This is a genomic window from Flexivirga sp. G2, assembly GCF_055397625.1.
On the sequence record NZ_AP039675.1, the window covers coordinates 2599517 to 2656084 of the forward strand.

Below are 56568 nucleotides of genomic sequence, written 5' to 3' on the forward strand. Positions count from 1 at the left end.
TCGCCGGTCGTCGCCGGGAACCAGTCGGACAGCAGGGCGATGCAGGCTTGCGCGGCCGGAGTCGGGTCCGTGATGTCCCAGCCCAGCGGCGCCCGCTCGCCCCAGACCTGTTCGAACTGCTCGAACCCGGGGATCGACTTGGCCGCCGTCGTGCGCAGCGGCCCCGCCGACACCAGGTTGGAGCGCACGTGCTGGGGGCCGAGATCACGCGCGAGGTAGCGGTTCGTCGATTCGAACGCCGCCTTGGCCACACCCATCCAGTCGTAGACCGGCCAGGCGAACTTCGCATCGAACGTCAGACCCACCAGGGACGATCCCTCGGTCATCAGCGGAAGTGCAGCAACAGCAAGGGATTTCAGTGAGTATGCCGATGCCTGCAGCGCCGTCGCAGCGTCCTCCCAGGTGCCCGTCATGAAGTCGAACGCGCCCGGTGGCGCGAAGCCGATGGAGTGCAGAACACCGTCCAGCGAGTCGAACCCGGCCCCCTTGAGACGATCCGCGAGGCTGTCGAGGTCCTCGGAGTTGGTGACGTCCAGCTCGAGCAGCTCCGGCTGCTTCGGCAACCGCTTGCTGATGGTCTGCGTGATGCGCATGACCCGGCCGAACGACGTGATGACGACTTCGGCGCCCTGCTCCTGGGCGATCTTGGCCACGTGGAACGCGATGGAGGACTCCATCGTGATTCCGGTGATCAACAGTCGCTTGCCTTCGACGATGCCTGCCACGTCGACTCCCTCGGTTCGGTGTTGTGTGCTGTCGTGTGTTCGGGTCGGTATGCCGGTCAGTGGCCCATGCCGAGGCCACCGTCGACCGGTATGACGGCGCCGTTGATGTAGCCCGCCGCGTCGCTCGCGAGGAAACGCACGACCTGTGCGACCTCGTCGGGCTCCGCGAGCCGGCCCGCCGGGATCGAGTCGACATACGCCTTGCGCTGCGCCTCGGGCAGCGCACGCGTCATGTCGGTGTCGATGAAACCGGGAGCGACGACGTTCGCCGTGATCGCCTTCTTGCCCATCTCCCGGGCGATCGAGCGCGCCATACCGACCAGACCGGCCTTGGAGGCGGCGTAGTTGACCTGCCCGGGGCCGCCGAGCAGCCCGACCACGCTGGAAACAAAGATGATTCGGCCGCCCTTGCGCCGAATCATGCCCTTCGTCGCGCGGCGCGCACAGCGGAAGGCACCGGTGAGGTTGGTCTCGAGAACCGCGTCGAAGTCCTCGTCCGACATACGCATCAGCAAGGTGTCCTGCGTGATGCCGGCGTTGGCGATCACCACCTCGACCGGCCCACCGAAGTGCTCCTCGGCGGCCGTGAACGCCGCGTCCACCGACGCCGTGTCGGTCACGTCGCAGGCGACCGTCGTCGCACCCTCGGGGCCGTCGGAGCCACTGCGTGAGGTCACGACGACGTCGTCCCCGGCCGCGACGAATGCCTCTGCGATCGCCCGACCGATGCCTCGGTTACCCCCGGTGATCAACACGTGCTGCGGCATCTGGCGCTCTCCCTGGTTCGGTGGTGTGGTGGCCCGGACGGACCCGGATGCACAGGCTATTGGACTACCAGGCGGTAGCCCGCACGGCGTGTCGTGACGACCCGCCTAGACTGGAAGACGTGGCGCGCCGGAAGAACCAACCCTCTGTGCAGTCGGCAACAGACCTGCCGATGCCGGGTAAGCACGACCTCGACACCCGGATGCGCAACTACGCGATCGCCATGGGCATCCGAACCCTTGCCTTCGTGCTCGCGTACGTCCTCGAGGGCCCGGCCCGCTGGGTGTGTGTCGGCTTGGCCGTCCTGCTGCCTGAGGTCGCCGTGATCGGCGCCAACGCCGCGAACCAGAAGCGTAAGCAGGTTCGTGGGCGGGGCATGGTCACCGACCAGCGCCGCCAGTTGCACGGCCACAGCCGATGAGACTGCCCGGGGACGCACCCGATCAGGTGACTCAGTGCAGCGCGAAGGGGTGTCGCCGCGACGCGACCTACGCCCTGGTATGGCGCAACCCGAAGATCCACGACGAGGGCCGACACAAGACGTGGCTGGCGTGCGACGAGCACCGCACCACACTGTCGGAGTTCCTGAGCTTCCGCGGTTTTCCCTTGGAGATCAAGGGGATCGACGAGTTGCCGCCGACCGACTGATCGTCTCTACTATCCGCCGATCGAGGACATCGGGCGATCGGGCTGCCGGAACTCCGGCTCGCCGATGCCGTGGCCACGACGCTTGGCCAGCATCGTCGCGCGGATCACGTCGGCGAGCTCCTCGTCACTCGCGCCGGCACGCAGCGGGCCGCGCAGGTCGCCCTCGTCCCGCGCGAACAAGCAGTTGCGGACCTGGCCGTCGGCGGTGAGGCGGACCCGGTCACAGGCCGCACAGAACGGCGCCGTGACGCTGGCGATGAGACCGACGGTGTCAGGGCCGCCGTCGACGAGGAACAGCTCGGCAGGGGCGCTGCCACGGGTGCCGTCCGGCATCGGGGTGAGCTCGAAGCGGCTGCCGAGCGTTTCGTGCAGCTCGCGCGCGGTCAGCATCGTCTGCCGCTCCCAGGTGTGCCCGGCGTCCAACGGCATCTGCTCGATGAAGCGCAGCTCCAGCCCGCGATCCAGGCACCACTGCAGCAGGTCCGCGGGGTTGTCCTTGCCCTCGGGGTCGTGCATCGCGACCGCATTGATCTTGACCGGCTTCAGTCCGGCGTCCTGGGCCGCCTTGATGCCGTTCTCGACATCGGCGAAGCGATCCCTGCGGGTCAACGCCTTGAACCGCTCGGGGTCCACCGTGTCCAAGGAGACATTGATGCGTTCCAGGCCTGCTTCGGCAAGCGGTTGCGCGAGGCGATCCAGCCCGATCCCGTTGGTGGTCATGGCGATCCGCGGTGCGTGCTCGAGCTCGGCGAACCTGCGGACGACGTCCGGCAGGCCGCGACGCAGCAGCGGCTCTCCCCCGGTGAGCCGGATCGAGCGCACCCCGAGTCGGGTGAAGATGTCGACGACTCGGACGAGTTCGTCGTCGGTCAACATCTGGGGCCTGGGCAACCAGTCGAGTCCCTCGGCGGGCATGCAGTAGGTGCAGCGCAGGTTGCATCGATCGGTCAGCGACACGCGCAGATCGGTGGCGACACGACCGAAAGTGTCCGGCAGGCTCATGGCCGTCTTGTCGAGGCTGGTCATATGTCTCCAGGGTAGGCCAGTTACGGTCTGTGGGTGCTCCGCAGGCTCCTTACCCGACGTTGGCTGACGTGGTTGTTGATCGCCGTCGTGTGGGCCGTCGCCTGTGTCTTCCTCGGTCGATGGCAGTGGCACCGCTATGAGGCGAAGACGCTGTCCCAGCACCAGCTGTCGGACAACTATGACGCCGAACCCGTTGCGGTCACGTCGATCCTGGCCGGCCGTGACACGAAGTTGTCACCGAACGACACCTGGCGGCAGGTGAAACTCGTCGGCCACTACGACGCCCCGAAGAAGCTGCTCGTGCGCAACCGCCCCAACGACGGGACGTTCGGGTACGAGCTCGTCATACCGTTCCACCAGGCGGACGGTCCGACGGTGCTGGTCGACCGTGGCTGGCTCGACAACGGCCGCACGGCGGCCGCACCGACGTCCGTCCCGCCGACTCCGGGTGGCACTGTCACCGTGACCGGCTGGCTGCGGCCGGGCGAGCCGGCGACCGACAACCAGCGGGTGCCGGGCCAGGTGTCGTCGATCAATCTGGACACCATCGCCTCACGGACCAAGGTCGATTTGCTGACCGGTGGCTACGTGCTGATGCGGTCCGAGAAGCCCGCGAATGCCACCACCCGCCATGGCCTGGCGCCGCTGCCGAAACCGAGCCCCGCGACGTATGCCGGCATCAACTTCAGCTACGCACTGCAGTGGTGGGCGGGAGCGATCGGCGGCATCGTCTTCATGTTCTACCGCTGCTGGAAGGAGGAGCAGGAAGCGGTCAACGGCCCCAAACCGGCCCGGCCGAGGAAGCCGAAGAAGGTCCGGATCTGGGACGAGGAAGACGAATAGCCCGCCCCTCCTGCTTCGCTACGACCGCTTCTTTCGCTCCAGGAACGCCTGCATCGCCGCTTTCGCCTCGTCCGATCCGAACAGCCGCGCGGAGAGCTCGGCCATCTCGACGCCGTGCGCGTCGATGTTCGCGAGCAGCGGCGCTGCGATCAGGGCCTTGCTCTCCCGCAGGCCCTGCGGACTCGCCTGGGTGAGTTGCTCCAACACACCGGCCACGGTCACATCCAACCGGTCGGCGGGCACCGCCTCGGTGATCAGTCCAACCTCGGCCGCCGTTGTTGCGTCGAAGGATTCGGCCGTCAGGAAGGTGCGGGCAGCAGCCCGGCTGGTCATCCGAGGCAGCGTCGTCAGCGAGATGAGCGCGGGTGCCAGGCCGAGCCGCGCCTCGGTGAACGCGAAGGTGACGGTGTCCGCCGCGATGACGATGTCCGCCGCTCCGACCAGCCCCAGACCGCCCGCGCGCACCGGTCCGTGCAGTCGTATGACGACAGGTTTGGCCGACGCCAGGATCTGTCGCTGGAGCGCCACGAGTGCGTGCGCACCCTGCTCCATCCCGCCGTCCTTGGCCTCGGACAGATCCGCACCGGAACAGAAGACCGTGCCGGCCGCAGTGAGCAGCACCGCACGGACCGTGTCGTCGCCATCCGCTGTGGCCAGTGCCTCGGCCAGCTCCGTGACGAGTTGCTTGCTGAGGGCATTCCGGTTGTGCTGGCTGTCCAGCGTGATGGTCGCGATCCCGTCGGCGGCCTGCAGGTGGACCAGCTGCGATGTCGTCATACCGCCGACCGTAGCGGCACTCAGTCCGTCACCGGCGCAGGGGATTTCACCGGCTGGTCACGGAACTGCGTGTGGTACAGGTCGGCATATGTGCCGCCCGCGGCCAGCAACTCCTCATGCGTTCCCTGTTGCACGATCCGCCCCTGATTCATCACCAGGATGAGATCGGCGTCCCTGATCGTGGACAGGCGGTGCGCGATCACGATCGACGTACGCCCGGCGAGCGCCGAGTCGAGTGCGCGGGACACGGCCGCCTCGGACTCGGAGTCCAGGTGCGCGGTCGCCTCGTCCAGCACCACCACGGACGGTGCCTTCAGCAGGAGTCGGGCGATCGCGAGTCGCTGTTTCTCTCCCCCGGACAGCCGATGTCCGCGATCACCGACCATCGTGTCCAGGCCGTAGGGCAGTCGGCTGACGAGGTCCCAGACCTGTGCTTCGCGCAGCACGCGCTCCAGATCGGCGTCGCTCGCGTCCGGCTTGGCGTAGAGCAGGTTGGCGCGAATCGTGTCGTGGAACATGTGCGCTTCCTGGGTGACGACACCGACCCGGTCCCGCAGGGACTCGGACGAGACCTTCCGCAGATCCTGCCCGCCTATGCGCACCACGCCGGCGGTCGGGTCGTAGAGGCGGGAGACCAGACCGATGGTGGTGGTCTTCCCCGCACCCGACGGGCCGACCAGCGCGATCATTTGACCGGGCTGCGCCCCAAACGAAATCCCTTGCAGCACAGTCGAACCGTCACCCTTGTCGCGGGTGAGCACTGTCTGCAGCGACTCGATCGACACCTGGTCGGCGGTCGGGTAGCTGAACACCACGTCGTCGAATTCGACCCCCACCGGCCCGGCCGGCAGCGCGACCGGCTGCGGGTCCTCGGCCACCAGCGGCTTCAGGTCGAGCACCTCGAAGACGCGCTCGAACGAGATCAATGCGGTCAGCACGTCGACCCGCACACTGGAGAGCTGGGTCAGCGGTGCATAGAGCCGGCCGAGCAACGCGGCGAGGGCGAGCAGTGTGCCGATGGTCAGCGCACCGTGCACGGCCATCACGCCACCGATTCCGTAGACCACGGCGGTCGCCAGTGTCGCCAGCAAGGTCAGCCCGACGAGGAAGATCGCCCGTTGCACCGCGATGCTGATGCCGTAGTCACGGACCTTCGCAGCACGCTCGGCATACTCGGTGTCCTCCTGCTCCGGCCGGCCGAAGAGCTTGACCAGCAGCGCGCCCGCCACGTTGAAGCGTTCGGTCATCCGTGCCCCGAGATCGGCGTTCTCGGTCATCTGCCCGCGGGTGAGGCCCGCCACCCGGCGTCCGATGATCCGCGTCGGAATCAGGAAGAAGGGCACGAGCAGTAGTGCGGCAAGGGTGATCTGCCAGGACAGCGCGGCCATCGCGACGACTATGACCAGGACGCTGACCAGGTTGGACACGACGTTGGACATGACGGATGTGAACGCCTGCTGTGCACCGATCACGTCCGAGTTCAGCCTCGTCACGAGCGCCCCGGTCTGTGCCCGGGTGAAGAACGCGATCGGCTGGCGCAGCACGTGGCCGAAGACTTCCCGTCGCAGGTCGTAGATCAGACCTTCGCCCAAGGTGGCCGACAGCCATCGCTCGACGACCCCGAGCACCGCGTCGACGATGGCAACCACGGCCGCCGCGGCAGCGAGCCAGACCACGAGTGAGGTGTTCTTGTCACCGACTCCCCTGTCGACGATCTCCTTGAGGATCAACGGCGTTGCCACCACGAGGAGTGCGTCGATGACGACGAGGACGAGGAACGTCGCGATCTGGCGCCGATAGGGCCGCGCATAGGTCAGCACGCGCCGGGTCGTGCCCGGTTGCAGCTTCGACATGTCGCTCGACTGACGGGTCAGTGAGTGCATCACCTGCCAGTTGCTCATCGTCCTCCTCCGGGGTCGGCCGACGCGCGTCGGTCCGTCAGTCGGCAACAACCACGAGCCCAGAAGTATGCCGTGGGCCTCCCACCAGGCGGCTCGTCGCGGGTGCGACGCCGGCCAGGCCCAGTGCGACGGCGGCGGTCCCGAGCCAGAGGGGAACGCCGTTGCCCGGTTCGAGCGCTGCACCGAGCACCAGTGGTGCGATCGTCGTCGCGATCCCCCAGCTGATGCCGAAGGTTGCCAGGTAGCGGCCCGCCAGACCCTCCGGCGCGAGCCGGGAGACCTGCGCATACAGGTTGCTCATCAGCAGCACCTCGGCCACCGCGCCGATCACGCCGGACAGCAGGACGAGCGCGGCCGATTGTGCAGCGGCGAGACAACCGATCGACAGCGCCAGACCGGCGAATCCGACTGGGAATGCGAGCTGCCCGCTCCCCCGCACGAGCGCATCGACACGCAACAACGGTTGGGCCAGCACCGCGACCACCGCCGACAAGGCGGTCTCGACACCGATGACCCACAGGCCGATCCGGCGGTCGGCGACCGTCAGCGGCATACCGAAGACAACCACCATGTGGACGAGGGTGAAGATCGTCGACACCGCGAAGATCGCCACGAATCTCCGGTCCCGCCACGGCCGCGCGACGGGACGGTTCGTATGGCGCGCTGCGCGAGCCGGCAGCAGCGTGCGGATCACCACGGCACAGGACAAGCAGCTCAGGGCGTCGATGACGAACAGCAGTCGCAGGTCCCAGCCGGCGACCACCGCTGCCACTCCGCCGGCGGCGACCGCTGCGACGGTCATCGACACGAAGAGCAGGCCGAAGAGCGCCGGACCGGTGTCCTCGTCGCTCTCGTCCGCGATCATCCCCTGAGTGGGCGGCTCGATCAGCTCGTACGACAGGCCGAGTCCTATCGCGCCGACGACCGCGATCGCCGTCGTGGTCGCAGCGGCGAGCACGAATTGCGTTGTCGCACAACCGATCAGCCCGAGCAGGATCGTCGGACGCGCGCCGATGGAATCAAGCAGCCACCCTCCGGCAAGGCGCGACGGGATCGTCGCGAGGCCGAAGGCCGCGACGATGAGCCCCGTCGTCTGCACCGACTCGTGCAGTTCCTCGGTCAGCAGCACGGACAGGAACGCCATCGAGAAGCCACCGAGCCGGTTGACCATCCGAGCGATGAGCAAACCCTTGGCGCCGCGGGACAGCAACTGCCACGCACCGAGAGGGTGGAAACGCGCATCACTGTCGTCTAAGCTTTCACCAGTCACATCGAGAACCGTAGAGCGAACAGGAGTAACTGGTCAAGTGCGTTTCGACAGTCACATTGAACGGCTACTGACCGCGGCGACGCGCCTCGTCAACCGGCTCACACCCGGACTCGACGGCGGACGAGAGGTCGTCGTGCCGACCGGGTCGGCGCTGCGAACGGCGATCGGCGAGGCCTTGTCGTTCGACGGCAGCACGCCTGCGGTGCCGGCTGCCGGAGCCCGGGTGCTGGTCGACACCGTGACCGACGTACGGCGGGTGTTCGAGGCAGCGGACGACGGTGACACCACCCGCGCGGCCGAACTGACCAACGATCTGCTCGGGCGCACCGGCGCCCGACCCCAGCTCAACCCGGACCCCGACGGGACGTGGCACCTGCACTTCCACGGGCCCAGCAACCACTTCGGCCCCGGCTGGGCGGCCGGCCTCGCCGCCGGCCTCACCATGGCGCTCGGCGTCGACGAGATCGGCCGGCTGGGCGTCTGCGCCGCCGATCGGTGCGACCGGGTGTATGTCGACAGCTCGCGCAACGGCACCCGGCAGTTCTGCTCCACGCGATGCCAGAACCGGATGAAGGCCGCCGCGCACCGCGCCCGGCAGAAGTAGCCGCTGGGTCAGGCGAGTTCGACGAGGTCCTGGTAGTCCGGACCCCACAGGTCTTCGACGCCGTCCGGCAGCAGCAGCACGCGCTCCGGCTCGAGCGCCTCGACGGCACCCGGGTCGTGGGTGACCAGCACGACTGCTCCTTCGAACGCCCGCAGCGCACCGAGGATCTCCTCGCGCGACGCAGGATCGAGGTTGTTGGTCGGCTCGTCCAGCAGCAACACGTTCGCGGCCGAAACCACAAGCAGCGCAAGGGAAAGCCGCGTCTTCTCGCCACCGGACAACACGCGTGCCGGCTTCTCGACGTCGTCACCGCTGAACAGGAACGAGCCGAGCACCTTGCGGGTCTCGGTCTCGTCCAGGTCCGGTGCCGCCGACTTCATGTTGTCGAGGACGCTGCGGTCGACGTCGAGATTCTCGTGCTCCTGCGCGTAGTAGCCCAGCTTGAGGCCGTGCCCCGGCTGCACCTCACCGGTGTCCGGCTGGTCGACCCCGGCGAGGATCCGCAGCAGCGTCGTCTTGCCGGCTCCGTTCAGGCCGAGGACGACGACCTTGGAACCGCGGTCGATCGCCAAGTCGACGTCGGTGAAGATCTCCAACGAGCCGTACGACCGGGACAGGCCCTCCGCCATCAGCGGGGTCTTCCCGGATGCGGCCGGCGTCGGGAAGCGCAGCTTGGCCACCCTGTCCTGCTGGCGGGTGCCCTCGGCTCCGTCGAGCATGCGCTCGGCGCGGCGGATCATGTTCTGCGCGGCGGTCGCCTTGGTCGCCTTGTAACGCATCTTCTCGGCCTGGGCCAGTAGGGCGGAGGCCTTCTTCTCGGCGTTCTGCCGCTCCCGGTGGCGCCGGCGCTCGTCGGTCTCGCGCTGCTTCAGGTAGGTCTTCCAGCCGACGTTGTACTGGTCGATCTCGCCGCGGTTGGCGTCCAGGTGGAACACCCGGTTGACGACCTCGTCGAGCATCTCCACGTCGTGGCTGATGATGATCAGCCCACCGGAGTAGGTCTTCAGGTAATCGCGCAGCCAGTGCACCGAATCGGCATCCAGGTGGTTGGTCGGCTCGTCGAGGAGCAACGACTCCGCACCGGAGAAGAGGATGCGGGCGAGCTCGACCCGGCGACGCTGACCACCGGACAGCGTCTCCAGCGGCTGCTCGAGGATGCGGGTGGGCAGGCCGAGCGACGACGCCAGGGACGCGGCCTCGGACTCGGCGGCATACCCGCCCTTGCCGAGGAACTCCGCGTCCAGGCGGGCGTAGCGGCGCATGGCGCGTTCGCGCTTGTCGTCGTTCTCGTCCGCCATCGCCTTCTCGGCGGCGCGCAGGTCACGTATGACGACATCCAGGCCACGGGCCGACAGGATCCGATCGCGCGCCAGCATCGACAGGTCACCGGTGCGCGGGTCCTGCGGCAGGTAGCCGATCTCACCCGACGAGGTGACGGTGCCGGCCGCGGGCTGTCCGTCACCCGCGAGCACCTTGGTCAAGGTCGTCTTGCCGGCGCCGTTGCGACCGACCAGGCCGACCCGATCACCCGCTGCGACCCGGAACGTCGCATCCTGCAACAGGATCCGAGACCCCGCACGCAGCTCGATCCCTTGTGCGGTGATCAACGTCGTTCCCTTCAAGCTCGCAGGCGGCTCACATGCCGAGGCGCCCGCCGCGTACGCCGTTGCCGGCGCGTGCTTCAGGCGCCCGAAGCCGTTCACTCGCTAGTGTACGTCCAGGGTCAGCGGCGCCCCAATCCGTTTACGGCGCCGCGGAAGCGAAGGGAAACCGGCCGTGACGTTCAATGACAACGCGGGGATCGGCACCGGCGACGTCTCCAGCGGGGGTAGTTCCGGTGGTGGCGGAGGCGGCGGCATCGGCATGCCCGGCGGTGTGGCGGTCGGTGGCGTCGGCGGTGTGATCGTGATGATCCTGATGGTCCTGTTCGGCGGCGACCTGACCGGCGGGTCCGGCGGCAGCGGGGGTTTCCCGGGCCAGATCACCGGCGACCAGGCCAACAATCCCTACGGCCAGAACCAGATCGACTCCGGCGGCGACGCCATCCAGCAGCAACTCGACGAGTGCAAAACCGGTGCCGACGCCAACAAGAACGACCTGTGCCTCATCAAGGGCACGGTCGCCAGCGTCGAGGGGTTCTGGAAGGTCTACCTGCCGATCGCCGCGAAGAAGGACTACACCCCCGCGACCACCAAGGTCTTCTCCGGCCAGATGCAGTCCGGCTGCGGCACGGCGACCACGGAGATGGGCCCGTTCTACTGCCCGCTGGACAAGCAGGTCTACATCGACGCGGGCTTCTTCCAGGAGCTGCAGAGCCAGTACGGCTCGGACGGCGGCCAGCTCGCGAAGGAATACGTGCTGGCGCACGAGTACGGCCACCACATCCAGGACATCCTCGGGCTGCTCGGTCGCGCTCAGCAGGACCCGCAGGGCGCCGAGTCCGGTTCGGTGCGCACCGAGTTGCAGGCCGACTGCTTCGCCGGCATCTGGGTCTCGTATGCCGACGGCTCCCGCAACGGCCAGAACGGCGTGACGATCGACCCGTTGCTGAAGAAGATCAGCCCGCAGGACATCGACTCCGCACTGTCGGCGGCTGCCGCGGTGGGTGACGACCGGATCCAGCAGAAGGCGCAGGGCCGGGTCACCCCGGAGACCTGGACCCACGGATCGTCCGCGGCCCGGCAGAAGTGGTTCAAGATCGGCTACGACAAGGGCAGCCTGAACGCGTGCAACACCTTCGACGCGGCCAGCGTCGAATGACGCCTGTGACCCAGCTCACATTTTCCTGGGAACAGGAGCAACCTCGGGTATGACGACGGCGTCCTTTCTGCACACCACATTCCGTGGCGTGCAGGAAGGAAGGAAACGTCATGTCTCACACCATCATTCGGGGCATACGCAGCAAGGCTGCGCTTGCGGTGTGCGGTCTGACTGCAGCCACCGTATTGCCCCTGGCAGCCTCGGGTACGGCGCATGCAGCGCCATACTGCGGCATCACCTGGGGCTCGACCGACAAGGTCGCGGCTGCGCTCACGTCGGACACCGTGCGCGGTGCCCACACCGGTCAGCACACGTGCTACGACCGGATCGTCATCGATCTCGGCGGTAGTGGCCGGAGCACCGGCTACCGGGTGCGGTACGTCAGTGCCGTGTCCGGCCCGTCCGGCGTACCGGTGCCGCTCAGCGGCGGCGCCCGCCTGCAGATCGACGTCAACGCGGCGGCAACGGACTCCCAGGGGCGTCCGACCTACCGGCCCGCGGATCCCCGGCACGCTGCGAACGTCGCCGGTTTCCGGACGTTCCGCCAGCTGGCGTACGTCTCGTCGTTCGAGGGTCACACGACCTTCGGTCTCGGCGTCCGTGCTCGCCTGCCCATGCGGGCGTTCGTGCTCCAGGACCCACTGGGACAGCGCCTGGTGATCGACGTCGCCCACCATTGGTGACCTGCGCCCCGTGGGGTTCGGCGGTCCGTCAGATGTTGAAGCCGAGCGCGCGCAACTGCTCGCGCCCGTCATCGGTGATCTTGTCCGGGCCCCACGGCGGCATCCACACCCAGTTGATGCGGTGCGACTCCACGAGTCCCTCCAGGACGCTTGCCGTCTGATCGGCGATCACGTCGGTCAGCGGGCAGGCCGCCGAGGTGAGTGTCATGTCGATGACGGCGTTGTTGTCGGCGTCGACGGTGATGCCGTAGACCAGACCGAGATCCACGACGTTGATGCCGAGCTCGGGGTCCACGACGTCACGCAACGCCTCCTCGACGTCCGCGACGTTCGGCGGAGTGGCTACGTCAGCCATCAGGCTCACGCTCCTTTTCTGGTGGTGACGGAACTGATGTCGACGCCGGCCTGCGCCAGCGCGTCGGTGTATGCCGCCCACGGCAGCAGTGCGCACTTCACGCGCGCGGGGTACTTGGACACTCCGGAGAACGCCACGCCGTCGCCGATGATTTCCTCATCGCCGGGATCCTGCCCCTTCGACGTGAGCATCTGCCGCATGGCCGCGAACGTCTGCAGCGACTCGCCGACCGAGTGACCGATGACCTCCTCGGCCAGCACGGATGCCGACGCCACCGAGATCGAGCAGCCGAGCGAGTCGTAGGACACGTCCTCGACCTTCGCGTCGTCGCCGGTCCCGGTCACGTGCACGCGCAACGTCACCTCGTCACCACAGGTGGTGTTGACGTGATGGGCCTGCGCGTCATACGGCTCACGCAGTCCGGCGTGCGTCGGGTTCTTGGAGTGGTCGAGGATGAGCTCCTGGTAGAGGTCCATCAGACCGCCACCCCGAAGATGTCGGGGACGCGATCGAGTGCCTCGAGGAAGACACGTACCTCGTCCAGTGTGGTGTAGGGACCGAAGCTCGCCCTCGTCGTCGCGGTGATCCGGCTGGCCCGGTGCAGCGGCCAGGCGCAGTGGTGGCCGGTGCGGACGGCGACTCCGGAGTCGTCCAGCACCTGACCGACGTCGTGCGGGTGCACGCCGTCGATGACGAAAGCCACTGCGCCCGTGCGTTTCTCGACGTCGAGCGGACCCTGCACGTGCACCCAGGGGCGCTCCGCCAGACCGTCGAGCACCGCTCGAGTGATCGTCCGGTCATGAGCTGCAACAGCGTCCATGCCGAGTGCCGACAGGTAGTCACATGCAGCGGCGAGGCCGACGGCCTGCGACTCGTTGGGCACACCGGCCTCGAAACGCTGCGGCGGCGCCGCGTAGGTGGAACCCTCCATCCGCACCAGCTCGATCATCGAGCCGCCGTAGAGGAACGGCGGCATCGCGTCGAGCAGCTCTCGGCGACCGACGAGGACTCCCACGCCATACGGCCCGAGCATCTTGTGTCCGCTGAACGCCATGAAGTCGACGCCGAGCGACGCGAAGTCGACCGGCAGGTGCGGCACCGACTGGCACGCGTCGAGCACGGTGATCGCGCCCACGGACTGTGCCTTGCGGGCGATCAGCTGCACGGGGTTGATCGTGCCCAGGACGTTCGAAACGTGCGCGACCGCAACGATCTTCGTGCGTTCGTTGATCAGCTCGTCGATATTGCTCAGGTCGAGCTCGCCACCGTCCGTGACCTCGATCCAACGCAGCGTGGCGCCGGTGCGCCGCGCCAGCTCCTGCCACGGCACGAGGTTCGCGTGGTGCTCCATCACCGTGGTGAGGATCTCGTCACCGGGCCCGATGCGGAAACGCTCGGTCACCGCCGGGTCCGCCCCGGGGATCCCGAGATCCCCCGGCGCAGATGCGTTGCTGAACGCGTACGCGACCAGATTGATCGATTCGGTCGCGCTCTTGGTGAAGACGACCTCGCCGGTGGAGGCGCCGACGAACCGCGCGACGGTCTCGCGCGCTCCCTCGAACGCCTCGGTCGCTTCCTCGGCGAGCTGGTGGGCGCCACGGTGCGCGGCAGCGTTGTGCCGCTCGTAGAACGCCCGCTCCGCGTCGAGCACGGCCCGCGGCTTCTGCGAGGTCGCACCGGAGTCCAGGTAGACCAGCGGTCGTCCGTCGCGGACGGTCCGCGCCAGGATCGGGAAGTCGCTGCGCAACTTCTCGACATCGAACCCGGTCACTTCGGTCATCTCCTCACTCGCTCCGAAACGTATGTCGCCCTGACGGATTCAGGCCGTCGGCGTCAGGAAGCGGTCGTAGCCCTCGGCCTCGAGGCGGTCGGCCAGTTCGGGGCCACCCTCCTCGGCGACTCGGCCGTTGACGAACACGTGCACGTGGTCCGGCTTGATGTAGCGCAGGATTCGCGTGTAGTGCGTGATCAGCAGGATGCCCGCGTCAGTGGCGTCCTTCGCCCGGTTGACACCCTCGGACACGATGCGCAGCGCGTCCACGTCCAGGCCGGAGTCGGTCTCGTCGAGGATCGCCATCTTCGGCTTGAGCAGCTCCAGCTGCAGGATCTCGTGGCGCTTCTTCTCACCACCGGAGAAGCCCTCGTTGACGCCGCGCTCGGCGAAGCCATCATCCATCCGCAGGTCGCTCATCGACTGCTTGATGTCCTTGACCCAGGTGCGCAGCTTCGGTGCCTCACCGTCGATCGCGGTCTTGGCGGTGCGCAGGAAGTTGGACACCGTCACGCCCGGGACCTCGACGGGGTACTGCATTGCCAGGAAGAGACCGGCGCGGGCCCGCTCGTCCACCGACATCGCCAGGACGTCCTCACCGTCGAGAGTGACCGTGCCACTGGTGACGTTGTACTTGGGGTGTCCGGCGATGCTGTAGGCGAGGGTCGACTTGCCCGAGCCGTTCGGGCCCATGATCGCGTGCGTCTCCCCCGAGTTCACGGTCAGGTTGACGCCCTTGAGGATCTCCTTGCTGCCCTTCTCGGTGTCCACGGACACGTGCAGGTCGCGAATCTCCAGCGTTGACATGTAATTCCAGCTCTCTTCTTCAGCTCGACGGAACGGCGACGAAGACGTCACCGTCCTGAATTCGTACGGGGTAGACGGCGATGGGCGCCGTTGCGGGCGGGCCGGTGGGCTCACCGGTGTTCAGGTCGAAACGGGATCCGTGCAGCCAGCACTCGATCGTGCAGCCCTCCACGTCACCCTCGGACAACGAGACGTTGGCGTGGCTGCAGGTGTCGTTGACGGCGCGTACGACGTCCTGCCCGTCGCGGACCAGCGCGACGCGCACACCGTTGATCTCGGCGAGGGCGGGCTCGTCGACCGCGAGTTCGCCGAGCTCACACACCCGGACGAACTCCTCGGTCACGACCTCGTCGATCTCGCTCATGCATTGCCCCCGGCGGCCAACTCGGCGTCGATCGCCTCCATGAGGGGCTCGACGACCGCGGGAACACCGATCTTGCTGATGACGTCGGCGAAGAAGCCGCGCACCACCAGACGCCGTGCCTCGGGCTCGGGGATGCCGCGCGCCTGCAGGTAGAACAACTGCTCGTCGTCGAACCGGCCGGTCGAGCTCGCGTGCCCGGCGCCGGCGATGTCGCCGGTCTCGATCTCCAGGTTCGGGACCGAGTCCGCGCGCGCTCCGTCGGTGAGGACCAGGTTGCGATTCAGCTCATAGGTCTCGATGCCCTCGGCCTCGGCCCGGATCAGCACGTCGCCGACCCACACCGAGTGGGCCGAATCGCCTTGCAGTGCACCCTTGTAGGTGACAAGAGACTTGGTCCGCGGCGCGTTGTGGTCGATGAAGGTGCGGTGCTCCAGGTGCTGGCCGGCGTCGGCGAAGTAGACACCCAGCAGGGTGGCGTCGCCGCCCGGGCCGTCGTACTTCACGTTGGAGTTGATCCGCACGATCGCGCCACCGAGGCTGACCGCGATGTGCCGGTAGGTGGCGTCGCGGCCGACCCGCGCCTCGTGCTGCGCCAAGTGCAGGGCGTCGTCGTCCCACTGCTGCAGGCTCACCACGGTCAGGTGTGCGCCGTCACCGACGATGACCTCGACATTGGCCGTGTGTTCACCGGAACCGGTGTGCTCCAGGATCACCAGACCCTTGGAGTGGACGCCGGCCTCGATGACGACGTGGCCGTTCGAACGCTTGCCGGCCGCACCGTGCACCTGCACCCGCACCGGTTCGTCGTACTCGGTCTCGGCGGCGAGCTTCAGGTGCAGCGCCTTGGCACTGTTGGCGTGCGCGAGCACCGACGCACGGTCGCCCGGGACCAGCGCGGTGCCGCGTGCACCTTCACCGGCGGCCAGCGGCTCGGCGACCACCGACGGGTCCGAGACCTCGACGGTGACCGCGTCGTCGGCGGTCGGCTCGTCGGCCAACAGACCGGTCAGCCGGTCGACCGGCGTGAACCGCCAGTCCTCCTCGCGGCCGTGCGGCACGGGGAAGTCGGCGACGTCGTACGACGTCTTGCGTTCGGCGCGGGAGCTTTCGGGCACCGACGCCTGCGCGGCAGGGTCGACGTGCGTCTTCGCTTCGGGTGTCAACAGGGACATCGTGGGGTCAGGGGTCCTTCCGGGAGCAAATGGTGAGCAGTCAGGTGATGCAGCGACGGGGGCTCAGCCCACCGCGCCTTCCATCTGCAACTCGATGAGACGGTTGAGCTCGAGTGCGTACTCCATCGGCAGTTCCCGGGCGATCGGCTCGACGAAACCGCGCACGATCATCGCCATCGCCTCCTCCTCGGTCATGCCGCGTGACATCAGGTAGAACATCTGGTCCTCGCTGACCTTGGAGACGGTCGCCTCGTGGCCCATCTGGACGTCGTCCTCGCGGACATCGACGTACGGGTAGGTGTCCGAACGGCTGATCTGGTCGACCAGCAGCGCGTCACACACGACGCTCGACTTGGAGCCGTGCGCACCCTCGAGGATCTGCACCAGACCGCGGTATGACGTGCGGCCACCGCCACGGGCGACCGACTTGCTCACGATGGTGGAGCTGGTGTTGGGCGCAGCGTGCACCATCTTGGAACCGGCGTCCTGGTGCTGGCCCTCGCCGGCGAACGCGATCGAGAGGGTCTCGCCGCGAGCGTGCTCGCCCATCAGGAAGACGGCGGGGTACTTCATGGTGACCTTGGAACCGATGTTGCCGTCGATCCACTCCATGGTGGCGCCGGCCTCGCAGGTGGCCCGCTTGGTCACCAGGTTGTAGACGTTGTTCGACCAGTTCTGGATGGTCGTGTAGCGGACGCGCGCGCCCTTCTTCACGACGATCTCGACGACGGCGGAGTGCAGCGAGTCCGACTGGTAGATCGGCGCTGTGCAGCCCTCGACGTAGTGCACCGAGGAGTCCTCGTCCGCGATGATCAGGGTCCGCTCGAACTGGCCCATGTTCTCGGTGTTGATCCGGAAGTAGGCCTGCAACGGGATGTCGACGTGCACGCCCTTGGGGACGTAGATGAACGAGCCGCCCGACCACACGGCGGTGTTCAGCGAGGCGAACTTGTTGTCACCGGAGGGGATCACCGAACCGAAGTACTCCTTGAAGAGCTCCTCGTGCTCGCGCAGGCCGGTGTCGGTGTCGACGAAGATGACGCCCTTCTCCTCCAGGTCCTCACGGATCTGGTGGTAGACGACCTCGGACTCGTACTGCGCCGCCACACCGGCGACCAGGCGCTGCTTCTCCGCCTCCGGGATGCCGAGCTTGTCGTAGGTGGCCTTGATGTCCTCGGGCAGGTCCTCCCAGCTGGTGGCCTGCTTCTCGGTGGACTTCACGAAGTACTTGATGTTCTGGAAGTCGATCCCGGACAGGTCCGAACCCCACCAGGGCATCGGCTTCTTGTCGAAGAGCTTCAGCGCCTTCAGGCGGCGCTGCAGCATCCACTCGGGCTCGTTCTTGCGTCCCGAGATGTCGGCGACGACCTCGTCGGAGAGACCGCGCTTCGCGCTGGCTCCAGCGGCGTCACTGTCGGCCCAGCCGTATTCGTAGTGGCCGATGCCCTTCAGTCCCGGGTTGAGCTCTTCGATCGTGCTCATCAGAGATCCCTTTCAGTCGCTGGGGAGGTGGGAGTTGGAACGAATGTGGTGCACACGTGGTCGCCCTGGGCGAGCGACGAAAGTCGTTGGACGTGAACGCCGAGGGTCTCGGAGAAGGCCTTCGCCTCTTCCTCGCAGAACTGCGGGAACTCCGCGGCGACGTGCTGGACCGGGCAGTGCCCCTGACACAGTTGAACCCCGGCCAGCGGGGTGTCATTCCCGACGGGGCGGGTGCTCGCGGCGTAGCCCTGCTCGGTCAGCGCGGCGGCGAGCGCCTGGGTGCGGCTGCCGAGGTCGGCACCGGCGGACTCGACGATCGGCGCGGCCTGCTGTGCCATCGTGTGCGCGCGCTGGCGGGCGAACTCGGTCACCGCCTCCTCGCCGGAGTTGTCCCGCAGGAAGCGCAGCACCGAGCCGGCCAGCGGCTCGTAGTCGCCACGCAGGCGGGCATGCCCGGTCGGAGAGACCACGAAGGCCCGGGCCGGCCGGCCGCGCTTACGCTCAGGGGTGCCGGTCTGCTCGCGTTCTTCGACGAGTTCGTCGTGCGCGAGACAGTCCAGGTGCCGACGGACCGCAGCCGGGGTCAGGCCGAGCGATTCCGCAAGCTCGGCCGCCGTGATGGGGCCGCGCTCGGAGATCGATCGCAGCACGCGCTCACGCGTGCCGACCTCGCCGGCTGGGATAAACACAACACCAGTGTGACGTAATTCCCTGGGAACCTTCCAGCCAGGTTCACCTAACCTCATGGCACCGGACAACCCGCGCCACCCAGAACGGGAGGCGCGGACCTTGATGTCACCTGACATCGAGGTCCGCGCCCGCACGATCAGACGTGAATCACCACACGGTCTTCATGCGCTGGAATGACGAGAAGATCCCACTGGACAGTTTGTACTTCTTCCCGGGCGCGACCGTCACAGTGACGTCCCGGCCGCGAGCGAAAACGGCCGTGACGCGGTGTGTCTTGTGACAGTCCTTACTCTGAATCTTGACGGATGTGCGCGTCTGGTCCCACGCAACCATGCAGTGATGCTCCGGGCCGAAAAACCATGCGACGGACGCGGACGCCGGCGGCGCAGCGACGACGGCGCCGGCGGCCAACGATCCGGCAACAGCGACGGATGTGACGAACTTCTTGAGTGAACGCACGACTGATTCCTCCCTCGGATACTTCTGACCTGTCCGACTCAACCCGAGCCGGCGCAGTACTGACCAGGAAGTAGAACCGGAATTTTCGACGGAACTTCCGGGTTCGGGCGCTGGTTACGCTGCTCCCCATGCCACAGCAGCCGGACGGTTCCAGCGCGTCGCACCTTGCGCGGTTGCGGCACGCGCGCGGGCTGAGCCAGGAGGAGTTGGCGGAACGGTCGGGTGTCAGCGCGCGCTCGATCCGCAATCTCGAACGGGGCGTCGTCGCGCGTCCTCGGCGCGCAACCCTCGAGGCGCTCGCCTCGGCGCTTGCACTGGACGACGAGACGGCTGAGGACCTCAACGCCGCCCTTCGTGGGCAGCCGACGCCGTACTTGTCCCGTCCTGCGCAACTGCCCGCGGCAGACACCGGCTTCATCGGACGCACGCAGGAGCTCGCGCAGCTGAATGACGCGTTGATGCCGACCGTCCGCCGCCCGGAAATACTCGTCATCGAGGGAAGCGGCGGTTTGGGGAAGACACAGCTCGCGCTCCACTGGGCACAGTCGGTGAAGTCCGCATTTCCCGATGGTCAGCTCTTCGCTCGCCTGCACGGCTTCAGCAGCGGATCCCCCACCGACGCCGAAGACGTCCTCGCCGACTTCTTGAGCGCCCTCGGAGTTCCGGCTGCTGCGATGCCGGGAAATCTGACTGCCCGTTCGGCACTCTTCCGCTCGATGCTGGCGGGAAAGAGAATGCTCCTCGTGCTCGACGACGCCGCCGATCACGACCAGCTCGAGCCGCTTCTGCCCGGAACGGGCAGTTGCACCACCCTGGTGACGACTCGACGTCGCATGGTTGCGATGGCGGCGCGATATGGCGCCGAGCGGGTCCAGCTCGGACCGATGAACGCGCATGATGCCGAGGCCATGCTCGCCGCCTCGGGAGTACCTGCAGGCACCGCCGCCCAACGCAGCCAAGTCATTCAAGCGTGCGGAGGGCTTCCTCTCGCACTGCGGATCCTGTCGTGCCAAGCACAGGACTTCGGCTGGTCCCACGTCCTCGACCGACTTGAGACCCAGGCCACTCTGGACGCCGTAAGTTCTGCAGCGGACGCCATGGACGTGCGTCAGGTGTTGTCGACCTCAGTGGAACCGCTCAGCCTTCCAGCGCTGGAGCTGTTCGCGTTGACCGGATTGGCGTCCACGCCGGACATCTCGTTGCACGCACTCGCAGCGATGGCGGATCGGACCGTGGCAGCGACCAAAGAGCTCGCCGGCGAACTCATTGCCCTTCACCTCGTGGGACCCCGGGGCGATCACTTGCTCGTTCACGATCTAGTGCAGCAGTACGCCATTCAACTCGTCACGGAATGGCCGCGCGAAGCCCGAGAGACCGCAGAGGAACGATTGGCCGCGTTCATCGTCGACGTTGCCGAGGCTGCTAGTCGAGACCGCCGCCCGCTGACGGCCAAGATGTCCTTGCCGCGCCGCGCCGGCCCGGAGACGTTACGGCTACCGACCCGCCCGATGGACTGGTTGAAGGCGCACCCCGCACATCTGCGGGACGCGATCGACCACGTATGCGCGCAGCGCACCGGGGGGCTCGCTCTGCGACTTGCCGACGCGGTCGGCGATCGCCTTGCCCATATGACGCACGAATTCGACGCACGAGGGCTGTACGCGGCCGGCGCGCAGTCTGCACGGGCAGCACGGGACGACGCGGGACTCAGCCGCTGTCTGGGGCAACTCGGTCAGCACAAGGCGCGCAACGGTGACTGGCTTGCCAGCGAAGAGCTCCTGCATGAGGCGCTCGGACTCGCCCAGCAGATCGGCGACGCCCTCAGCGAGGGTGGCATTCAGATCGCCTTGGCACAGTCGCACTACCTCGTCGGGCGATACGAGCGCGCGCTGGAGGCGCTCCAGCGCGGGATCGACCTTCTCCAACAAGGCGGGCGGGCGGTCCCGTCCGAGATCGCGATGAACAACATCGCACTCCTCTTGACGCAGCTCGGCAGGTACGAGGAGGCCGACGCGCTGATGCAGCAACTGCTCGAGCGTGACCCATCTGAGAGTCGGTTCGACTCGCGCAGCATCACCTTCAGCAACATCGCCGGAGTCCAGCTCCTGAGAGACAACCCCCACGACGCTAGTCATTCGTTCGAGGAAGCGTTGCGCATCGGCCGCACCAGCAGCGACCACACCGTATTGGCGGGGACTCTCCTCGACCTCGCGAAGGTGCAGGTGCTGATGGGCGAACTCGTCCGCGCCGAGGAATCGTTGGCAGAGACCGAGACTCTCCTTCCTACGGCGGCAACTCCGCGACTTCGGAGTTCTGTCGACAACTGCCGCGGAGAACTGGCAGCCGCACGCGGTGAGCTGCCTCTCGCACAGGAGCGCTTCTCGGCAGCCGCCGAACGCGCCCGCAGATGCCATGACCGTCAAGAATTGGAACGCGCCATCATGGGTCTGCGCGCCCTTTCGACCTCGGCGTCGGGTGCGCGGTCCCCCTCACCCTGACCACCCCGGAACCGACGGATTCACGTGACGGCGTTCACTTCTCGCTAAGCGTCCGTGGCACGCCTCGTCCATGAGTCAGGGCACGGCGCGACCTATCGACGCCACGACCTACACTTGACGGTCGTGAGTGCTCCCGTTCTGCCGGTCGTCGTCGACGGGGTGACACACCACTACGGCAGCAAGCTCGCACTCGACAACATGAGTTGGAGCGCCCCGCAGGGTGCGATCACCTGCGTGCTCGGACCCAACGGCGCGGGCAAGACCACGGTCATGGAGATGGCCGAGGGTTTGCGCCGACCCGAGTCCGGTCGGATCCGCGTGCTCGACGCCGACCCGTGGACCGCCGACGCCGCCCACCGCCGTCGTGTCGGAGTCATGTTGCAGGACGGCGGCCTGCCGGCGTCGGTCAAACCGCTGCGCCTCCTCGAACACTTCGCGACCCTGTATGACGCACGGGACGAATTCCCCGCCCTGGTCGAGCAACTCGGCATCGACGAGTTCCGCCATACGTCGGTCCGGCGACTGTCCGGCGGACAACGTCAGCGGGTCGCGATGGCGGCCGCGCTCATCGGCCGGCCCGACGTCGTCTTCCTCGACGAACCGAGCGCGGGACTCGACCCGCACGCCCGGTTGGACGTCTGGGATCTGATCCGGCAGACCGCGGACCGCGGAGCCTGCGTCGTGGTGACGACCCATTCGTTCGAGGAGGCCGACCGACTGGCCGACCAGGTCATCATCGTCGCGGCCGGCTCGGTCGCGGCCCACGGCACGGTCGCCGAGGTCAGCGGGACCGCAGGGCTCGAGGACACCTACTTCGCTCTCACCCGAAGCGATCGCACCCACACCGACACCCGAGGAACGAGGGGATCGGCATGAGTTCCCCGGCCGTGCGTGCCCGCAGCCAGGCGGCGTTCGAGGCGCGGATCCTGCTGAGCAACGGCGAGCAACTGCTGGTCTCCCTGTTGCTGCCGGCACTCGCCCTCGTCGGCCTGGCGCTCAGCAGCAGTCCCAGCCTCGGTCCCGGCCGCCGCGTCGACATCGTCGTACCCAGCGTTCTCGCTCTCGCGGTCGTCTCGACCGCGTTCACCGGCCAGGCGATCGCGACCGGCTTCGACCGGCGGTATGGCGTACTGCGCCTCCTGGGTGTCACACCGCTCGGCAGATCCGGCCTGCTCGCCGGGAAGGCGCTCGCGGTGCTGCTGATCGTGGCCCTGCAGTCGGTCCTGCTGGCCGTGCTCGGCGCCTGTTTCGGCTGGCATCCCGATCCGTTCGGTGTCGTCGTCGGTCTGATGCTGATGCTGGTCGGCACGTGGACCTGGGTGGCGCTGGCGTTGTTGATCTCCGGCGTGCTGCGCGCCGAGGCGGTCCTCGCGGTCGCCAATCTGCTGTGGGTGATGTTCGCCGCTGTCGGCGGGTTGCTCTACCCCACCGATGAGCTCCCCGACGCGGTCGGCGTGATCGTGCGACTGCTGCCGTCCGGAGCGCTCGGCGACGGCCTGCGCGACGCCATGGCCGGGCACTTCGGTTCGCTCGGTGAGCCCGTCGCGGTGCTGCTGGTGTGGGGCGCGGCAGCCACCGCCCTGACTGCTGCAACCTTCCGATGGGACGACCGATGATCACCGAATCGCTGCCGGACACCGAGACCCGTGGGTCCAGCGCCGGCTGGTCGCCTCTCCCGCCGCGCGAGCCGGTGACCGGGACGACCGCATGGCTGCATCGTCTGTTCTGGCTGAACCTCGTCGTCGAGATCCTGATCGTCGCGACGGGCGGGCTGGTTCGGCTGACCGCGAGCGGCCTGGGTTGCCCGGACTGGCCGCAGTGTGTGCCCGGCTCGCTCACCCCGGTGAAGCACCAGGAGCAGTCCTGGCACAAGTACATCGAGTTCGGCAACCGGACGCTGACGAGTGTCGTCAGCATCGTCGCGCTCGCCCTGCTCATCGCGGTCGTCGTCGACCAGCGCAAGGGGTCCGGCCGGCGGGGGTTCTGGCCGCCGGTCGCGCTCATTCTGGTCGGCATCGCCGTACAGGCGGTCGTCGGCGGCATCTCGGTCCGCACCGGTCTCAATCCCGCGATCGTCGCGACACACATGCTCGCCTCGATGGTGCTGGTCAGCGCCTCCGCCTGGCTGGTCTACCGCTCCCGCGAGACCGACGACCGACCGACATCGCTGACACCGGCGCCGGTTCGCGTGCTCGCCGCGGTGACCGCGTGCGTGCTCGGCGCCGTCCTGGTCCTCGGCACGCTGGTCACCGGCTCCGGACCGCACTCCGGCGACGACGCCGAACATCCCGCCCGGCTGCATTTCGACCTGCGAACCGTCACCTGGCTGCACGCAGACACCGTCATGCTGCTCACCGGGCTCGTCGTGGCGATGCTGATGGCGACGTTGCTGGTGGCCCGCCATACGCGCGGACCGCAGGCATGGGGCTGGGTCCTCGGACTCATCGTCGTCCAGGGCATCGTGGGTTACACGCAGTACTTCCTGGAGGTGCCCGGCCAGCTGGTGGAGGTCCACATGATCCTTGCCTGTCTGCTGGTGACCACGACCACCTGGGCAGTCCTCAGCCTGCGCAAGCGCTGAGCCGGGCCGGCCCGCTGGTCAGGCGCCGCGCCGCCGGATCGTGAACAACCGCAGGCCGTTCCGCGGCTCACTGTTGGTCGCGGTGATCTCCCGCAACGCCGGGTGCCTGCGGCGCACCTCGGCCTCGAGCCGGTCGTGCAACGTGATGCCGGTCGCCGGGCAATGACCGCAGGTCCCCTCGAAGGTCACCACCACCCGACCATCCGCGACCGATGCCACCGTCACCCGACCGCCGTGCGACCGGACGTAGTCACCCGCCTCCCCGGCGAGGACTTCACGCACCGCGGACGCTAGCAGTGCGTCGGGACCGCACTGAGCATCGTCGTGCGGCCGCCAGCCGCCATCACCGATCGACGTCGCGAGCGCGTCCCGGACCGCCGGAAGCCGGTCGCCCCACCGTTCGCCGTCGCACAACTGGATGAGCACCGCGCACGACTCGCACTCGATCTCGCGGATGACTCCGGCCGTGACCAACTCGCCGAGTGCGCCCGGAGCCGACAGCACCGGCCCCGCGAACGGGACCACGCCAGGCGGCAGCATCCAGCGCACCATCTGTTCGTCGCCGGCGATCAGCTCAGGGTGCATCGGCAGGGTCGCCGCGACGCTCATGCCAGCGCTCCCACCACGACGTGCACGATCCACGCCGCTGACCAGGCGAGCACGAACATGTAGCCGAACGCGATCGCCGGCCAGCGCCAGGTGCCCGTCTCACGGCGCATCACCCCGATCGTCGACATGCACTGCAGGGCGAACAGGAAGAAGGTCAACAGCGCCGCCGTGGTCGGTGCGTCGAACAGCTTCTCCTGGTGACCGTTCCGGTCCGTGGTCATGTGCTGCAGCGTCTTCTGCGGCGATTCAGGGTTCTCCGCAGCCGCCACCTGGCCGAGCGTCGCCACGAACACCTCACGCGCCGAAAGAGACGCCAGCACACCGACATTCACCCGCCAGTCGAAACCGAGCGGCTCGAAGGCGGGCTCGACCGCCTTACCGACGTCGGCCGCGAGACTGTGGTCGAGAACGTATGCCGAGGTCGCCGCCGAACTCGTGGTGTCCACACCCGCGCGCTGCATCTCCGCGGTCCCCCGCGTCGGCAGGTTGAGCAACAGCCACAGGACGATGGTCACCACGAGGATGATCCGGCCGACCTTCTGCAAGAACGCCTTGCTGGAGTCCCAGACGGCGAACGCGACCGAGCGCCAGCGCGGCAGGCGGTAGCTCGGCATCTCCATGTAGAACGGCAACACGGCTCCGTGCCGGCCGGTGATCCGCTTGAACACCCACGCCGTCGCCATCGCCGCGAGCGCGCCGACCAGGTAGAGGACGAACATGACGACGCCTTGGGCACCGAACGGACCGACGGCCGCCGACGACGGGACGAGCAGTCCGACCAGCAGCACGTAGACGGTCAACCGCGCCGAACAGGTCATCAGCGGTGCGCCCATCATGGTGGCGATCCGGTCCCGCGCCGAGGGCAGCGAACGGGTCGCCATGATGCCGGGTATGGCGCACGCCCAGGCCGACAGCAGTGCCACGAAGGCGCGGCCCTCGAGCCCGGCACGGGCCATCAGCCGGTCCATCAGGAACGCCGCCCGGGACAGATATCCACTGCCCTCCAGGATCGCGATCATGAGGAACAGCAGGGCGATCTGCGGGACGAAGACCATCACGCTGCCGACGCCGCCGATCAATGCGTCGCCGACGAAGCTACCGACCCAGCCGTCGCCGAGATGGGTGTGCGTCCACGATCCGGCGTCGTCGAACCACGACTGCACCAGGTCCTGCAGCGGGGTCGCCAGCGTAAAGATGACCTGGAAGAACAGGAACATGGTCGCAGCGAAGATGAGGGTTCCGAGGATCGGGTGCAACAACACGGCGTCGATGCGCCGTGTTCTCGAGTCGACACTCGGCGACCGGTAACGGGCACCGTCGAGCACGGACTTCGCCCACGCCCTCGCCTGGACACGGTCAGCCGGTGGGGGCAGCGACGCTGCCGCCCAGTCATTCACCGTCGCAAGACGTTCGCGCAGGGCGGCGAGTGCGTCACGGTCCCCCGCCGGCACGGCGAGCACGGGCACGCCGAGGGCACGCTCCAGGGCCGCGATATCGACCGACCCCATGCGCCGGTGCAGGTCGTCACCGAAGGTCACCACCACCGTTGCCGGCAGGCCGGTGTTGAGCGCCTGGCCCACCAGGGTCAGGGAACGCTCGATCGTGGTTGCGTCGAGCAGGACCAGCAGGGCGTTCGGGGTGGTGAGCCCCTCGGACGTGCCGTCCAGGACGTCTCGCACCACTTCTTCGTCGGGACTGATCGGATCCAGACTGTAGGTGCCGGGCAGGTCCTCGATGACGACGTCACCGGCCGGAGTGTGTGCGGAGCCCTCGTAGCGAGCGACAGTCACACCGGGATAGTTGCCGGTCTTCGCACGCAGTCCGGTCAGGGCATTGAAGAGCGTCGTCTTACCGGAGTTGGGGCTGCCGAGCAGAGCAACTCGGCTCGTGCCGGCGGTGACTGCGGTCAGTGTGCCGCCGGCCGGTTCGCAGTGGCTCACCGACGAACGACGCGGAGCTGGCGGGCGTGCTCGCGACGCACCGCGAGCTCATAGCCCGCCACGCTGTAGACGAACGGGTCGCCGAGCGGCGCCCGACGCAGCACCGTCACCTCGGCCCCGGCGCAGAAGCCGAGGTCTTCGAAGCGCCGGATCGTGGACGGCTCCAGCGCGGCGTTCCATCCGATGATCACGCCGGACTGCCCTGGTCTCAGCTCTGCGAGCGAGTGCTCCGCGCCGGCCTGCGGATCGATCCGTCCGTCGAGCGGGCGGTCTTCGGTCACCGTCGTCATCGTCACCTCCTGGCACCGGGGATCAGGTTTGCTTAGGGCAGCCTACCCTCCGTTGATGGCGCCTTCGCAAGCGCGGCAGCGCCACACAGGTGGCGGCAAGGACGGCGTCCTACCGTGAGCGGCACCGTCGTCAGACAGAAGGGAACTCCATGTCCATCCGGTCGGCAGTCGGGACCGCACTGCGCAACACCGTCGGGCGCTCCGGAACGGAGCAGCTCCGACGCCGAGAGGTCGCGATCCGGTCGAGCCTCGCCCGCCGGCTGGCGCCGCAGGTCGGCCCCGAGCCCACGCAGACTTCTTCGCGGCCGTCCGAAGCGGGGAGTCCGACTCGACAGGAGACGATCGCCGCGCTCGGGCGCGCGGGTGTCGAAGGCCTGGGCGCCGGCTCGAAGCCACCGGCCGGATTGACGTGGGCCTCGCCCGATCCGTTCGAACACTCCCCCAGCGGGATGCACAAGCACACGCTGTTGGCGACGATGCACGATCTGCTCGAGCCCCGGACCTACTTCGAGATCGGTGTCGACCAGGGTCAGAGCCTGACGCTGTCGAACACTCGCTCCATCGCTGTCGATCCGGCATACCGGATCACCCGACCGCTCCACTGCGACGTGCGCACGTTCCTCCGGACCAGCGACGAATTCTTCGCAATGGCAGACAGTTTCGACCATTTCCGGGGCGTCCCGACCGATCTGGCGTTCATCGACGGCATGCACCTCGCGGAGTTCGTGCTCCGCGACTTCATGAACACCGAGAAGCACATGTCCCCCGGCGGCGTCATCATCCTCGATGACATGCTTCCGCGAAACTCGTTGGAAGCACAGCGGATTCGGCGCACCCTCTCGTGGGCGGGCGACGTCTACAAGGTGCACGACGTGCTTCGGCGGCATCGACCGGACCTGACGCTGGTGCCGATCAACACGGAACCGACGGGCAGCTACCTCGTCGTCGGACTCGACCCGACGTCGACCCTCCTGGACGAGGTCTACGCCGCAGAGCTGCCCACCCTCCACTCCGCGGATCCGCAGCGGGTGGACAGCGAGTGGGTACGACGCACACACGCCTACGACCCGAAGGCAGTCCTGTCCGCGCCGATCTGGGCGGACCTGCGGACGTTGCGGGATCAGGGTGCGGACGCGGACGAATTCGCCGACTTGTGGCGACAGTTGCGAGCCTTGCGCTGAGCAACTGCGCGGACCGTTCAGTCGACCGCGAGCCGTTCCCGTCGAAACGGTGAGGCCAGCAGCAGAGCCGCGACTGCGGCGAACACGATCGCGGCGACCCAGACCGCCATCCGGGTGCCGCTCGCCGCGATGAACAAGCCCGCGAGTGGTGCGATGACGACGATGACCGTGCGATTGGCCGCACGCATGGTGATGTTGACCCGAGCCTGCAGGTGGTCGGCGGTCATCGCCTGTCGGTAGCTCATCTCGTGCGAGTTGCCCATACCCATTGCCAGACCGTGAGCGCATTGCCCGATGCCGAGCACCGCCGTCGCCGGCCAGCCGCCCGTGCCGAGACCGGCGAGGGCCATCACGGCCACACCGACCGCGCTGATCGTATGGGCGGCGATGACGGCGCCGCCGGTACCCAGCCATCGACCGGCCCGCGTGCTGACACCCGCTCCGATGATGGCGCCGACGCCGGCCAGTGCCGTCGCGACGCCGAACTGGAACGCCGACAGATGGAGGGTGCGCAGCGCGAACGTCGGTATGGCGACGCCGAGCAGCGAGTTCGCGGCGAACCACAGGTGGGTGCCGGTCGCCAGCCACCGCTGCGCACCCGGGCGGTATACCCAGCGGACACCTTCGCGGATGTCGTCGCGCACCCTCGATCGAGTGGTGGCTCCTACTGCCGGCACCGGCGGCAGACTCGCCATCATGGTCGCCGAGAACAGGTAGCTCGCGGCGTCGACCAACAGCGCCCACGGGGCACCGAAGAGCTTGATCAGCGCTCCCGCCAGCGTCGGACCCGCGGTCTGCGACACGGCGGACGAGCCGTCGAGTCGGGCGTGTGCTCGCTGCAGCTGATGCCGTGGCACCAGGGTCGGCAGGTAGGCCATCGACGCTGCGTCGTTGAAGAGCGCGGCAGCGCCATACAAAAGGACGATCGTGAGCAGCACCGGTATCGACAGCACGCCGACCGCCCAGGCCGCCGGGATCGCCGCGATCAGCAGTGCGCAGGCCAGATCGGTGCCGACCATCATGGTGCGGCGCCGACTTCGGTCGACGATGACTCCCGCGAAGAGGCCGAGCACGAGATACGGCAGCCAGCGTGCGGCGTTCAACCAGCCGACGTCCTGTGCGCCGCCGTGCAGCGTCCGAAGGACCAGGAACTGCAGTCCGACCAGGGTGACGTAGGTGCCGAACGTCGAGACCGTCTCACCGAGCCACAGGCGACCGAACGGCCGTGGCATTGCCGCTGGTGGTGCCGCCCCGGGCATCTGGCGTCGGTCCGGGTCAGTGCAGCGCGATGTGCAGCAGCGGGTCGATGGCGACCGCCACGAAGACCAGGGTCAGGTAGCTGATCGAGTAGTGGAACAGCCGCATCGGCTTGAGCACCTTGTATGACGCACCGCCGCGCGCACGATGCAGCAGCAGGTGCGCTTCGCGCAGGAACACCGCACCCGAGATCAGGGCGATGGCCGTGTAGATGACGCCCATGTCGGCGACGGGGATCAGCGCCACCGTGGTCGCGACGGTCACCCAGGTGTAGATCACGATCTGTCGTGCGACCGCGACGTCCTCGGCGACGACCGGCAGCATCGGCACACCGGCGTTGGCGTAGTCGTCGCGGAACCGCATCGACAGCGGCCAGTAGTGCGGTGGTGTCCAGAAGAACACGACCAGGAACAGCACGATGGCCGACCAGCTCACCGAGTTGGTCACCGCGGACCAGCCGATGAGGGTCGGCATACAGCCGGCGATGCCGCCCCAGACGATGTTCTGGGAGGTACGGCGCTTGAGCAGCAGCGTGTAGAACCCGACGTACAGCGCGATCGCGCCGAACGACAACGCCGCGGACAGCCAGTTGACCAGCAGTCCCAGCCACAGCACCGAGATCGCGCCGAGCACCACCCCGAAGATCAGGCCGGCGCGTGGCGAGATTGCACCCGTGGCCAACGGACGGCCCTCGGTCCGGTGCATCAGCCGGTCGATGTCGCGGTCGAGGTAGCAGTTGAGCGCATTCGCCGAGCCGGCCGACAGGGACCCGCCGATGAGCGTCGCGAGGATGAGCCAGACGGACGGGACACCCCGGTCTGCGAGGAACATCACCGGGAACGTCGTGACCAGCAGCAGCTCGATGATGCGCGGTTTGGTCAGCGCCAGATAGTCGCGCAACACGACACCGAACGACTTCGGCGGGCGGGGTTCGAGGGTGCGGTCGGCGGTGGCGCGGCCTTCGGCCGAGCGCGGCTCGATCGCAGTCACTCTCGTCACTTCCGTTAGTCGTGGGATCGCGTGCCGGGTGGGGATCTCACCACCTGAACTGCGGGCAGTCTATCCCGCTCGGGGACTTTGCTTACCGCCTGGGTGGCAGGGCTAGGCTCGGGTCCGAAAGAACCAGACCGGTCGACTATTCGTGGGAGCAATCTGCCGTGAGCCAGGACACCTCATCCACCACCGGACGTCGGGACCCAGCACTCGCTGAGCCCGTCGCCACCAAGGCCGGCTGGACGCCGGTCGACGTTCGCGCGGTCGACACCGTGCGAGTGCTCGCCGCCGACGCCGTGCAGAAAACCGGCAACGGCCACCCGGGCACCGCCATGAGCCTGGCACCCCTCGCCTACCTGCTCTACCAGAACGTCATGCGCATCGATCCGAGCGACCCGCACTGGATCGGCCGGGACCGGTTCGTGCTCTCCTGTGGCCACTCGAGCCTGACCCAGTACATCCAGCTCTACTTCTCCGGCTACGGCTTGGAGCTGAAGGACCTCGAGGCCCTGCGCACCTGGGACTCGCTGACCCCGGGTCACCCGGAGTACGGCCACACCGACGGGGTCGACATCACCACCGGACCGCTCGGCTCGGGCATCGCCTCCGCCGTCGGTATGGCGATGGCACAGCGTCGCGAGCGCGGTCTCCTCGACCCGGACGCCAAGGCCGGCGAGAGCCCGTTCGACCACCACGTATGGGCCATCGCGTCCGACGGTGACCTGATGGAAGGTGTGTCGGCAGAGGCGGGTTCGCTGGCCGGGCACCAGCAGCTGGGCAACCTCATCGCGTTCTACGACCAGAACCAGATCTCCATCGAGGACGACACCGACGTGTCGTTCACCGAGGACGTCGCAGGCCGCTACGAGGCCTACGGCTGGCACGTGCAGACCGTCGACTGGCGGCCGGGCGCCAAGCCGGACAGCGACCGCGACAGCTACACCGAGAACGTCGACGACCTGCTCGACGCCATCGAACAGGCCAAGTCCGTCACCGACAAGCCGTCGCTGATCTGCCTGCGCACCATCCTCGCCTGGCCCGCCCCGACCAAGCAGGGCACCGGTAAGGCGCACGGCAGCGCGCTCGGCGACGAGGAGGTCGCCGGCACCAAGAAGCTGCTCGGCTTCGACCCGGAGAAGTCGTTCGAGGTCGACGACGAGGTCATCGAGCACGTTCGCAAGGTCAAGGACCGCGGGCAGCAGGCGCACGCCGAGTGGGAGAAGTCCTACCAGGCCTGGCGCGCCGCCAACCCGGACAATGCGAAGCTGCTGGACCGGCTCGTCAAGCGTGAGCTGCCGCCGAACTTCGCGTCCGCCTTCCCGGAGTTCGAGCCGGACGCCAAGGGCATCGCCAGCCGCGCCGCCTCCGGCAAGATCCTGACCGCTCTCGCACCGGTGCTGCCGGAGTTGTGGGGCGGCTCCGCCGACCTCGCCGAGTCCAACAACACCACGATGGAGGGCGAGCCGAGCTTCGTCCCGGAGAACTGGCAGACCGGCGCCTGGAAGGGCGGGCCCTACGGCCGCACCCTGCACTTCGGCATCCGCGAGAACGCCATGGGTATGGCGCTCAACGGCATCGCGCTGGAAGGTCTGACCCGCCCGTACGGCGGCACCTTCCTTGTCTTCTCCGACTACATGCGTCCGGCGGTCCGCCTCGCGGCGATCCAGAAGCTGCCGGTGACGTTCGTGTGGACACACGACTCCATCGGCCTGGGCGAGGACGGCCCGACCCACCAGCCGATCGAGCACCTCGCCGCCCTGCGCGCGATCCCGGGCCTGGACGTCGTCCGCCCGGCCGACGCCAACGAGACGGCAGTCGCGTGGCGCACGATCCTGGAGCACACCGACCGCCCGGCGGGCCTCATCCTGTCCCGTCAGGCCCTGCCGACCCTGGACCGCTCCGAGTACGCCTCGGCCGAGGGCGTGGCGCGCGGCGCCTACGTGCTCGCCGACACGGACGGCACACCGGACGTCATCCTGGTCGCGACCGGTTCCGAGGTCGGCCTGGCGCTCGACGCCCGGAAGGCTTTGGCCGAGCAGAACGTTGCAGCTCGTGTGGTGTCCATGCCCAGCCGCGAGTGGTTCGAGGCGCAGGACGACACCTACCGCGAAGAGGTGCTCCCCAAGGCGGTGAAGGCGCGGGTCAGCGTCGAGGCGGCGACGCCGTTCGGCTGGCACGACATCGTCGGCGACGCGGGACGCACTGTCGGCATCGACCACTTCGGCGCCAGCGCCGCGGGGGCCGTGCTGATGGAGAAGTTCGGCTTCACGGTGGACGCAGTGGTGTCCGCCGCACAGGACTCGATTCAGGCAGCTACAGGAGGCAACTGAAGATGGCAAACACGAACACGCAGGCACTGAGCGACCTCGGCGTCTCGATCTGGCTGGACGACCTGAGCCGTTCGCTGATCAGCAGCGGTGACCTGGAGAAGCTCGTCTCGGACAAGAACGTCGTCGGGGTGACGACCAACCCGACGATCTTCGCCTCGGCGTTGTCGGACGGCTCGGCATACAACGAGCAGGTCGCGGAGCTGGTCAAGGCCGGCACCGACGTCGACGACGCCGTCTTCGAGATCACCACCCGTGACGTCCACAACGCGTGCGACGTGCTGCGCCCGGTGTATGACGCCACGGACGGTCTCGACGGCCGGGTGTCCATCGAGGTGGACCCGCGCCTGGCACGGGACACCGACGGCACGATCGCCATGGCCAAGCAGCTGTGGGCCAAGGTCGACCAGCCCAACGCGATGATCAAGATCCCGGCGACCGAGGAGGGCCTGCCGGCGATCACCGCAGTGCTCGCCGAGGGCATCAGCGTCAACGTCACGCTGATCTTCTCGCTGGAGCGCTACCGCGGCGTCATGAACGCCTTCCTCACCGGTCTCGAGCAGGCCAAGCAGGCCGGCAAGGACCTGTCGAAGATCCGCTCCGTCGCCTCGTTCTTCGTCTCCCGTGTCGACAGCGAGATCGACAAGCGCCTCGACGCGATCGGCTCCGACGACGCCAAGTCGCTCAAGGGCAAGGCCGGTGTCGCCAACGCTCGCCTCGCCTACCAGGCGTTCGAGGAGGTCTTCAGCACCCCGCGCTGGAAGACCCTCGCCGACGACGGCGCGCACACGCAGCGTCCGCTGTGGGCATCGACCGGCGTCAAGGACCCGGCCTACCCCGACACGATGTATGTCGTCGACCTGGCGGTGCGGGACACGGTCAACACGATGCCGCCCAAGACCCTCGACGCGGTCGCGGACCACGGCGAGCTCTCCGGCGACCAGGTGACCGGCAACTACGCCGACGCCGCGGGCGTGCTCGACGCGCTCGACAAGCTCGGTGTCTCCTACGCCGACGTCGTGCAGGTCCTGGAGACCGAGGGCGTGCAGAAGTTCGACAAGTCCTGGGACGAGCTGCTCGGCTCGGTCAAGGGTGAGCTGGAGAAGGCCGGGGCGACGCTGTGAGCGCTGCCGGTCTCGCGGTGACAGCGGCCGGCGCCGCTGCGGATGCCGTCACGAAGCACGTTCCCTCGCTGGTTGCCGACGGGGTCGCCGGCAAGCTGTTCGCGCAGGACGCGACGCTGTGGGGTCCGGACGCCGAGTCCGAGGCCGGCAAGCGCTTGTCCTGGGTGGGCCTGGGTGCGTCCTCGCGACCGTTGGTCGCCGAAATCGAAACGCTACGAGGCAAACTCGGCGACAAGGGCCTCGACCACGTCGTGCTCTGCGGCATGGGCGGCTCGTCGCTCGCGCCGGAGGTCATCTGTGAGTCGGACGGCGTCTCGCTGACGGTGCTGGACTCCTCGCAGCCGGACATGGTCCGCGCCGCGTTGCAGGACCGCCTCGAGCAGACGGTCGTCGTCGTGTCGTCGAAGTCCGGCTCGACGGTCGAGACCGACTCGCAGCGGCGCATCTACGAGAAGGCCTTCCAGGACGCCGGGATCGACCCGGCGGAACGGATCGTCGTGGTCACGGACCCGGGCAGCCCGCTCGACAAGGAGGCCCGGGAAGCCGGATACACGGTCTTCAACGCCGACCCCGACGTCGGTGGTCGCTACTCCGCGCTCACCGCGTTCGGTCTGGTCCCCAGTGGCCTGGCCGGCGCCGACATCGGCCGGCTGCTCGACGAGGCCGAGGCCGTCACCGGCGCGCTGGCGGCCGACGACGAGGCCAACCCGGCGCTGCGCCTGGGCGCGGCACTCGGCGGCACCAGCCCGTTGCGGGACAAGGTCGTGCTGATCGATGCCGGCACCGCGGCCGTCGGCTTCGGTGACTGGGCCGAGCAGCTGATCGCCGAGAGCACCGGCAAGAACGGCAAGGGCCTGCTGCCCGTCGTCGTGGGTGACTCCCCCACCGGCAACCAGCTCGCCGACGAGCTCTTCGTGCGGCTGGTCGCAGCTGACGACGACGCGCAGCCGTCGGGTGACGCTGTCGTCAACGTCGGCGGATCGCTCGGCGGCGCGATGCTGCTCTGGGAGGCGGCGGTCGCCGTCGCCGGACGGCTGATCGGCATCAACCCGTTCGACCAGCCCGACGTCGAGAGCGCCAAGGCTGCCGCCCGCGAGTTGCTCAGCGCCGGCACGGGGTCGGCGGATGCGCCGGCATACACCGACGGCGCCGTCGAGGTCCGCAGCGCGGGCCCCGCGTTCCTCGGGGACTCCTCGACCGTCGCCGACGCTCTGCAGGCGCTGTTCGCACAGCTGCCGAAGGACGGTTACCTCGCCGTCATGGCGTATGTCGACCGGATCGCCGACCAGTCCCTGGCCGACGTGCGAGTTCCGTTGGCCCGCAAGCTCGCCCGGCCGGTGACGTTCGGTTTCGGCCCGCGCTTCCTGCACTCGACGGGGCAATACCACAAGGGCGGACCGGCCAACGGGATCTACCTGCAGGTCACCACCGTGCCGACCGAGGATCTGCCGATCCCGGGACGCGAATTCACCCTCGGCAACTTCATCGACTCGCAGTCCGGTGGCGACGCCAAGGTCCTCGCCGACCACGGCCGACCGGTCCTGCAGTTGCACCTGACCGACCACGAAACCGGCCTGGCGCAGTTGCAGCATGCGATCGCGGAGGTCACCGGCGAATGAGTCCCGCCCGTGTGGCGCCGGGAGTGAACCCACTGCGGCAGGCCGACGACCGTCGGCTGCCGCAGATCGCCGGGCCGTGCGCCCTCGTGATGTTCGGTGTCACCGGTGATCTGGCCCGCAAGAAGTTGCTGCCCGCGATCTACGATCTGACCAACCGCGGCCTGTTGCCACCGGGCTTCTCGCTCGTCGGTTTCGCACGTCGGGACTGGGAGGACCAGGACTTCGCGCGCATCGTGAAGGACGCGGTGCAGGCCGGCGCCCGCACGCCCTTCCGCGAGGAGGTATGGCGCAACCTCGAGGACGGCCTGCGCTTCGTGCACGGCAGTTTCGACGACGCCGAGGCATTCGACGAGCTCGCGACGACCTTGCGGCAACTCGACGAAGAGCGCGGCACCGACGGCAACACGGCGTTCTACCTGTCGATCCCGCCGGGTGCCTTCGAGACCGTCTGCTCGCAGTTGGACCGCTCCGGGTTGGCACGACCGAAGAACGGCTCCTGGAGCCGGGTGGTGATCGAGAAGCCGTTCGGCCACGACCTGGCCAGTGCGCGCGAATTGAACGCCACCCTGGAGCGGGTCTTCCCGGCCGACGCGATCTTCCGGATCGACCACTACCTCGGCAAGGAGACGGTCCAGAACCTGCTGGCGTTGCGGTTCGCAAACCAGCTGTTCGAGCCGGTCTGGAACGCCCACTACGTCGACCACGTGCAGATCTCGATGGCCGAGGACATCGGCATCGCCGGCCGCGCGGGGTACTACGACGGCATCGGTGCCGCGCGGGACGTCATCCAGAATCACCTGCTGCAGTTGCTCGCCCTCACCGCGATGGAACAACCGAACTCCTTCGGTGCGAACGAGTTGCGTGCCGAGAAGGAGAAGGTCCTGGCGGCCGTCCGGCTGCCCGCCGACCTGGCCACGGCCACCGCACGTGGGCAGTACACCGACGGGTGGCAGGGCAGCGAGAAGGTCATCGGTTACCTCGCCGAGGACGGTATCGACCCGAAGTCGACCACCGAGACGTATGCCGCGATCAAGCTCGACGTGCACACCCGGCGTTGGGCCGGTGTCCCGTTCTACCTGCGCACGGGCAAGCGATTGGGCAAGCGGGTCACCGAGATCGCAGTGATCTTCAAGCGCGCGCCGCACCTGCCGTTCGCCGACACGGCGACCGAGGAGCTCGGGCAGAACGCCATCGTCATCCGGGTCCAGCCCGACGAGGGCACCACGATCCGCTTCGGGTCGAAGGTCCCGGGTGCCGGTTCGATGGAAGTCCGTGACGTGACAATGGATTTCGGCTACGGAAGCGCCTTCACCGAGTCCAGCCCGGAGGCCTACGAACGTCTCATCCTGGATGTGCTGCTGGGCGAGCCACCGCTCTTCCCGCGCCACGAGGAGGTCGAGCTGTCCTGGCAGATCCTCGACCCGGTCGAACGTTTCTGGGCCCGCAAGGGCAAGCCCGAGGGTTACGAGGCCGGCACCTGGGGTCCGCGCAGTGCGGACCAGTTGCTCGCCCGCGACGGACGTGAGTGGAGGCTGCCGTGATCGCCGAACTGCCCGACACGACGACCAAGGACATCAGCAAACAACTGGTGCGCCTGCGCAACCAGTCCGGCACGATGACGCTCGGTCGCGTGATGACCCTGATCATCGTGGTCGACGAGGCCGACGCCGACGAGGCGCTGGAGTGCGCCGTACAGGCCAGCCGGCAGCACCCCAGCCGGATCATCGCACTGGTCTCCGGCACGGCGCGGGGCGCCAGTCGACTGGACGCCGAGGTCCGGGTCGGCAACTCCACGGGTGGCAGCGAGGTCATCGTGCTGCGCTTGTTCGGTGAGCTCACCAAGCACGGAGCCAGTGTCGTGACGCCGTTGCTCGCGGCCGACACTCCCGTGGTCGCGTGGTGGCCCAATGTCGCCCAGGACGTCGCGTCCTCCCCCATCGGCCGGCTCGCCGGCCGGCGGATCACGGATGCGTCGCTCACCAAGAGTCCGCGAAAGGCATTGCAGCGCAGGCGTGACGACTACGCCGGTGGCGACACCGACATGGCATGGTCGCGCACCACCAGGTGGCGTGGTCTGCTGGCGACGGCACTCGACCTGCCGCCGTTCGAGCCCGTGACGGAGGTGACGGTCACCGGCGCCTCGGATTCGGCCAGCACCGACCTGTTGGCGGGCTGGCTCGCCGTACGGCTCAAGTGCCCGGTGCATCGGGCACAGTCCAAGGCCGGGACCGGGCTGGTCAACGTCCGCATGGAGCGCAAGTCCGGCCCGATCGAGCTGGTTCGGCCGGATCGACGGACCGGCACGCTCACCCAGCCGGGTCAGCCGGAGCGGCACCTCGATCTGACGCGTCCGGGCACCGCCGAGTCGCTGGCCGAGGAACTCAACCGGCTCGGTGAGGACGTGGTCTACAAGGAGGCCCTGACCAAGGGGTTGCCACGCGTCACGGACGTCCGCTCGAAGTAGCTCTGGAAGGCAAGGCATGACCATCGAGAAGCGCGAGACCAAGGACGCACTGGGCACGGCGATCTCCGATCGTCTTGTCGCGGAGATCGTTGCCGCGCAACGGGATCGGGGCGTCGCGCACATCGTGCTCACCGGTGGCTCGATGGGTGGTTTGTCGCTGCAGTCGTTGCCCGACGCGACCGGTGTCGACTGGTCGGCGGTGCACTTCTGGTGGGGTGACGAACGCTTCGTGCCTGCCGGCGACGCCGACCGCAACGATCTCGAGGCCGACCGGGCGGCGCTGTCCGCTCTGCCGGTGCCCGCCGAGAACGTCCATCGGGTCGCGGGTCCGGACGAGGTCGCGGATGCTGAGGAAGCCGCTGCGGCATACTCGGCGGCGATCCGGGCACCGAAGCCGGGCGACGGAGTCTTCGACGTGGTGATGCTCGGCATGGGTCCGGACGGGCACGTTGCGTCGCTCTTCCCGCAGCACGCGGCGCAGCGGACCGAGAACGCCATCGCGATCGCCGTCCACGACTCCCCCAAGCCGCCACCGGACCGGGTGTCGCTCACCTTCGAGTGCCTCAATCGCAGCCGTCAGGTGTGGCTGCTGGTCGCCGGCGCCGAGAAGGCCGAGGCGGTCGCCGCAGCGCATGCGCCGCACGTCGATCGGTGGGACGTCCCCGCGTCCGGGGTACACGGTCAGGACGACACGATCTGGTGGGTGGACTCCGCAGCCGCCGCCGACCTGCCCGGCTGATCGATCAGCTCTTCGCGGTCAGGGGTTCGCCTGCCGACCGCCGGTGCGTCAACGTCGAGCAGTTGTCGGGAGCGGGCGCGCCGGCCCAGCGCCGTTCCGTCCAGCTGATGAGTTGCGGCAGGAACGGCGAATTGCCCTTGGCGACCCCGCTGTGGTTGCGACCGGGGTACTGCCGGTAGTCCAGGCGCTGTCCGCTGTCGCACAGACCCTTGGCATAGGCGCGCTGCATCGTGGGCAGGATCAGTGAGTCGTTGCCGCCCTGTGCGATGAGCAGCGGCGTGCTGCCGGTGCCGGTAGGGGTGTTCTCCCGCAACCGCTGTCCGAGTGGGCCGCTGAGTGGCGACCGGCTCAGCAGTGTCGGACCGGTCCCGTTGGCCATGGCGTTCTGAACGACCAGGTTGCCGGCGGTCGTGCACCGCTCGGATGCCGCGCGCACCAGTTCCTGTCCGGTCGGCGTCAGGTAGTCGTCCATCCGCACGTCCGGGTACGCAGCGGCATACGCCGTCATGATGTAGGCCATGAACACCATGCCGCCGCGTACGTCGTTCATCCGCGCGGCGACCGCCGGCATGTCACTGGTCGGTGCGATGGCTGCGACGCCCACCAACGGCACGTCCGGAGCGTAGGCGCGCTGGATCTGCCCCGCCCACAGCGCTGCACCGCCGCCCTGCGAATGTCCCCAGACCACAGTCCTGTTCGACGCCGACACCTGATGCAGCTGTCGAGTCGCGCGCACCGCATCGAGGACGGCCCGACCTTCGCTGCGACCGATCAGGTACGGCTGGGGGCCGTCGGTGCCCATGCCGATGTAGTCGGTCGCGACCAGCACCCAGTGGCGCCGGATCACCTGTCCGAGCTCCTGCCGGATCCCCGACCCGAACGGTTGCGGGAAGAGGCTCGGCGCACAGGCCTGGGCGTAGCCCGACGTGCCGTGTGCCCACGCCAGCACCGGATGCCGGCCGGCCGGAGCATTCTTGCCGAGCAGGACGATCGCACTGGCCACCGCGTTCGTGCCGTCGGCCCGCGTCGTCGTGTAGAGGATGCGCCATGCGCGCGCCGTGGACGGTATGCCGCGGGTGAAGAGCTCGGACCGCAGCAGCTGCCCCGGTCGGACCTGGGTCCGGCTCACCGGACTCGCCGTTGCCGAGGAGGGGGCTTCGTAGAACGCGTCGACGCTCGGGGACGCCCGGTGTTGCGAGTATCCGACGACCAGCAGGGCCAACACGACGAGCACCGCTGTGGCACTGCCGATCATGCGTCGGACGGATCGCCGCTCGCGCTGCGGCGCGAGGCCGGTGCTGCCGGACTCGCGCCGGGCATGCCAAGGCACGTTCATGAAATTGGACCCCCCGGACCCCGTGCACGCCCGCCGGGCGTGCCTGATAAGGGCTTCATGATACCGGCCGGTGGTGGGTTCCCGTCGCCGCTACCCCCGCGTGCCGCCGGTCGAGTTCAGCGCTTCTCGTCGGGCAACGTGCCCTTGATGACGATCGTGTTCATCACCTTGTCGGAGAACGTCTGGCGCTTGGCGTCCCACAACGGCCACAGGTAGCCGAGGTCACACAGCACGCTGTCCAGAAAGTGCGCCAGGTCGCGCACGAACGCCATACCCGTGCCGATGGGCCGGCCGGTCCGCTCGTCGATCAGGGTGATGCCGAGCACGCGCTTGCCGATCGACTGACCCCTGCCGCCCTTGATCCAGCGGTTCCAGATCAGCAGGCCGATCATCACGGCGAAGCCCAACAGCATCAGCAACACCAGGGCCGGCGAGATGCTGCCTGCTTCGTGAGCCGAATAGCAGGAGTCGGGGTTGGTGCTGTCGAAGCACCGGGTCGTCGTCTTCGAGGAGGAGATCAGCTGCACGTATCCGGGAATGAACAGCAGGTAGCCGGGCAACAGCACCAGCCCGTCGATCAGATAGGCACCGACCCGCTGCCCCCAGTGGGCCAGCGGCGGCAGCGGGCCGCCGAACTGCTGCGGTCCGCCGTAGTAGGGCTGTTGTCCGTACGGCGCCTGTGGTTGGCCGTATCCCTGCGGTGCGCCGTACTGCGGTGCGCCGTACTGCGGCTGCTGACCGTACGGCTGTTGCTGACCGTACTGCGGCTGCCCGCCATACGGCTGCTGCTGACCGTAGGGCTGCTGACCGCCCTGCGGAGTCGAGTAGGGATCGTTCGTGCTCATCGGGGCGCCCCTTGGAAGTCGTCGTGCGGGTGTGTGGATGCACGGAGCAGACGTACTGGCGAACGACCCGGTTCCGTAGCGGTCACTGTTCCCCATGCACCCTTTCTCAACCAAGTGGTTGACGGCCTGCACGAGACCGCCTAGATTGTCCTTATTCAACCAATCGGTTGAATAATTCGAAGGAAGTACGTAGATGGACCAGCTCTCCCAGGTGTTCGCGGCGCTCGCCGACCCGACGCGGCGCGACATCGTCGCTCGACTGACCGAGGCGGACGCCACCGTCGGCGAACTCGCCGCCCCGTATGACGTGAGCATCCAGGCCGTGTCCAAGCACCTCAAGGTGTTGGAGGGCGCCGGCCTCGTCTCGCGCAGCAAGCAGGCGCAGCGCCGTCCGGTCCATCTCGAGGCGGAGGTCTTCGACCTGATGAAGAAGTGGATCGAGCGCTACCAGCGCCAGGCCGAGCAGCGTTACCAGCGGTTGGACGCACTGCTCGACGAACTCAACGACCGCACCAGCAGTTCCGATCAGAAAGGCCATGCATCATGAGCAGCACCGACACCCGTGAAGCCGTGATCGAAGCGGACGAGAAGGTTCCGATCATTCGAATCACCAGGGACTTCAACGCGACTCCGGCGCAACTGCTGAGGGCGCACACCGACCCTGCGCTCTACGCCCGCTGGGTCGGGCCGGACGGCATCAGCACCGAGATCGACTACTGGGATGCCCGCACCGGCGGCAGCTGGCGCTTCCTCAACACGCATCACGGCGAGGACTACGCGTTCCACGGGAGCTTCCACGAGGTCAGCGACACCCGCATCGTGCAGACCTTCACCTGGGAAGGTATGCCGGACGGAGTCTCTCTGGAAACACTGACCTTCGAGGATCTCGGCGACGGCCGCACCCGGCTGCACGCCCAGTCACTCGTCGAGTCCTTCGAAGCGCGCGACGGCTGGCTGGCCAGCGGCATGGAGGTGGGCGTCAACGACGGCTACGCCAAACTCGACGCCATGTTGTCGGAGGGGGCACTCTGATGGGCGCCGTGCAGTCCGCGATCCAACCGTGTCTGTGGTTCCACGACAACGCGGAGGAGGCGATGAACTTCTACGTCGACCTCTTCCCGAACTCGAGCATCGACGGCATCGAGAGGTACCCCGACGAGTCCCTCGACAAGCACTACGAGGGTATGTCGGGCAAGGTGATCAACGGCCGGTTCACCCTCAACGGAGTGCCGTTCATCTGCCTCGACGGCGGTCCCGCGTTCACCTTCAACGAGGCCGTGTCGTTCACCGTCGCGTGCGCCGATCAAGCGGAGATCGACCGCTACTGGCAGGCACTGTCCGCCGTTCCCGAATCGGAGCAGTGCGGCTGGTGCAAGGACAAGTACGGCGTGAGCTGGCAGATCCTGCCGGCGAACCTCGGCGAACTGATGACCGGTCCGGCCGCCATACAGGCGTTGATGGGCATGCAGAAGATCGTGATCGCCGACCTGCAGGCCGCGACCGACGCCTCCTGAGGCGTCGGACTACTGGATCAGGCCGCGCTGGCGCAGCGTGTCCAGCGCCTCGTCGAGGATGACCGCGCCCTCTTCGTCGGAGCGACGCTCCTTCACGTAGGCGAGGTGTGTCTTGTACGGCTCGGCGCGCGGCGCAGCGGGCGGATTCGCCTCGTCCTGACCGGCCGGCAGACCGCAGCGTGGGCAGTCCCACGTCTCCGGCACCGCGAGACCCGGCTCCTGAGCGAAGCTCGGCCGGGTCTCGTGGCCGTTCGAGCACCAGTAGGACACGACCACGCGGGGAGCTGCATCGCCGCGCTCTGCCTCACCCATCGGGCCGGCTCCAACACGACTACCACGAATTGCATTGCCACCGGCCACGATTGCTCCTTGACAGCGTCGGGGGTTGGTACGGAGAAGAAGTGGTGCGACTACTGGAAACGCGCGACGAGGCCGAGACCCACGATCGCTGCGACCCAGATGATGCTGGCGATGATGGTCAACCGGTTGAGGTTGCGCTCCGCGATCGACGAGCCACCGAGGCTGCTGCTGACGCCGCCGCCGAACATGTCGGAGAGACCGCCGCCCTTGCCCTTGTGCATCAGAATCAGCAGCACCAGGAAGAGGCTACTGATGACCACGACTGCCTGGAGCGCGATGCGCATGCCGTCCACGCTGGAGACTCACCTTCACGTCGAGAAGAACTGAAACGGCGCCGACCCGGGCACCTCGGACAACGTTACACGGCCGACCGGCCGAAAGCCGCGTCGACAGCGCTGTCCGGGCACCCACTCAGCGTGTGTGGCCAGGGCACCGGGTCAGAGCACTGCGCCCTGGTGCGCCTTGAACCGGCAGATCGCGGCGAACTCGGCCGGATCGAGGGAGGCCCCGCCGACCAGTGCGCCGTCCACGTCGTCGCGGGCCATGATCGACGCGACGTTGCCGGACTTGACCGATCCGCCATACAGGAAGCGGACCTGGTCGGCGATCTCCGCCGAGTGCAGCTCGGCGACGGTGTTGCGCAGCGCGGCACATGCCTCCTGCGCGTCGTCCGGGGTCGCGACCTCACCCGTGCCGATCGCCCAGATGGGTTCGTAGGCGACCACCATGCCGGCGACGTCGCTCGCCGCGATGCCGTCGAGCGCCGCGGTCAGCTGGGCGACGATGTGGTCGACCTGACCGCCCTCCTTCCGGACCTCGAGCGGTTCCCCGACGCACAGGATCGGGGTCAGTTCGTGCCGGAGCGCCGCCTTCACCTTCCCGTTGACGATCTCGTCGGTCTCGTGGTGGATCGTCCGCCGCTCGCTGTGGCCGACGATGACATAGGAGCAGCCGAGCTTGGCCAGGAACTCCCCCGAGATGTCACCGGTGTAGGCGCCGGAGTCGTATGGCGACAGGTCCTGGGCGCCGAGCTGCAACTTGAGACGGTCACCGTCGATCAGGGTCTGCACCGACCGGATGTCGGTGAAGGGCGGGATCACGGCGACTTCTGTCTCGTCGTGGTTGTGCCGCTTGTCCTTGAGCGTCCAGTCGAGCTTCTGGACCACCACGGTCGCCCGCTGATGATCCAGGTTCATCTTCCAGTTGCCGGCGATCAGCGGGATCCGGCCCGCCGGGGTGTCCTTCGTGGCCGCCACCGTTCAGTCCTCCAACACACTCAGGCCGGGCAGCGTCTTGCCCTCCAGGAATTCCAGGCTCGCGCCGCCGCCGGTCGAGATGTGGCCGAAGTCGTCGTCGGCGAACCCGAGCTGCCGGACGGCCGCAGCCGAGTCGCCACCGCCGACGACGGTGAGCGCACCCTGCTGCGTGACATCGACCAGTGCCTGCGCGAGGACCTTCGTGCCCTCGGCGTACGGAGCCATCTCGAAGGCGCCCATCGGGCCGTTCCAGAACACCGTCCGCGCGCTGCGGATCGCGTCGCCGAATGCCTTCGCCGACTCCGGTCCGATGTCCAGACCCATCCGGTCGGCCGGTATGGCGTCCGCCGCCACCACCTCGTGGTCCGCGTCGGCCGAGAACCCCGTCGCGGCAACGACGTCGGTCGGCAGCACGATCTGCACGCCACGGTTCTCCGCGTCGGCCAGGTAGCCCTTGACCCGGGCGACCTGGTCCTCCTCGAGCAGGCTCTTGCCGACCTCGTGGCCCTGCGCCGCCAGGAAGGTGAAGACCATCCCGCCGCCGATGAGCAACATGTCGGCCTTGCCCAGCAGGTTCTCGATGACACCGAGCTTGTCGCTGACCTTCGCGCCGCCGAGCACCACGGCATACGGGCGCTCCGGAGCCGAGGTAAGACGCCGCAGCACGCCGACCTCGGTCTCGACCAGGCCACCGGCGGCCTGCGGCAGACGCTCGGCGATGTCGTAGACGCTCGCCTGCTTGCGGTGGACGACGCCGAAGCCGTCGGACACGTAGGCGTCCGCCAGGTGGCTCAGCTCATCGGCGAACGCACCACGCTCGGCGTCGTCCTTACTGGTCTCCCCCGCGTTGAAGCGGAGGTTCTCCAGCAGCGCGACCTCACCCTTGTGCAGTTTGTCGACCGTCTGGTTCGCCGACTCCCCCACCGTGTCAGTGGCGAAAAGGACTGGGAATCCGAGCAGTTCGGACAGACGGTCCGCGACCGGCCGCAACGTGAACTTCGGGTCCGGCTCGCCCTTCGGCCGCCCGAGGTGGGCGCACACGACGACCCGGGCACCCGCGTCGGCCAGTCGCTTGATGGTCGGCACCGACGCGCGGACGCGTCCGTCGTCGGTGATCTCGCCGGCGTCGTTCAGCGGCACGTTGAGGTCACTGCGGACCAGCACGGTCTTACCGGCGAGGTTGCCCAGGTCGTCGATCGTTCGCATGTGGATTCTGTTCTTCCTAGGTGCGCGGACTCAGAGGCTCTTGCCGACGAGCTGCACGAGGTCGGCGAGACGGTTGGAGTAACCCCACTCGTTGTCGTACCAGCCGACGACCTTCACCTGGTTGCCGATGACCTTGGTGAGGCCGGCGTCGAAGATGCACGACGACGGGTCGGTGACGATGTCCGAGGAGACGATCGGGTCCTCGGTGTAGCGCAGGAACGTGCCGTCGGCAGCCTTCTGCACCGCGGCGTTGACCTCCTCCACCGTGGTCTCGCGGCCGGCTTCGAAGGTGAGGTCGGTGGCGGAGCCCGTCGGGGTCGGCACGCGCAGCGCGTAGCCGTCCAGCTTGCCCTTCAGCTCCGGCAGCACCAGACCGATCGCCTTGGCGGCGCCGGTGGAGGTCGGCACGATGTTGACCGCGGCGGCGCGGGCCCGGCGAGCATCCTTGTGCGGACCGTCCTGCAGGTTCTGGTCCTGGGTGTAGGCGTGGATCGTCGTCATCAGACCCTTGACGATGCCGAACTCGTCGTTGAGCGCCTTCGCCATCGGGCCGAGGCAGTTGGTCGTGCAGGACGCGTTGGAGATGATCGTGTGCTTCGCCGGGTCGTAGTCGCCGTCGTTGACACCCATCACGATGGTGATGTCCTCGTTCTTGGCCGGGGCCGAGATGATGACCTTCTTGGCGCCACCGTCGATGTGCACCTTGGCCTTCTCGGCATCGGTGAAGATGCCGGTCGACTCCACGACGACGTCGGCACCCAGCTCGCCCCAGGGCAGCTTGGCGGGGTCGCGCTCGGCGAACGCCTTGAACGTCCGGTCGCCCGCGGTGATGTCGGTGTCGGTGGAGGACACGTCGCCGGGGAAGCGGCCCAGGATCGAGTCGTACTTGAGCAGGTGCGCCAGGGAGGCGTTGTCGGTCAGGTCGTTGACACCGACGATCTCGATGTCGGCACCGGACGCGACAACCGCCCGGAAGAAGTTACGGCCGATGCGGCCGAAGCCGTTGATTCCCACGCGGACGGTCACGGGCGACTCATCCCTTTCTGTTGGTCAGGTGATGTGCGTCTGAGGCGGTGCCGGAGCGGCACCGACCGGATCGACACCCCGAGCCTATTTGATGCCGCCCGCGGGCAGGAAAGCGTCCTGCCGAATGGTCACTGGTCGAGCATGTCGGCCGCGAGAGCAGCCTCGGTGTTGGGTATGCCGAGGTCGGCCGCACGCTTGTCGGCCATCGCGAGCAAGCGCCGGATGCGACCGGCCACGGCGTCCTTGGTCATCGGCGGATCCGCCTTCTGGCCGAGCTCCTCCAGGCTGGCCTCCTTGTGCGTCAAGCGCAGCCGACCGGCCTCGGCCAGGTGGTCCGGCACGTCGTCGGCCAGGATCTCCAAGGCGCGCTCGACGCGGCTGCCGGCCTGGACCGCCGCCTCGACGGAGCGTCGCAGGTTGGCGTCGTCGAAGTTGGCGAGCCGGTTGGCGGTCGCGCGCACCTCGCGCCGCATCCGGCGCTCCTCCCACGCCATGAAGGCGTCGGTCGCGCCGAGCCGCGTGAGCATCACGCCGATGGCGTCGCCGTCGCGGATGACGACCCGGTCGACACCGCGCACGTCACGCGCCTTGGACTGCACGCCCAACCGCCGAGCTGCGCCGACCAGTGCGAGGGCGGCCTCCTGACCCGGGCAGGTGATCTCCATCGACGAGGAGCGGCCCGGTTCGGTCAGCGAGCCGTGCGCCAGGAAGGCGCCGCGCCAGGCGGCCTCGGAGTCGCAGATGGCGCCGTTGACGACGCGCGGCGGGAGACCGCGCACGGGTCGGCCGCGATGATCGATCAGGCCCGTCTGCCGAGCCAATGCCTCACCGTCCTGGGCCACGCGCACGATGTAGCGGCTGCCGCGCCGCAGCCCACCGCCGCTCATCACCAGCACCTGCGGAGTCTGGCTGTAGAGGTCGGCGATCGCCTGGCGCAGTCGACGCGCGGCTGCCGCGGTGTCCAGCTCGGCTTCGATGACGATGCGTCCGCCGATGATGTGCAGGCCACCCGCGAAACGCAGCATCGCCGAGATCTCGGCCTTCCGACAGCACGTTTTCGTGACGACATGTCTGCTGAGTTCGTCCTTGACGGCTGCGGTCATCGACATGTCGTTTCAGTTCCTCATGCAGGTGAATCAAACAGAGCGTGCGGTGTGCTCATGCTACGTGTCGTGACACGGCGCGCCGGTCACTCCACCACATCACGATAGGCCGCTGCGAGACGCAGCGTGTCATGTGCGCCCGGTCGATCCGAGTCTGCCACGTCCGCGAAAACCACTTCCGCGCCTAGTGATTGGGCAGTGGCTCGCAATTGCTCACCACCGTCGAGCACCACAGTAGGGTCGGCGAGCACCACGTCCAGATGCAACTCGGGCGCATGCGCCGCCAGCACCTCGAGATGGTCGGAGGCGCTGAAGCCGGTGGTCTCGCCGGTGTTCATGACCATGTTCAGGGTGAGCATCCGTTTGGCGGTCGTGTGCACCAGCGCCTCGCGCAGGTCCGGGACCAACAGGTGCGGCATCACCGAGGTGAACCACGAGCCCGGTCCGAGGATCACCCAGTCCGCGTCATACACCGCGTTGACGGCCTCCTGGCAGGCCAGCGGCGGATCGGGGTTGAGGCGCACGCCGAGCACCCGACCGGGCGTCGTCGCCACCGTCACCTGACCGCTGATCTCGGTCACTTCGTCCGGCTGTTCCGGGTCGGCGCCGAGCACACTGGCCTCGATCCGCAGCGGCTCGGCCGCCATCGGCAGGACGCGACCGCGCGCCCCGAGCAGCCGGCCGACGAGGTCGAGTCCCGCGATCGGTTCACCCAGCAGATCCCAGAGCGAGGCGATGATGAGGTTGCCGAGCGAGTGACCGCCGAGGGGACCTTCGCCGGCGAAGCGGTGCTGCAACGCGTCGGCCCACTGCAGACCCCACTCGGAGTTGTCGCAGAGCGCCGCCAGCGCCATCCGCAGATCGCCCGGCGGCAGGATGTCGAACTCCTCGCGCAACCGTCCGCTCGAGCCACCGTCGTCGGCGACCGTCACGATGGCGGTGATCTTGTCCGTGACCAACTGCAGGGCCTGCAGTGACGCGAACAGCCCGTGGCCCCCGCCGAGTGCGGCGACGGCCGGACGGCGGCCCACTACTCCCGCCCCAGATCGCGGTGCACGACGAGGGATTTCACCTCGCGGGAGTTGAGCCGATCCGCCAACGCTTCGGCCATCGCGACGGACCGGTGCTTGCCGCCCGTGCAACCCACGGCGAGGGTGATGTAGCTGCGGCCCTCGCGCAGGTAACCCGCGGTCATCGGCTCGAGCAGGCTCAGAGTGCGGTCGAGGAACTCCTTGGCACCGGGTTGGGCCAGCACGTAGTCGGCGACGATCGACTCCTGGCCGGTGTGCGGACGTAGTTGCGGATTCCAGAACGGGTTCGGCAGGAACCGCATGTCGAAGACGAGATCCGCATCCAGCGGTATGCCGTACTTGAAGCCGAACGACATGACCGCGATCCGCAGCGCCGGGCCGTCGTCTCCCCCGACGAATTCGCGCACCTTGCTGGACAATTGGTGGACGTTGAGCCCGCTGGTGTCGATCAGGATGTCGGCGGTGGCCCGCAGGTCGCGCAGCGCTTCGCGCTCCTGTTGTATGCCGTCCAGCAGGCGTCCCTCGTCCTGCAGCGGATGCGGCCGGCGTACCGACTCGAAGCGTCGCACCAGTGCCTCGTCGGTGGCGTCCATGAAGATGACCGTCGGCCGCCAGCCCTCGTCCCGCAGGTGGTCCATGCCCTCCCTGAAGTCGGTGAAGAACTCCCGGGACCGGACGTCCACGACGGCGGCGAGTTTGGGCACCGACTCACGGCTCTCCAAACCCTGCTTGGCCAGCAGATCCGCCATCGCCACCAGCAACTGGGGCGGCAGGTTGTCGATGACGTACCAGCCGCGGTCCTCCAGCACGTTGGCCGCGGTGGTGCGGCCGGCGCCGCTCATGCCGGTGACAACGATGAGCTCCGGCGCCAGCTCCGGGGACTCCGTCTCGTCGGTCATCGGGTGATCTCCTTGTCGTCGAGCACATCGTCGAGAACTTCACCCGTCGTGAGGTTGACCGCAGGTGTCGTCGCGTCATCCTCTCGCAGGTGTGCATGCACCGTAGCGGCGAGCGCGGGCCCGATGCCGGAGACCGCCTCGATCTGCTCCACGGACGCCGCGCGCAGCCGCTTCACCGAACCGAATTCGCGCAGCAGCGCCTTGCGGCGCACGGCACCCAGGCCGGGTATGTCGTCCAACGCCGAGCGGGTCATCGCCTTGGACCGACGCTGCCGATGGAAGGTGATGGCGAACCGGTGCGCCTCGTCGCGGACTCGCTGCAACAGGTAGAGACCGTCGCTGGTGCGCGGCAGGATCACCGGGTAGTCGTCACCGGGGAGCCAGACCTCCTCGAGCCGTTTGGCGAGGCCGACGACCGCGACGTCGTCGATGCCGAGCGTCTCCAGGGCGCGCGACGCCGCGTCGACCTGCGGCTTGCCGCCGTCGACGACGACGAGCTGCGGTGGGTAGGCGAATCGCTTGGGTTTGCCGGTGATTTCGTCGATCGGCCCGCTCCCGGACGCCGGCTCGTCGCCGCCCTCGTCGGACTGGTCGTCCAGCTCGATGTCCCCGGCGTTGTCCCGGTCCTGCAGGTAGTGGCGGAATCGCCGGGTGAGGATCTCGTCCATGGCCGCGGTGTCGTCGACCCGCACGGATCCATCCGGTTGGGGCGTGCCGCGGACGATGAAGCGGCGGTATTCGCCCTTGCGGGGCAGGCCGTCCTCGAACACCACCATCGAGGCCACCACGTTGGTGCCCTGGACGTGGCTGACGTCGAAACACTCGATCCGCAACGGCGCCTGCTGCAACTCCAGCGCGTCCTGCAGGTCCTGCAGCGCTTGGCTGCGCGCGGTGAGGTCGCCCGCTCGCGCCACCTTGTGACGGGCGAGCGACTGCTTGGCGTTGCGGTTGACGGTCTCCATCAGGGTTCGCTTGTCGCCGCGCTGCGGCATACGCAGCTCCACGCGTGAGCCACGGATCTCGGAGAGCAGGTCGGCCATCGCCTCCGGCTCCGGCGGCAGGGCCGGCACCAGCACCTCGCGCGGCACCCCCTCGGCGGACTCCCCGCCGTAGACCTGGCCGAGCAACCGCTCGATGACATCGGCAAGTCCGAGGTCGCCCTCGCTCTGCTTGTCGACCACCCAGCCGCGCTGGCCCCGAATGCGACCGCCGCGCACGTGGAAGACCTGGACCGCGGCTTCGAGCTCGTCGTCCTCGATCCCGAACACATCGGCGTCGGTGGCGTCCGGCAGCACGACCGCGGACCGCTCCAGCGCCTTCTGCAGTGCGGCGATGTCGTCACGCCGACGCGCTGCCGCCTCGAAGTCGAGTTCGGCACTGGCCGCACGCATCTCGCGTTCGAGCCGCTTGACGAACCGGCCGGTGTTGCCGGCCATGAAGTCGCAGAACTCCTCGGCGATCGCCCGGTGCTCGTCCTCGCTCACCCGGCCGACGCACGGCGCGGAACATTTGTCGATGTAGCCGAGCAGGCACGGCCGACCGACCTGACCCGCCCGCTTGAAGACACCGCTGCTGCAGGTCCGCACCGGGAAGACGCGCAGCAGCTGATCGAGCGTCTCCCGGATCGCCCAGGCGTGCGCATAGGGCCCGAAGTAGCGGGTGCCCTTGCGCTTGGAACCGCGCATCACCTGCGCGCGCGGGAAGCGCTCGCCCATGGTCACCGCGAGGTACGGGTAGGACTTGTCGTCGCGGTACTTGACGTTGAACCGCGGGTCGAACTCCTTGATCCAGGAGTATTCGAGCTGCAGCGCCTCGACCTCGTTGTTGACGACCGTCCACTCGACGCTGGCGCCGGTCGTGACCATCGTGCGCGTGCGCGGATGCAGCGCCGCGATGTCCTGGAAGTATGACGACAGGCGACTGCGCAGCGACTTGGCCTTGCCGACGTAGATGACGCGGCCGTCCTTGTCACGGAACTTGTAGACGCCGGGGTCGACCGGGATCTCCCCCGGCTTCGGGCGGTAGGTCGACGGGTCAGCCACGGCTCCACTCTATGGACCGGCTCGGACAGTCACGCACCGCGCCCGACCCCGGTACCCAAAGCTCGACCGTCGAAGGTTGCGCACGCCGAACCCGCCGATCCCGGTACCCAAACCTCGACCGTCGAAGGTTGCGCGCGCCGAAGGGCCTGCCAATGCGGCAGGTTCAGGAGACGATGACCTCTGATCCCCGGACGGTCGCCGTCATCGGGGTCAGCGGTTTGGTCGCCGGGCCCTGCTTCACCGAGCCGTCCTTGGTGCTGAACTCGCTGCCGTGGCACGGGCAACTGATGGTGTCACCACTGATCTGGGTGACCGGGCATCCCTGGTGCGTGCAGACGTAGCTGAACGCCTTGAACTCGCCCTTCGCCGGCTGGGTGACGACCGCCTTCAGGTCATCGTCGATCACGCCGCTGCCCACCGGCACCTTCGAGGTCGCGATGCCCTTCCCTGTCGCGGAGCCGCCCGATCCGCTGCTCGCGGCGGTCGAACCGCTGCTCGCGGCGGCCGAGCCAGCACCCGTGTCCGCGGCGTGTGCCGTCGAGCCCGACGATCCGCCGCCGCACGCGGCCAGGGCAGCCGTCGCCGCCGCGGCCCCACCGACCACCCCCGCCGATCGCAGCACCGATCGCCGGTCGGTGCCGTGGGAGGTGTCCGAGGTCGCGTTCTTGTCCGCAGTAGTCATGGGCACCAGCATGCAGTAATTGAATGATCAATTCGTGACGACGGCCTAGGTGAATCCTGTGCGGACCGGCTCGGTCGGGTGAGATCGATCACTTCTTCGCGGACGCCCGTTTCACCGGAGAGGTCCGGGTCGCCTTCGCCGTGGCCGCCGGCTTGGCCGGCTTCTCCACGGCGGCAGCGGTCCTGGTCCGACCGGTCCGCTTCGCCGTCGTCTTCGTGGCGGCAGCTTTCTTCGCGGCCGTCTTCTTCGCCGGCGTTTTCTTGGCCGGTGTCTTCTTGGCCGTCGACTGCTTCGCGGTCGAGCCGGTCTGCGACGGCCGCTCGGCACGCGTGGACTTCGCGAGCAGCGGGCCGAGGTACTGCCCGGTGTAGCTCTCGGCGACCTCCGCCACCTCCTCCGGGGTGCCGGTGGCCACGACGGTTCCGCCGCGGTGACCGCCCTCGGGACCCATGTCGACGATCCAGTCGGCGGACTTGATCACGTCGAGGTTGTGCTCGATCACGATCACCGTGTTGCCCTTGTCGACCAGCCCCTGCAACACCCCGAGCAGTTTGCGGATGTCCTCGAAATGCAGGCCGGTCGTCGGCTCGTCGAGGACGTAGATCGTGCGCCCGGTCGACCGCTTCTGCAGCTCGGCGGCCAGCTTGACCCGCTGTGCCTCACCGCCCGACAGCGTCGGGGCCGGCTGCCCGAGCCGGACGTAACCGAGCCCGACGTCGACCAGGGTGTTCATGTGCCTGGCGATCGCCGGGACGGCCGCGAAGAAGTCCTTGGCCTCCTCGATCGGCATGTCGAGCACGTCGGCGATCGTCTTGCCCTTGAAGTGCACCTCGAGCGTCTCGCGGTTGTAGCGCGCGCCGTGACACACCTCGCACGGGACGTAGACGTCCGGCAGGAAGTTCATCTCGATCTTCAGCGTGCCGTCACCGCTGCACGCCTCGCACCGGCCGCCCTTGACGTTGAACGAGAACCGGCCGGGCTGGTAGCCGCGGACCTTCGCCTCCGTTGTCTCGGCGAACAGCTTGCGCACGTTGTCGAACACGCCGGTGTAGGTCGCCGGGTTGCTGCGCGGGGTGCGGCCGATCGGGCTCTGGTCGACGTGGACGACCTTGTCGAGCTGGTCGAGACCCTCGACCGTCCGGTGCCGTCCCGGCACGTGCCGGGCGCCGTTGAGCTGGTTGGCGAGAACGTTGTAGAGGATCGAGTTGACCAGAGTCGACTTGCCGGACCCTGAAACACCCGTGACCGCAACGAGATTGCCGAGCGGTATGGCGACATCGACGTTCTGCAGGTTGTGCTCGCGCGCGCCCCGGACGATAATCTCGCGCCCGTCCTGCGGCCGGCGGATGGCCGGCGTCAGGATCTCGCGACGACCGGAGAGGTAGGCACCGGTGATGGAGTCCGCCTCCTCGAGCAGCCCCTTGACGGCACCGGAGTAGACCACGTTGCCGCCGTGCTCCCCCGCACCCGGACCGATGTCGACGACCCAGTCGGCGGTGGCGATGGTGTCCTCGTCGTGCTCGACGACGATCAGCGTGTTGCCGAGGTCGCGCAACCGGGTGAGCGTCTCGATCAGCCGGTGGTTGTCCCGCTGGTGCAACCCGATCGACGGCTCGTCGAGGACATACAGAACGCCGACCAGGCCGGAGCCGATCTGCGTCGCCAGCCGGATGCGTTGTGCCTCACCACCGGACAGGGTCGCCGCCGGGCGGTCCAAGGACAGGTAGTCGAGCCCGACGTCCAGCAGGAAGCCGAGCCGGGCGTCGACCTCGCGGATCACCCGCTCGGCGATCTTGCGCTCCCGCGCGGTGAAGTCGACGGTCTCCAGGAAGCCGGCCGACTCCGAGATAGGCAACGCGCACACCTCGGCGATGGACCGGCCACCGATGGTCACCGCCAACGACTCGGGCTTGAGCCGGGCACCGTGGCAGGCCGGGCACGGGACCTCGCGCATGTAGCCCTCGTAGCGGTCCCTGCTCCAGTCGGACTCGGTCTCCTGGTGTCGCCGCTTGACGAACGGGACGACGCCCTCGAACCCGGTCGAGTAGCTGCGCTCGCGGCCGTAGCGGTTGCGGTACTTGACGTGCACCTTGTGGTTCTTGCCGTGCAGCAGTGCCTCCTTGGCACGCTCCGGCAACGCCCGCCACGGCACGTCGAGGGAGAACTTCTGCTCCTCGGCCAGCGCACCGATCACCCGCAGGAAGTAATCGGAGGACTGGGCGCCCTGCGCCCAGGGCAGGATGGCGCCCTCGCGGATCGACTTGTCCTGGTCGGGGATCAGCAGATCGACGTCGACCTCGAGTTCGGTGCCGATGCCGGTGCAGGTCGGGCACGCGCCGAACGGGCTGTTGAACGAGAACGAGCGCGGCTCGACCTCGTCCATCGACAGCGGGTGCTCGTTGGGGCAGGCCATCTTCTCGGAGAAGCGCCGCTCGCGACCCGGGTCGTCGGCGTCCAGGTCGACCATGTCGACGAGCAGCACGCCGCCGGCCAGGCCGAGCGCGGTCTCGACCGAGTCGGTCAGCCGTTGCTTGCCGGAGGTATCGCCCTCCTTGGCGACCAGCCGGTCGACGACGACCTCGATGGTGTGCTTCTTCTGCTTCGCCAGCTTCGGCGGCTCGGTCAACGTCACGACCTCGCCGTCGACCCGGGCCCGCGAGTAGCCCTTGGCCTGCAACTCGGCGAACAACTCCAGATATTCGCCCTTGCGGGAACGCACGACCGGCGCCAGCACCTGGTAGCGCGTCCGGTCGGGCAGGGTCAGCAGTTGGTCGACGATCTGCTGCGGCGTCTGTCGGCCGACCGGCTCGCCACAGACCGGGCAGTGCGGCCGTCCGGCCCGTGCGAAGAGCAGGCGGAGGTAGTCGTAGACCTCGGTGATCGTCCCCACCGTCGACCGCGGGTTGCGGTTCGTCGACTTCTGGTCGATGGAGACCGCCGGTGACAGACCCTCGATGAAGTCGACGTCGGGCTTGTCCATCTGCCCCAGGAACTGTCGGGCGTATGCCGAGAGGGACTCGACATACCGCCGCTGTCCCTCGGCGAAGATGGTGTCGAAGGCCAGCGACGACTTGCCCGAGCCGGACAACCCGGTGAACACCACGAGGGCGTCGCGGGGTATGTCGATGGAGATGTTTCGCAGGTTGTGCTCACGGGCACCACGCACCCGAAGGTGGTCATGACCCCGACTTGCTGGCACGGTGGATGACGGAGGCGTTGGCACGACGACCATGCTAGGTCGCGGCACTGACAACCCCGAATCCGAGACGACCTCAGGAGACACCGATGAGCTATGCCGGCCACGTCAGCCCGGGCGACGCCCCGATCACCCGCGACGCCGGAACCGCCCGGATCACCAAACTGAGCGTGTCCGGCATGGACAACAACGTCTACCTCGTCACCGACTCGGACACCGGTGAAGGTCTGCTGATCGACGCCGCGAACGACTGGCCCGCCATTCGCGCGATGGTCGACGCGGACGGCGGCACGGTCCGGCAGATCGCGACCACGCATCGGCACCACGACCACGTCGGCGCCCTGCGCGACGCGGTCGCCGCGACGTCCGCACGCACCCTCGCCGGCGCGGACGACGCCGAGCACCTCCCGGTCGCGGTCGACCGGGCGCTGCACGACGGCGACACCGTGCAGGTCGGTGCACTCACCATGGACGTCGTCGGCCTCCGGGGGCACACCCCCGGCTCGATCGCGTTGTCCTTCCGCGGGTCCGACGGCATGACGCACCTCTTCACCGGCGACTCACTGTTCCCCGGAGGCGTCGGCGGAACGGATCGCTATGACTACCAGTCGTTTGCGCAACTCATCGACGATGTCGAGGAACGGATCTTCGGCCGGTATGACGACAACACCTGGGTCTACCCCGGCCACGGCGACGACACGACACTCGGCACGGAACGTCCGCGTCTCACGGAGTGGCGGTCGCGGGGGTGGTGAGTGCACGAACCGCACGGAGCGTGTTTGATGGCATGGTGACAAATAACATCGATGGCACGCAGACGGCAATTGTCAACGTCGACATCACCGGGCTGTGGACCACACCGGATTCGCCGCGCCCGATCGATGCACCGTTGCTCGCCGATCAACCCGACCACCCGCGGTGGCTGGCCGACATGGACGGCAGGGAGACGCTCGAGGAAGGCCGACTCGGTCTCTACGACCGCTTCGACTCCGAACTGCTGCACGGGGAGCCGGTCATCGTGACCTCCGGCGACACCGACGGCTGGACGCAGGTGACCTCCCCGTGGCAGCCGTATGACGGCAGCGCGACCGGCTACCCCGGTTATGTCCGCACGGCGCACCTGCAGCCGGTCGAGTCCGGTTCGCCGGAAACCCTGCCCGCCGGCGGCGACGCGGCCACGGTCGACCGCTTCCTGGCCGAGGCACGCACCCACATCGGGCTCGCCTACCTGTGGGGTGGCATCTCGCCCGCCGGACTCGACTGCTCGGGCCTGGTGCACTACAGCCTGCGCCGCCTCGGCGTTCTCTTCCCGCGGGACGCCGGCGACCAGTCCCGCGCCTGCGAGATC

The 56568-nt window shown here is 68.1% G+C and carries 56 protein-coding genes (2 of these 56 only partly in view); 22 read left to right on the top strand and 34 right to left on the bottom strand.

Going from position 1 to position 56568, the window contains the following annotated elements; all coding sequences use genetic code 11:
* Both fabI and ACZ50J_RS12665 read right to left on the bottom strand, forming a co-directional pair.
* Positions 1-725, bottom strand: partial view of an enoyl-ACP reductase FabI gene (gene fabI / locus ACZ50J_RS12660; RefSeq protein ID WP_464297508.1) — the 5' portion only. The gene continues 43 nt to the left of window position 1, outside the view; the window shows 725 of its 768 coding nt (coding positions 1-725); it begins with the start codon at positions 723-725; the stop codon falls past the left edge of the window.
* 56 nt (positions 726-781) lie between these two features.
* Complete coding sequence (locus tag ACZ50J_RS12665) at positions 782-1492, bottom strand: beta-ketoacyl-ACP reductase (protein ID WP_464297509.1); 711 nt, start codon at positions 1490-1492, stop codon at positions 782-784.
* A 119-nt stretch (positions 1493-1611) separates the two neighbouring features.
* Between ACZ50J_RS12665 and ACZ50J_RS12670 the strand changes: the two genes are divergently transcribed.
* Complete coding sequence (locus ACZ50J_RS12670; protein WP_464297510.1) at positions 1612-1911, top strand: DUF3099 domain-containing protein; 300 nt, start codon at positions 1612-1614, stop codon at positions 1909-1911.
* Positions 1908-2138 carry a hypothetical protein gene (locus ACZ50J_RS12675; RefSeq protein ID WP_464297511.1) on the top strand — a complete coding sequence of 77 codons (231 nt, stop codon included), beginning with the start codon at positions 1908-1910 and terminating at the stop codon, positions 2136-2138. The genes ACZ50J_RS12670 and ACZ50J_RS12675 overlap by 4 nt, the downstream gene beginning before the upstream one ends.
* Before the next feature lie 9 nt (positions 2139-2147).
* Here the strand turns inward: ACZ50J_RS12675 and moaA are convergent, their stop codons facing one another.
* A complete protein-coding gene (gene moaA / locus ACZ50J_RS12680; protein WP_464297512.1) occupies positions 2148-3164 on the bottom strand; it encodes a GTP 3',8-cyclase MoaA in 1017 nt (338 codons plus the stop codon).
* A gap of 33 nt (positions 3165-3197) precedes the next feature.
* On the opposite strand from moaA, the gene ACZ50J_RS12685 reads away from it, so the two are divergent.
* Positions 3198-4007, top strand: a complete 810-nt coding sequence (locus ACZ50J_RS12685; RefSeq protein WP_464297513.1) for an SURF1 family cytochrome oxidase biogenesis protein — start codon at positions 3198-3200, stop codon at positions 4005-4007.
* An 18-nt stretch (positions 4008-4025) separates the two neighbouring features.
* Here ACZ50J_RS12685 and ACZ50J_RS12690 read toward each other — a convergent pair whose 3' ends face one another.
* From ACZ50J_RS12690 to ACZ50J_RS12700, 3 genes are read right to left on the bottom strand one after another with little or no spacing between them, the layout of a single operon-like run.
* The gene (locus ACZ50J_RS12690) at positions 4026-4784 is read right to left on the bottom strand and encodes an enoyl-CoA hydratase family protein (protein WP_464297514.1); all 759 of its coding nucleotides are present in this window, start codon (positions 4782-4784) and stop codon (positions 4026-4028) included.
* 20 nt (positions 4785-4804) lie between these two features.
* Positions 4805-6685: an ABC transporter ATP-binding protein gene (locus ACZ50J_RS12695; protein WP_464297515.1), complete on the bottom strand. Its 1881-nt coding sequence runs from the start codon at positions 6683-6685 to the stop codon at positions 4805-4807.
* A 37-nt stretch (positions 6686-6722) separates the two neighbouring features.
* Positions 6723-7955 (bottom strand): MFS transporter, encoded by a 1233-nt coding sequence (locus ACZ50J_RS12700; protein ID WP_464297516.1) that lies wholly within the window; start codon positions 7953-7955, stop codon positions 6723-6725.
* A 37-nt stretch (positions 7956-7992) separates the two neighbouring features.
* Here ACZ50J_RS12700 and ACZ50J_RS12705 point away from each other — a divergent pair, with 37 nt between their 5' ends.
* The gene (locus tag ACZ50J_RS12705) at positions 7993-8559 is read left to right on the top strand and encodes a CGNR zinc finger domain-containing protein (protein WP_464297517.1); all 567 of its coding nucleotides are present in this window, start codon (positions 7993-7995) and stop codon (positions 8557-8559) included.
* A gap of 8 nt (positions 8560-8567) precedes the next feature.
* Here ACZ50J_RS12705 and ACZ50J_RS12710 read toward each other — a convergent pair whose 3' ends face one another.
* Positions 8568-10166 carry an ABC-F family ATP-binding cassette domain-containing protein gene (locus tag ACZ50J_RS12710; protein ID WP_464297518.1) on the bottom strand — a complete coding sequence of 533 codons (1599 nt, stop codon included), beginning with the start codon at positions 10164-10166 and terminating at the stop codon, positions 8568-8570.
* A 169-nt stretch (positions 10167-10335) separates the two neighbouring features.
* Between ACZ50J_RS12710 and ypfJ the strand changes: the two genes are divergently transcribed.
* Both ypfJ and ACZ50J_RS12720 read left to right on the top strand, forming a co-directional pair.
* Positions 10336-11319 carry a KPN_02809 family neutral zinc metallopeptidase gene (gene ypfJ, locus ACZ50J_RS12715; RefSeq protein ID WP_464297519.1) on the top strand — a complete coding sequence of 328 codons (984 nt, stop codon included), beginning with the start codon at positions 10336-10338 and terminating at the stop codon, positions 11317-11319.
* Between the two features lie 110 nt (positions 11320-11429).
* Positions 11430-12002, top strand: a complete 573-nt coding sequence (locus ACZ50J_RS12720) for an AMIN-like domain-containing (lipo)protein (RefSeq protein ID WP_464297520.1) — start codon at positions 11430-11432, stop codon at positions 12000-12002.
* A 28-nt stretch (positions 12003-12030) separates the two neighbouring features.
* Here ACZ50J_RS12720 and ACZ50J_RS12725 read toward each other — a convergent pair whose 3' ends face one another.
* The 9 genes from ACZ50J_RS12725 to ACZ50J_RS12765 form a co-directional block, all read right to left on the bottom strand.
* Entirely contained in the window at positions 12031-12357 is a 327-nt protein-coding gene (locus ACZ50J_RS12725; RefSeq protein WP_464297521.1) for a metal-sulfur cluster assembly factor, read from the bottom strand.
* A gap of 5 nt (positions 12358-12362) precedes the next feature.
* On the bottom strand, positions 12363-12833 hold the full coding sequence (gene sufU / locus ACZ50J_RS12730; RefSeq protein ID WP_464297522.1) for a Fe-S cluster assembly sulfur transfer protein SufU: 471 nt from the start codon (positions 12831-12833) through the stop codon (positions 12363-12365).
* Entirely contained in the window at positions 12833-14137 is a 1305-nt protein-coding gene (locus ACZ50J_RS12735; RefSeq protein WP_464297523.1) for an aminotransferase class V-fold PLP-dependent enzyme, read from the bottom strand. Before ACZ50J_RS12735 ends, sufU begins: the two co-directional genes overlap by 1 nt.
* Before the next feature lie 39 nt (positions 14138-14176).
* Positions 14177-14935 carry a Fe-S cluster assembly ATPase SufC gene (sufC, locus tag ACZ50J_RS12740; RefSeq protein ID WP_464297524.1) on the bottom strand — a complete coding sequence of 253 codons (759 nt, stop codon included), beginning with the start codon at positions 14933-14935 and terminating at the stop codon, positions 14177-14179.
* A gap of 19 nt (positions 14936-14954) precedes the next feature.
* The gene (locus ACZ50J_RS12745; RefSeq protein WP_464297525.1) at positions 14955-15299 is read right to left on the bottom strand and encodes a non-heme iron oxygenase ferredoxin subunit; all 345 of its coding nucleotides are present in this window, start codon (positions 15297-15299) and stop codon (positions 14955-14957) included.
* Positions 15296-16471 (bottom strand): Fe-S cluster assembly protein SufD, encoded by a 1176-nt coding sequence (sufD, locus tag ACZ50J_RS12750; protein ID WP_464297526.1) that lies wholly within the window; start codon positions 16469-16471, stop codon positions 15296-15298. The genes ACZ50J_RS12745 and sufD overlap by 4 nt, the downstream gene beginning before the upstream one ends.
* A 63-nt stretch (positions 16472-16534) precedes the next feature.
* Positions 16535-17953, bottom strand: coding sequence for a Fe-S cluster assembly protein SufB (gene sufB, locus ACZ50J_RS12755; RefSeq protein ID WP_464297527.1), 1419 nt, complete (start codon positions 17951-17953; stop codon positions 16535-16537).
* Complete coding sequence (locus tag ACZ50J_RS12760; RefSeq protein ID WP_464297528.1) at positions 17953-18642, bottom strand: helix-turn-helix transcriptional regulator; 690 nt, start codon at positions 18640-18642, stop codon at positions 17953-17955. The genes sufB and ACZ50J_RS12760 overlap by 1 nt, the downstream gene beginning before the upstream one ends.
* A gap of 148 nt (positions 18643-18790) precedes the next feature.
* Complete coding sequence (locus tag ACZ50J_RS12765; RefSeq protein WP_464297529.1) at positions 18791-19102, bottom strand: hypothetical protein; 312 nt, start codon at positions 19100-19102, stop codon at positions 18791-18793.
* Between the two features lie 128 nt (positions 19103-19230).
* Between ACZ50J_RS12765 and ACZ50J_RS12770 the strand changes: the two genes are divergently transcribed.
* The 4 genes from ACZ50J_RS12770 to ACZ50J_RS12785 all read left to right on the top strand — a co-directional run bounded on the left by ACZ50J_RS12770 (position 19231) and on the right by ACZ50J_RS12785 (position 24181).
* Complete coding sequence (locus tag ACZ50J_RS12770) at positions 19231-21600, top strand: tetratricopeptide repeat protein (protein WP_464297530.1); 2370 nt, start codon at positions 19231-19233, stop codon at positions 21598-21600.
* 123 nt (positions 21601-21723) lie between these two features.
* The gene (locus ACZ50J_RS12775) at positions 21724-22476 is read left to right on the top strand and encodes an ABC transporter ATP-binding protein (protein WP_464297531.1); all 753 of its coding nucleotides are present in this window, start codon (positions 21724-21726) and stop codon (positions 22474-22476) included.
* Positions 22473-23216 (top strand): ABC transporter permease, encoded by a 744-nt coding sequence (locus ACZ50J_RS12780; RefSeq protein ID WP_464297532.1) that lies wholly within the window; start codon positions 22473-22475, stop codon positions 23214-23216. Before ACZ50J_RS12775 ends, ACZ50J_RS12780 begins: the two co-directional genes overlap by 4 nt.
* A complete protein-coding gene (locus tag ACZ50J_RS12785) occupies positions 23213-24181 on the top strand; it encodes a COX15/CtaA family protein (protein WP_464297533.1) in 969 nt (322 codons plus the stop codon). The genes ACZ50J_RS12780 and ACZ50J_RS12785 overlap by 4 nt, the downstream gene beginning before the upstream one ends.
* Positions 24182-24199: 18 nt before the next feature.
* Here the strand turns inward: ACZ50J_RS12785 and ACZ50J_RS12790 are convergent, their stop codons facing one another.
* From ACZ50J_RS12790 to ACZ50J_RS12800, 3 genes are read right to left on the bottom strand one after another with little or no spacing between them, the layout of a single operon-like run.
* Positions 24200-24790, bottom strand: a complete 591-nt coding sequence (locus tag ACZ50J_RS12790; protein WP_464297534.1) for a NifU family protein — start codon at positions 24788-24790, stop codon at positions 24200-24202.
* Positions 24787-26730 carry a ferrous iron transporter B gene (feoB, locus tag ACZ50J_RS12795; RefSeq protein ID WP_464297535.1) on the bottom strand — a complete coding sequence of 648 codons (1944 nt, stop codon included), beginning with the start codon at positions 26728-26730 and terminating at the stop codon, positions 24787-24789. The genes ACZ50J_RS12790 and feoB overlap by 4 nt, the downstream gene beginning before the upstream one ends.
* Entirely contained in the window at positions 26727-27020 is a 294-nt protein-coding gene (locus ACZ50J_RS12800; protein WP_464297536.1) for a FeoA family protein, read from the bottom strand. Before ACZ50J_RS12800 ends, feoB begins: the two co-directional genes overlap by 4 nt.
* Positions 27021-27169: 149 nt before the next feature.
* Between ACZ50J_RS12800 and ACZ50J_RS12805 the strand changes: the two genes are divergently transcribed.
* Positions 27170-28201 (top strand): class I SAM-dependent methyltransferase, encoded by a 1032-nt coding sequence (locus ACZ50J_RS12805; RefSeq protein ID WP_464297537.1) that lies wholly within the window; start codon positions 27170-27172, stop codon positions 28199-28201.
* 17 nt (positions 28202-28218) lie between these two features.
* Here ACZ50J_RS12805 and ACZ50J_RS12810 read toward each other — a convergent pair whose 3' ends face one another.
* Both ACZ50J_RS12810 and ACZ50J_RS12815 read right to left on the bottom strand, forming a co-directional pair.
* Positions 28219-29433, bottom strand: a complete 1215-nt coding sequence (locus tag ACZ50J_RS12810) for an MFS transporter (protein WP_464297538.1) — start codon at positions 29431-29433, stop codon at positions 28219-28221.
* A 43-nt stretch (positions 29434-29476) separates the two neighbouring features.
* Entirely contained in the window at positions 29477-30448 is a 972-nt protein-coding gene (locus ACZ50J_RS12815) for a heme o synthase (protein WP_464297539.1), read from the bottom strand.
* 167 nt (positions 30449-30615) lie between these two features.
* Between ACZ50J_RS12815 and tkt the strand changes: the two genes are divergently transcribed.
* From tkt to pgl, 6 genes are read left to right on the top strand one after another with little or no spacing between them, the layout of a single operon-like run.
* Positions 30616-32781, top strand: a complete 2166-nt coding sequence (tkt, locus tag ACZ50J_RS12820; protein ID WP_464297540.1) for a transketolase — start codon at positions 30616-30618, stop codon at positions 32779-32781.
* Between the two features lie 2 nt (positions 32782-32783).
* Complete coding sequence (gene tal / locus ACZ50J_RS12825) at positions 32784-33902, top strand: transaldolase (RefSeq protein WP_464297541.1); 1119 nt, start codon at positions 32784-32786, stop codon at positions 33900-33902.
* Entirely contained in the window at positions 33899-35521 is a 1623-nt protein-coding gene (locus ACZ50J_RS12830) for a glucose-6-phosphate isomerase (protein WP_464297542.1), read from the top strand. The genes tal and ACZ50J_RS12830 overlap by 4 nt, the downstream gene beginning before the upstream one ends.
* Positions 35518-37062: a glucose-6-phosphate dehydrogenase gene (zwf, locus tag ACZ50J_RS12835; RefSeq protein WP_464297543.1), complete on the top strand. Its 1545-nt coding sequence runs from the start codon at positions 35518-35520 to the stop codon at positions 37060-37062. The genes ACZ50J_RS12830 and zwf overlap by 4 nt, the downstream gene beginning before the upstream one ends.
* Positions 37059-37985, top strand: coding sequence for a glucose-6-phosphate dehydrogenase assembly protein OpcA (locus tag ACZ50J_RS12840; protein ID WP_464297544.1), 927 nt, complete (start codon positions 37059-37061; stop codon positions 37983-37985). Before zwf ends, ACZ50J_RS12840 begins: the two co-directional genes overlap by 4 nt.
* Before the next feature lie 16 nt (positions 37986-38001).
* Positions 38002-38724, top strand: a complete 723-nt coding sequence (gene pgl, locus ACZ50J_RS12845) for a 6-phosphogluconolactonase (protein WP_464297545.1) — start codon at positions 38002-38004, stop codon at positions 38722-38724.
* Between the two features lie 4 nt (positions 38725-38728).
* On the opposite strand, the gene ACZ50J_RS12850 is transcribed toward pgl, so the two are convergent.
* Entirely contained in the window at positions 38729-40060 is a 1332-nt protein-coding gene (locus ACZ50J_RS12850) for a lipase family protein (RefSeq protein WP_464297546.1), read from the bottom strand.
* A 116-nt stretch (positions 40061-40176) separates the two neighbouring features.
* A complete protein-coding gene (locus ACZ50J_RS12855) occupies positions 40177-40905 on the bottom strand; it encodes an RDD family protein (RefSeq protein WP_464297547.1) in 729 nt (242 codons plus the stop codon).
* A 193-nt stretch (positions 40906-41098) separates the two neighbouring features.
* Between ACZ50J_RS12855 and ACZ50J_RS12860 the strand changes: the two genes are divergently transcribed.
* From ACZ50J_RS12860 to ACZ50J_RS12870, 3 genes are read left to right on the top strand one after another with little or no spacing between them, the layout of a single operon-like run.
* The gene (locus ACZ50J_RS12860; RefSeq protein WP_464297548.1) at positions 41099-41452 is read left to right on the top strand and encodes an ArsR/SmtB family transcription factor; all 354 of its coding nucleotides are present in this window, start codon (positions 41099-41101) and stop codon (positions 41450-41452) included.
* Entirely contained in the window at positions 41449-41937 is a 489-nt protein-coding gene (locus ACZ50J_RS12865; RefSeq protein WP_464297549.1) for an SRPBCC family protein, read from the top strand. Before ACZ50J_RS12860 ends, ACZ50J_RS12865 begins: the two co-directional genes overlap by 4 nt.
* Positions 41937-42419, top strand: a complete 483-nt coding sequence (locus ACZ50J_RS12870) for a VOC family protein (RefSeq protein WP_464297550.1) — start codon at positions 41937-41939, stop codon at positions 42417-42419. Before ACZ50J_RS12865 ends, ACZ50J_RS12870 begins: the two co-directional genes overlap by 1 nt.
* 9 nt (positions 42420-42428) lie before the next feature.
* On the opposite strand, the gene ACZ50J_RS12875 is transcribed toward ACZ50J_RS12870, so the two are convergent.
* The 11 genes from ACZ50J_RS12875 to uvrA form a co-directional block, all read right to left on the bottom strand.
* Positions 42429-42779: an RNA polymerase-binding protein RbpA gene (locus tag ACZ50J_RS12875; protein WP_464297551.1), complete on the bottom strand. Its 351-nt coding sequence runs from the start codon at positions 42777-42779 to the stop codon at positions 42429-42431.
* Between the two features lie 50 nt (positions 42780-42829).
* Positions 42830-43072 (bottom strand): preprotein translocase subunit SecG, encoded by a 243-nt coding sequence (gene secG, locus ACZ50J_RS12880; protein ID WP_464297552.1) that lies wholly within the window; start codon positions 43070-43072, stop codon positions 42830-42832.
* 144 nt (positions 43073-43216) lie between these two features.
* Positions 43217-44035, bottom strand: coding sequence for a triose-phosphate isomerase (tpiA, locus tag ACZ50J_RS12885; protein WP_464297553.1), 819 nt, complete (start codon positions 44033-44035; stop codon positions 43217-43219).
* Between the two features lie 3 nt (positions 44036-44038).
* Positions 44039-45241 (bottom strand): phosphoglycerate kinase, encoded by a 1203-nt coding sequence (locus ACZ50J_RS12890; protein WP_464297554.1) that lies wholly within the window; start codon positions 45239-45241, stop codon positions 44039-44041.
* A 30-nt stretch (positions 45242-45271) separates the two neighbouring features.
* Positions 45272-46267, bottom strand: coding sequence for a type I glyceraldehyde-3-phosphate dehydrogenase (gene gap, locus ACZ50J_RS12895; RefSeq protein WP_464297555.1), 996 nt, complete (start codon positions 46265-46267; stop codon positions 45272-45274).
* A gap of 128 nt (positions 46268-46395) precedes the next feature.
* Complete coding sequence (gene whiA / locus ACZ50J_RS12900; protein WP_464297556.1) at positions 46396-47376, bottom strand: DNA-binding protein WhiA; 981 nt, start codon at positions 47374-47376, stop codon at positions 46396-46398.
* An 80-nt stretch (positions 47377-47456) separates the two neighbouring features.
* The gene (locus tag ACZ50J_RS12905; protein WP_464297557.1) at positions 47457-48401 is read right to left on the bottom strand and encodes a gluconeogenesis factor YvcK family protein; all 945 of its coding nucleotides are present in this window, start codon (positions 48399-48401) and stop codon (positions 47457-47459) included.
* Positions 48401-49300, bottom strand: a complete 900-nt coding sequence (gene rapZ, locus ACZ50J_RS12910; protein WP_464297558.1) for an RNase adapter RapZ — start codon at positions 49298-49300, stop codon at positions 48401-48403. The genes ACZ50J_RS12905 and rapZ overlap by 1 nt, the downstream gene beginning before the upstream one ends.
* Positions 49297-51342, bottom strand: coding sequence for an excinuclease ABC subunit UvrC (uvrC, locus tag ACZ50J_RS12915; RefSeq protein ID WP_464297559.1), 2046 nt, complete (start codon positions 51340-51342; stop codon positions 49297-49299). The genes rapZ and uvrC overlap by 4 nt, the downstream gene beginning before the upstream one ends.
* A 163-nt stretch (positions 51343-51505) precedes the next feature.
* Positions 51506-52024 (bottom strand): Rieske (2Fe-2S) protein, encoded by a 519-nt coding sequence (locus ACZ50J_RS12920; protein WP_464297560.1) that lies wholly within the window; start codon positions 52022-52024, stop codon positions 51506-51508.
* Between the two features lie 88 nt (positions 52025-52112).
* Positions 52113-55256 (bottom strand): excinuclease ABC subunit UvrA, encoded by a 3144-nt coding sequence (gene uvrA, locus ACZ50J_RS12925; RefSeq protein WP_464297561.1) that lies wholly within the window; start codon positions 55254-55256, stop codon positions 52113-52115.
* A gap of 53 nt (positions 55257-55309) precedes the next feature.
* Here uvrA and ACZ50J_RS12930 point away from each other — a divergent pair, with 53 nt between their 5' ends.
* Positions 55310-55975, top strand: a complete 666-nt coding sequence (locus ACZ50J_RS12930; protein ID WP_464297562.1) for an MBL fold metallo-hydrolase — start codon at positions 55310-55312, stop codon at positions 55973-55975.
* A gap of 35 nt (positions 55976-56010) precedes the next feature.
* A protein-coding gene (locus ACZ50J_RS12935) for a C40 family peptidase (protein WP_464297563.1) crosses the window boundary here: on the top strand, positions 56011-56568 show its 5' portion. Its footprint extends 201 nt past the window's final position; 558 of the gene's 759 nt are visible here — the first part of the coding sequence; its start codon is at positions 56011-56013; the stop codon falls past the right edge of the window.

Bases quoted from the DNA above. Each gene is read 5' to 3' on its own strand.
- ACZ50J_RS12665 (WP_464297509.1), bottom strand. From the start codon at position 1,492: ATGCCGCAGCACGTGTTGATCACCGGGGGTAACCGAGGCATCGGTCGG.
- ACZ50J_RS12675 (WP_464297511.1), top strand. From the start codon at position 1,908: ATGAGACTGCCCGGGGACGCACCCGATCAGGTGACTCAGTGCAGCGCG.
- moaA (WP_464297512.1), bottom strand. From the start codon at position 3,164: ATGACCAGCCTCGACAAGACGGCCATGAGCCTGCCGGACACTTTCGGT.
- ACZ50J_RS12690 (WP_464297514.1), bottom strand. From the start codon at position 4,784: ATGACGACATCGCAGCTGGTCCACCTGCAGGCCGCCGACGGGATCGCG.
- ACZ50J_RS12695 (WP_464297515.1), bottom strand. From the start codon at position 6,685: ATGAGCAACTGGCAGGTGATGCACTCACTGACCCGTCAGTCGAGCGAC.
- ACZ50J_RS12720 (WP_464297520.1), top strand. From the start codon at position 11,430: ATGTCTCACACCATCATTCGGGGCATACGCAGCAAGGCTGCGCTTGCG.
- ACZ50J_RS12725 (WP_464297521.1), bottom strand. From the start codon at position 12,357: ATGGCTGACGTAGCCACTCCGCCGAACGTCGCGGACGTCGAGGAGGCG.
- sufU (WP_464297522.1), bottom strand. From the start codon at position 12,833: ATGGACCTCTACCAGGAGCTCATCCTCGACCACTCCAAGAACCCGACG.
- ACZ50J_RS12735 (WP_464297523.1), bottom strand. From the start codon at position 14,137: ATGACCGAAGTGACCGGGTTCGATGTCGAGAAGTTGCGCAGCGACTTC.
- sufC (WP_464297524.1), bottom strand. From the start codon at position 14,935: ATGTCAACGCTGGAGATTCGCGACCTGCACGTGTCCGTGGACACCGAG.
- ACZ50J_RS12745 (WP_464297525.1), bottom strand. From the start codon at position 15,299: ATGAGCGAGATCGACGAGGTCGTGACCGAGGAGTTCGTCCGGGTGTGT.
- sufD (WP_464297526.1), bottom strand. From the start codon at position 16,471: ATGTCCCTGTTGACACCCGAAGCGAAGACGCACGTCGACCCTGCCGCG.
- sufB (WP_464297527.1), bottom strand. From the start codon at position 17,953: ATGAGCACGATCGAAGAGCTCAACCCGGGACTGAAGGGCATCGGCCAC.
- ACZ50J_RS12770 (WP_464297530.1), top strand. From the start codon at position 19,231: ATGCCACAGCAGCCGGACGGTTCCAGCGCGTCGCACCTTGCGCGGTTG.
- ACZ50J_RS12780 (WP_464297532.1), top strand. From the start codon at position 22,473: ATGAGTTCCCCGGCCGTGCGTGCCCGCAGCCAGGCGGCGTTCGAGGCG.
- ACZ50J_RS12785 (WP_464297533.1), top strand. From the start codon at position 23,213: ATGATCACCGAATCGCTGCCGGACACCGAGACCCGTGGGTCCAGCGCC.
- ACZ50J_RS12790 (WP_464297534.1), bottom strand. From the start codon at position 24,790: ATGAGCGTCGCGGCGACCCTGCCGATGCACCCTGAGCTGATCGCCGGC.
- ACZ50J_RS12800 (WP_464297536.1), bottom strand. From the start codon at position 27,020: ATGACGACGGTGACCGAAGACCGCCCGCTCGACGGACGGATCGATCCG.
- ACZ50J_RS12805 (WP_464297537.1), top strand. From the start codon at position 27,170: ATGTCCATCCGGTCGGCAGTCGGGACCGCACTGCGCAACACCGTCGGG.
- ACZ50J_RS12810 (WP_464297538.1), bottom strand. From the start codon at position 29,433: ATGCCACGGCCGTTCGGTCGCCTGTGGCTCGGTGAGACGGTCTCGACG.
- tal (WP_464297541.1), top strand. From the start codon at position 32,784: ATGGCAAACACGAACACGCAGGCACTGAGCGACCTCGGCGTCTCGATC.
- zwf (WP_464297543.1), top strand. From the start codon at position 35,518: ATGAGTCCCGCCCGTGTGGCGCCGGGAGTGAACCCACTGCGGCAGGCC.
- pgl (WP_464297545.1), top strand. From the start codon at position 38,002: ATGACCATCGAGAAGCGCGAGACCAAGGACGCACTGGGCACGGCGATC.
- ACZ50J_RS12850 (WP_464297546.1), bottom strand. From the start codon at position 40,060: ATGAACGTGCCTTGGCATGCCCGGCGCGAGTCCGGCAGCACCGGCCTC.
- ACZ50J_RS12855 (WP_464297547.1), bottom strand. From the start codon at position 40,905: ATGAGCACGAACGATCCCTACTCGACTCCGCAGGGCGGTCAGCAGCCC.
- ACZ50J_RS12860 (WP_464297548.1), top strand. From the start codon at position 41,099: ATGGACCAGCTCTCCCAGGTGTTCGCGGCGCTCGCCGACCCGACGCGG.
- ACZ50J_RS12865 (WP_464297549.1), top strand. From the start codon at position 41,449: ATGAGCAGCACCGACACCCGTGAAGCCGTGATCGAAGCGGACGAGAAG.
- ACZ50J_RS12870 (WP_464297550.1), top strand. From the start codon at position 41,937: ATGGGCGCCGTGCAGTCCGCGATCCAACCGTGTCTGTGGTTCCACGAC.
- ACZ50J_RS12890 (WP_464297554.1), bottom strand. From the start codon at position 45,241: ATGCGAACGATCGACGACCTGGGCAACCTCGCCGGTAAGACCGTGCTG.
- whiA (WP_464297556.1), bottom strand. From the start codon at position 47,376: ATGTCGATGACCGCAGCCGTCAAGGACGAACTCAGCAGACATGTCGTC.
- rapZ (WP_464297558.1), bottom strand. From the start codon at position 49,300: ATGACCGACGAGACGGAGTCCCCGGAGCTGGCGCCGGAGCTCATCGTT.
- ACZ50J_RS12920 (WP_464297560.1), bottom strand. From the start codon at position 52,024: ATGACTACTGCGGACAAGAACGCGACCTCGGACACCTCCCACGGCACC.
- uvrA (WP_464297561.1), bottom strand. From the start codon at position 55,256: ATGGTCGTCGTGCCAACGCCTCCGTCATCCACCGTGCCAGCAAGTCGG.
- ACZ50J_RS12930 (WP_464297562.1), top strand. From the start codon at position 55,310: ATGAGCTATGCCGGCCACGTCAGCCCGGGCGACGCCCCGATCACCCGC.